Source organism: Soehngenia longivitae (genome assembly GCF_004684055.1).
In the GTDB taxonomy this organism is placed as follows: Bacteria; Bacillota; Clostridia; order Tissierellales; family Tissierellaceae; genus Soehngenia; species Soehngenia longivitae.
The window spans coordinates 1-57671 of sequence record NZ_SRIB01000004.1 but is presented as its reverse complement, the minus strand read 5'-3'; the positions used below and the strand labels follow the sequence as shown (position 1 = coordinate 57671).

Annotated in this window: 60 protein-coding genes (1 of these 60 running past the window's edge); 57 read left to right on the top strand and 3 right to left on the bottom strand. The window is 30.4% G+C overall.

Features of this window, described 5'->3' with window-relative positions; all coding sequences use genetic code 11:
- The 21 genes from ade (E4100_RS03995) to E4100_RS03895 all read left to right on the top strand — a co-directional run.
- On the top strand, nucleotides 1-865 hold the final stretch of the coding sequence (ade, locus tag E4100_RS03995) for an adenine deaminase (RefSeq protein ID WP_245196354.1). Its footprint begins 944 nt before the window's first position; the window shows 865 of its 1809 coding nt (coding positions 945-1809); the start codon falls outside the window, past its left edge; its stop codon occupies nucleotides 863-865.
- A gap of 73 nt (nucleotides 866-938) precedes the next feature.
- Nucleotides 939-2240, top strand: a complete 1302-nt coding sequence (locus tag E4100_RS03990; protein WP_135270752.1) for an NCS2 family permease — start codon at nucleotides 939-941, stop codon at nucleotides 2238-2240.
- A 70-nt stretch (nucleotides 2241-2310) separates the two neighbouring features.
- Entirely contained in the window at nucleotides 2311-3159 is an 849-nt protein-coding gene (locus tag E4100_RS03985) for an FAD binding domain-containing protein (protein WP_135270751.1), read from the top strand.
- A 1-nt stretch (nucleotide 3160) separates the two neighbouring features.
- A complete protein-coding gene (locus E4100_RS03980) occupies nucleotides 3161-3646 on the top strand; it encodes a (2Fe-2S)-binding protein (protein ID WP_135270750.1) in 486 nt (161 codons plus the stop codon).
- Nucleotides 3621-4850: a xanthine dehydrogenase family protein molybdopterin-binding subunit gene (locus E4100_RS09530; protein WP_135270749.1), complete on the top strand. Its 1230-nt coding sequence runs from the start codon at nucleotides 3621-3623 to the stop codon at nucleotides 4848-4850. The genes E4100_RS03980 and E4100_RS09530 overlap by 26 nt, the downstream gene beginning before the upstream one ends.
- A 20-nt stretch (nucleotides 4851-4870) precedes the next feature.
- Nucleotides 4871-5869 (top strand): xanthine dehydrogenase family protein molybdopterin-binding subunit, encoded by a 999-nt coding sequence (locus tag E4100_RS09525; RefSeq protein ID WP_135270748.1) that lies wholly within the window; start codon nucleotides 4871-4873, stop codon nucleotides 5867-5869.
- Complete coding sequence (gene ade / locus E4100_RS03965; protein ID WP_135270747.1) at nucleotides 5866-7572, top strand: adenine deaminase; 1707 nt, start codon at nucleotides 5866-5868, stop codon at nucleotides 7570-7572. The genes E4100_RS09525 and ade (E4100_RS03965) overlap by 4 nt, the downstream gene beginning before the upstream one ends.
- A gap of 14 nt (nucleotides 7573-7586) precedes the next feature.
- The gene (locus E4100_RS03960; protein WP_167792068.1) at nucleotides 7587-9098 is read left to right on the top strand and encodes a methyl-accepting chemotaxis protein; all 1512 of its coding nucleotides are present in this window, start codon (nucleotides 7587-7589) and stop codon (nucleotides 9096-9098) included.
- A 1-nt stretch (nucleotide 9099) separates the two neighbouring features.
- A complete protein-coding gene (locus E4100_RS03955; RefSeq protein ID WP_135270745.1) occupies nucleotides 9100-9702 on the top strand; it encodes a nucleotidyltransferase family protein in 603 nt (200 codons plus the stop codon).
- A 40-nt stretch (nucleotides 9703-9742) separates the two neighbouring features.
- Nucleotides 9743-10666: a glutamate formimidoyltransferase gene (gene ftcD / locus E4100_RS03950; RefSeq protein ID WP_135270744.1), complete on the top strand. Its 924-nt coding sequence runs from the start codon at nucleotides 9743-9745 to the stop codon at nucleotides 10664-10666.
- A gap of 108 nt (nucleotides 10667-10774) precedes the next feature.
- Nucleotides 10775-12133, top strand: a complete 1359-nt coding sequence (locus E4100_RS03945; protein WP_135270743.1) for a GTP pyrophosphokinase — start codon at nucleotides 10775-10777, stop codon at nucleotides 12131-12133.
- A 57-nt stretch (nucleotides 12134-12190) separates the two neighbouring features.
- Entirely contained in the window at nucleotides 12191-12682 is a 492-nt protein-coding gene (locus tag E4100_RS03940) for a ferritin-like domain-containing protein (RefSeq protein WP_135270742.1), read from the top strand.
- Between the two features lie 50 nt (nucleotides 12683-12732).
- The gene (locus E4100_RS03935) at nucleotides 12733-13092 is read left to right on the top strand and encodes a CidA/LrgA family protein (RefSeq protein WP_135270741.1); all 360 of its coding nucleotides are present in this window, start codon (nucleotides 12733-12735) and stop codon (nucleotides 13090-13092) included.
- Nucleotides 13093-13782, top strand: a complete 690-nt coding sequence (locus tag E4100_RS03930; RefSeq protein ID WP_135270740.1) for an LrgB family protein — start codon at nucleotides 13093-13095, stop codon at nucleotides 13780-13782.
- Between the two features lie 31 nt (nucleotides 13783-13813).
- Nucleotides 13814-14290, top strand: a complete 477-nt coding sequence (msrA, locus tag E4100_RS03925; protein WP_135270739.1) for a peptide-methionine (S)-S-oxide reductase MsrA — start codon at nucleotides 13814-13816, stop codon at nucleotides 14288-14290.
- An 8-nt stretch (nucleotides 14291-14298) separates the two neighbouring features.
- Nucleotides 14299-14802 carry a GAF domain-containing protein gene (locus E4100_RS03920; RefSeq protein ID WP_135270738.1) on the top strand — a complete coding sequence of 168 codons (504 nt, stop codon included), beginning with the start codon at nucleotides 14299-14301 and terminating at the stop codon, nucleotides 14800-14802.
- A gap of 21 nt (nucleotides 14803-14823) precedes the next feature.
- Nucleotides 14824-16074 (top strand): DNA-methyltransferase, encoded by a 1251-nt coding sequence (locus tag E4100_RS03915; protein WP_135270737.1) that lies wholly within the window; start codon nucleotides 14824-14826, stop codon nucleotides 16072-16074.
- A 71-nt stretch (nucleotides 16075-16145) separates the two neighbouring features.
- Nucleotides 16146-16508 carry a DUF1292 domain-containing protein gene (locus E4100_RS03910; protein ID WP_209315259.1) on the top strand — a complete coding sequence of 121 codons (363 nt, stop codon included), beginning with the start codon at nucleotides 16146-16148 and terminating at the stop codon, nucleotides 16506-16508.
- Between the two features lie 160 nt (nucleotides 16509-16668).
- Nucleotides 16669-17616: a tRNA modification radical SAM protein MnmL/YtqA gene (gene mnmL / locus E4100_RS03905; protein WP_135270736.1), complete on the top strand. Its 948-nt coding sequence runs from the start codon at nucleotides 16669-16671 to the stop codon at nucleotides 17614-17616.
- 31 nt (nucleotides 17617-17647) lie between these two features.
- Entirely contained in the window at nucleotides 17648-18070 is a 423-nt protein-coding gene (locus tag E4100_RS03900) for a hypothetical protein (RefSeq protein WP_135270735.1), read from the top strand.
- Nucleotides 18071-18114: 44 nt separating this feature from the next.
- Nucleotides 18115-18675 carry a DUF6648 family protein gene (locus E4100_RS03895; RefSeq protein ID WP_345702327.1) on the top strand — a complete coding sequence of 187 codons (561 nt, stop codon included), beginning with the start codon at nucleotides 18115-18117 and terminating at the stop codon, nucleotides 18673-18675.
- Nucleotides 18676-18680: 5 nt separating this feature from the next.
- Here E4100_RS03895 and E4100_RS03890 read toward each other — a convergent pair whose 3' ends face one another.
- The gene (locus E4100_RS03890; RefSeq protein WP_135270733.1) at nucleotides 18681-19157 is read right to left on the bottom strand and encodes an endolytic transglycosylase MltG; all 477 of its coding nucleotides are present in this window, start codon (nucleotides 19155-19157) and stop codon (nucleotides 18681-18683) included.
- Nucleotides 19158-19251: 94 nt separating this feature from the next.
- On the opposite strand from E4100_RS03890, the gene E4100_RS03885 reads away from it, so the two are divergent.
- Genes E4100_RS03885 through E4100_RS03870 form a run of 4 tightly spaced genes read left to right on the top strand, consistent with a single transcriptional unit; the run spans nucleotide 19252 to nucleotide 24030 of the window.
- Nucleotides 19252-20229 (top strand): RluA family pseudouridine synthase, encoded by a 978-nt coding sequence (locus tag E4100_RS03885; RefSeq protein WP_135270732.1) that lies wholly within the window; start codon nucleotides 19252-19254, stop codon nucleotides 20227-20229.
- Between the two features lies 1 nt (nucleotide 20230).
- Nucleotides 20231-21883, top strand: coding sequence for a nucleoside kinase (locus tag E4100_RS03880; protein ID WP_245196353.1), 1653 nt, complete (start codon nucleotides 20231-20233; stop codon nucleotides 21881-21883).
- A gap of 7 nt (nucleotides 21884-21890) precedes the next feature.
- Complete coding sequence (nagZ, locus tag E4100_RS03875; RefSeq protein ID WP_209315258.1) at nucleotides 21891-23129, top strand: beta-N-acetylhexosaminidase; 1239 nt, start codon at nucleotides 21891-21893, stop codon at nucleotides 23127-23129.
- A gap of 1 nt (nucleotide 23130) precedes the next feature.
- Complete coding sequence (locus E4100_RS03870; RefSeq protein ID WP_135270731.1) at nucleotides 23131-24030, top strand: ROK family protein; 900 nt, start codon at nucleotides 23131-23133, stop codon at nucleotides 24028-24030.
- 2 nt (nucleotides 24031-24032) lie between these two features.
- Here the strand turns inward: E4100_RS03870 and E4100_RS03865 are convergent, their stop codons facing one another.
- Nucleotides 24033-25181, bottom strand: a complete 1149-nt coding sequence (locus E4100_RS03865) for an MFS transporter (RefSeq protein WP_135270730.1) — start codon at nucleotides 25179-25181, stop codon at nucleotides 24033-24035.
- Between the two features lie 95 nt (nucleotides 25182-25276).
- Here E4100_RS03865 and E4100_RS03860 point away from each other — a divergent pair, with 95 nt between their 5' ends.
- The 32 genes from E4100_RS03860 (at nucleotide 25277) to E4100_RS03705 (ending at nucleotide 56524) form a co-directional block, all read left to right on the top strand.
- Nucleotides 25277-26998, top strand: a complete 1722-nt coding sequence (locus E4100_RS03860; RefSeq protein ID WP_135270729.1) for an ABC transporter ATP-binding protein — start codon at nucleotides 25277-25279, stop codon at nucleotides 26996-26998.
- 69 nt (nucleotides 26999-27067) lie between these two features.
- A complete protein-coding gene (locus E4100_RS03855; protein WP_135270728.1) occupies nucleotides 27068-27946 on the top strand; it encodes a polysaccharide deacetylase family protein in 879 nt (292 codons plus the stop codon).
- Between the two features lie 11 nt (nucleotides 27947-27957).
- Nucleotides 27958-28647 (top strand): response regulator transcription factor, encoded by a 690-nt coding sequence (locus E4100_RS03850; protein ID WP_135270727.1) that lies wholly within the window; start codon nucleotides 27958-27960, stop codon nucleotides 28645-28647.
- Nucleotides 28648-28654: 7 nt separating this feature from the next.
- A complete protein-coding gene (locus E4100_RS03845) occupies nucleotides 28655-30052 on the top strand; it encodes a HAMP domain-containing sensor histidine kinase (protein ID WP_245196352.1) in 1398 nt (465 codons plus the stop codon).
- Nucleotides 30049-31563 carry a hypothetical protein gene (locus tag E4100_RS03840; protein WP_135270726.1) on the top strand — a complete coding sequence of 505 codons (1515 nt, stop codon included), beginning with the start codon at nucleotides 30049-30051 and terminating at the stop codon, nucleotides 31561-31563. Before E4100_RS03845 ends, E4100_RS03840 begins: the two co-directional genes overlap by 4 nt.
- A 54-nt stretch (nucleotides 31564-31617) precedes the next feature.
- Nucleotides 31618-32007, top strand: coding sequence for a hypothetical protein (locus tag E4100_RS03835; protein ID WP_135270725.1), 390 nt, complete (start codon nucleotides 31618-31620; stop codon nucleotides 32005-32007).
- A 144-nt stretch (nucleotides 32008-32151) separates the two neighbouring features.
- Nucleotides 32152-32574 (top strand): RrF2 family transcriptional regulator, encoded by a 423-nt coding sequence (locus E4100_RS03830; protein ID WP_135270724.1) that lies wholly within the window; start codon nucleotides 32152-32154, stop codon nucleotides 32572-32574.
- Between the two features lie 17 nt (nucleotides 32575-32591).
- Nucleotides 32592-33770, top strand: a complete 1179-nt coding sequence (nifS, locus tag E4100_RS03825) for a cysteine desulfurase NifS (protein WP_282097106.1) — start codon at nucleotides 32592-32594, stop codon at nucleotides 33768-33770.
- On the top strand, nucleotides 33770-34207 hold the full coding sequence (gene nifU / locus E4100_RS03820; protein ID WP_209315257.1) for a Fe-S cluster assembly scaffold protein NifU: 438 nt from the start codon (nucleotides 33770-33772) through the stop codon (nucleotides 34205-34207). Before nifS ends, nifU begins: the two co-directional genes overlap by 1 nt.
- A gap of 25 nt (nucleotides 34208-34232) precedes the next feature.
- Nucleotides 34233-35429, top strand: a complete 1197-nt coding sequence (locus E4100_RS03815; protein WP_135270722.1) for an AI-2E family transporter — start codon at nucleotides 34233-34235, stop codon at nucleotides 35427-35429.
- Nucleotides 35430-35523: 94 nt separating this feature from the next.
- A complete protein-coding gene (gene alaS, locus E4100_RS03810; RefSeq protein WP_135270721.1) occupies nucleotides 35524-38163 on the top strand; it encodes an alanine--tRNA ligase in 2640 nt (879 codons plus the stop codon).
- A gap of 45 nt (nucleotides 38164-38208) precedes the next feature.
- A complete protein-coding gene (locus E4100_RS03805) occupies nucleotides 38209-38484 on the top strand; it encodes an IreB family regulatory phosphoprotein (RefSeq protein ID WP_135270720.1) in 276 nt (91 codons plus the stop codon).
- A 63-nt stretch (nucleotides 38485-38547) separates the two neighbouring features.
- Nucleotides 38548-39495, top strand: coding sequence for an aldo/keto reductase (locus tag E4100_RS03800; RefSeq protein ID WP_135270719.1), 948 nt, complete (start codon nucleotides 38548-38550; stop codon nucleotides 39493-39495).
- Between the two features lie 8 nt (nucleotides 39496-39503).
- Nucleotides 39504-39914, top strand: coding sequence for a Holliday junction resolvase RuvX (gene ruvX, locus E4100_RS03795; protein ID WP_135270718.1), 411 nt, complete (start codon nucleotides 39504-39506; stop codon nucleotides 39912-39914).
- 10 nt (nucleotides 39915-39924) lie between these two features.
- Entirely contained in the window at nucleotides 39925-40173 is a 249-nt protein-coding gene (locus E4100_RS03790) for a DUF1292 domain-containing protein (RefSeq protein ID WP_135270717.1), read from the top strand.
- Between the two features lie 14 nt (nucleotides 40174-40187).
- Entirely contained in the window at nucleotides 40188-40634 is a 447-nt protein-coding gene (locus tag E4100_RS03785; RefSeq protein WP_425596611.1) for a Fur family transcriptional regulator, read from the top strand.
- A gap of 17 nt (nucleotides 40635-40651) precedes the next feature.
- Nucleotides 40652-42313, top strand: coding sequence for a ribonuclease J (locus E4100_RS03780; protein WP_135270716.1), 1662 nt, complete (start codon nucleotides 40652-40654; stop codon nucleotides 42311-42313).
- A gap of 6 nt (nucleotides 42314-42319) precedes the next feature.
- On the top strand, nucleotides 42320-42607 hold the full coding sequence (locus tag E4100_RS03775; protein ID WP_135270715.1) for a LysO family transporter: 288 nt from the start codon (nucleotides 42320-42322) through the stop codon (nucleotides 42605-42607).
- Entirely contained in the window at nucleotides 42604-43197 is a 594-nt protein-coding gene (locus tag E4100_RS03770; protein WP_135270714.1) for a LysO family transporter, read from the top strand. The genes E4100_RS03775 and E4100_RS03770 overlap by 4 nt, the downstream gene beginning before the upstream one ends.
- 12 nt (nucleotides 43198-43209) lie before the next feature.
- A complete protein-coding gene (locus tag E4100_RS03765) occupies nucleotides 43210-43707 on the top strand; it encodes a QueT transporter family protein (protein ID WP_135270713.1) in 498 nt (165 codons plus the stop codon).
- Between the two features lie 4 nt (nucleotides 43708-43711).
- A complete protein-coding gene (locus E4100_RS03760) occupies nucleotides 43712-44359 on the top strand; it encodes an O-methyltransferase (protein ID WP_135270712.1) in 648 nt (215 codons plus the stop codon).
- Between the two features lie 2 nt (nucleotides 44360-44361).
- Nucleotides 44362-45597 carry a peptidase U32 family protein gene (locus E4100_RS03755; RefSeq protein ID WP_135270711.1) on the top strand — a complete coding sequence of 412 codons (1236 nt, stop codon included), beginning with the start codon at nucleotides 44362-44364 and terminating at the stop codon, nucleotides 45595-45597.
- Nucleotides 45594-46220: a uridine kinase gene (gene udk, locus E4100_RS03750; RefSeq protein WP_135270710.1), complete on the top strand. Its 627-nt coding sequence runs from the start codon at nucleotides 45594-45596 to the stop codon at nucleotides 46218-46220. Before E4100_RS03755 ends, udk begins: the two co-directional genes overlap by 4 nt.
- Nucleotides 46221-46386: 166 nt before the next feature.
- Nucleotides 46387-46809: a hypothetical protein gene (locus tag E4100_RS03745; RefSeq protein WP_135270709.1), complete on the top strand. Its 423-nt coding sequence runs from the start codon at nucleotides 46387-46389 to the stop codon at nucleotides 46807-46809.
- 15 nt (nucleotides 46810-46824) lie between these two features.
- The gene (locus E4100_RS03740; protein ID WP_167792067.1) at nucleotides 46825-48348 is read left to right on the top strand and encodes a prepilin-type N-terminal cleavage/methylation domain-containing protein; all 1524 of its coding nucleotides are present in this window, start codon (nucleotides 46825-46827) and stop codon (nucleotides 48346-48348) included.
- An 11-nt stretch (nucleotides 48349-48359) separates the two neighbouring features.
- Nucleotides 48360-49508, top strand: coding sequence for a type II secretion system protein (locus E4100_RS03735; protein ID WP_135270707.1), 1149 nt, complete (start codon nucleotides 48360-48362; stop codon nucleotides 49506-49508).
- A gap of 13 nt (nucleotides 49509-49521) precedes the next feature.
- Nucleotides 49522-51207, top strand: a complete 1686-nt coding sequence (locus tag E4100_RS03730; protein WP_135270706.1) for a GspE/PulE family protein — start codon at nucleotides 49522-49524, stop codon at nucleotides 51205-51207.
- A 10-nt stretch (nucleotides 51208-51217) separates the two neighbouring features.
- Nucleotides 51218-52267: a type IV pilus twitching motility protein PilT gene (locus E4100_RS03725; RefSeq protein ID WP_135270705.1), complete on the top strand. Its 1050-nt coding sequence runs from the start codon at nucleotides 51218-51220 to the stop codon at nucleotides 52265-52267.
- Between the two features lie 12 nt (nucleotides 52268-52279).
- The gene (locus E4100_RS03720; RefSeq protein ID WP_135270704.1) at nucleotides 52280-53479 is read left to right on the top strand and encodes a type II secretion system F family protein; all 1200 of its coding nucleotides are present in this window, start codon (nucleotides 52280-52282) and stop codon (nucleotides 53477-53479) included.
- Between the two features lie 44 nt (nucleotides 53480-53523).
- Nucleotides 53524-53871, top strand: a complete 348-nt coding sequence (locus tag E4100_RS09520; RefSeq protein ID WP_135270703.1) for a competence type IV pilus major pilin ComGC — start codon at nucleotides 53524-53526, stop codon at nucleotides 53869-53871.
- Nucleotides 53872-53997: 126 nt separating this feature from the next.
- Nucleotides 53998-55752, top strand: coding sequence for an O-antigen ligase family protein (locus E4100_RS03710; RefSeq protein WP_167792066.1), 1755 nt, complete (start codon nucleotides 53998-54000; stop codon nucleotides 55750-55752).
- Nucleotides 55753-55765: 13 nt separating this feature from the next.
- A complete protein-coding gene (locus E4100_RS03705; protein WP_135270701.1) occupies nucleotides 55766-56524 on the top strand; it encodes a prepilin peptidase in 759 nt (252 codons plus the stop codon).
- 195 nt (nucleotides 56525-56719) lie between these two features.
- On the opposite strand, the gene E4100_RS03700 is transcribed toward E4100_RS03705, so the two are convergent.
- A partial coding sequence (locus tag E4100_RS03700; protein ID WP_209315256.1) for a transposase occupies nucleotides 56720-57671 on the bottom strand: 952 nt, incomplete at its 5' end.

The window sequence follows — 57671 nt, the reverse complement described above, 5'->3', positions numbered from 1 at the left end:
AGAGGGAGTAAGCCCAGTAGAAGCTATACAAATGGCTACCATAAATCCCGCTACATATTTTGGACTTTCAGAAGTCGGGTGTTTAGCTCCTGGGAAACATGCAGATATCGCAGTAATTGATGATTTAAACAATATGAATGTATCAGCTTGTTTTATTGATGGCAAATTAGTTGCTATCAATGGAAAAATGATAATAAACATTCCATCCTATACTTACCCTGATAGTGTTAAGAACTCAGTTAAAAGAAATCATATAAGTGAAAAAGATTTAGAGATACGTACTGAGGAAAGTCAAAAGAAGGTAAGATGTATAAAATTGATACCTGATCAAAATCTTACAGGGAAGTACGAGCCAATAATCAATGCAAAGAATGGTATTTTATTGCCAGACATGAACAACGATATACTTGAAATTGCCTGTATAGAAAGATATGGTAGAAATAATAACATTGGGAAAGCATATGTCACGGGTTTCGGATTGAAAAATGGAGCTATAGCAGAATCTGTCGCACATGATACTCATAACCTAATAGTAGTTGGAACAAACTTAAAAGATATGGCTACTGCTATAAATGCCGTTATAGACATGGGCGGCGGTTTAGCAGCATCTCAAAATGGAAGAATTATTTCACAACTAAGATTGCCAGTTGGTGGATTAATCACTGATGAATTAAATGGACATCAAGTTAGTGAAAAGATTTATGAAATAGAAAAGATTGTCAGCGAACAATTGCATTGCATTGTACATTCTCCATTTATGCATTTATCTTTCTTAGCATTATCCACCTCGCCAGAATGGAAAATTACAGATAAAGGGCTAATTGATGTAAACAATTTTAAAGTTCTATCTCCTATTGCTGAATAAATTTTAATATATTCAAATAAGTACGAAAGGAGGAAATTTATTATTAATTTATTATTATAGAGGGGGAGTGCACATGGAAAATAGTTTTCTTGAGAAGAGATTTAAATTAAAAGAAAATGGCACCGATGTAAAAACTGAACTTATTGCTGGCTTAACTACTTTCATGACGATGGCTTATATTTTAATAGTTAACCCTAGTATCCTTTCTGAAGCTGGAATGGATTGGGGTGGAGTTTTCACTGCAACAGCTTTATCATCATTAATAGCATGTATTGCAATGGCCCTATTATCTAATTATCCGTTTGCTTTGGCACCAGGGATGGGTCTGAATGCTTTTTTTACTTATACAGTGGTTTTTCAGATGGGAAAATCATGGCAATTTGCTTTAACAGCTGTTTTTATTGAAGGTATAATTTTTATCATCCTGTCATTGTTTAAAGTCAGGGAAGCAATTTTCAATGCTATTCCAATGAATTTGAAAAAGGCAGTTTCAGTAGGAATAGGACTGTTTATTGCACTAATAGGTTTTGTCAATGCAGGAATAGTTACAGCTAACGGTGGCACAATTATAGGGTTAGGGGACTTGTCGTCTAAGGGTGCAGTATTGTCGATCATAGGAATTATTATAATGGCTGTATTGTCATATAGAAAAGTCAAAGGTTCCTTGCTAATTGGTATACTATTGACCACAGTTATTGGTATATTCATGGGAGTGGCTAAACTACCAACAGGTATCCTAGAATTACCACCTTCCTTAGTACCAGTTGCATTTAAGTTTGAATGGAACAATATTTTAACTTTTGATATGTTGATAGTAGTATTCACATTCTTATTTGTAGACATATTTGATACCGTAGGTACATTGATAGGCGTTTCACAAAAAGCGAAGTTATTAGATGAAGATGGTAAATTGCCAAAAGCTAGTGAAGCTTTACTCGCTGATGCTATAGGCACAACTGTTGGAGCTTGCCTAGGTACAAGTACTGTAACAACATATGTGGAATCTGCCTCTGGAGTATCAGAAGGTGGAAGAACAGGGTTGACGTCTTTAACAGTAGGTTTAATGTTTTTAGTAGCATTATTTTTCTCACCGATTTTTAGCATAATACCTTCGCAAGCTACTGCTCCTGCATTGATACTTGTAGGTTTAGCTATGATGAGTCAAGTTGGAGAAATTGATTTTCATGATTATACTGAGGCTGTACCAGCATTCTTAACTATAGTTATGATGCCATTTGCATATAGCATAGCACAGGGAATAGTTTTTGGGATGGTTTCATATGTTCTAATTAAGACATTAACTGGCAGATACAAAGAAGTATCTGTTGTTATGTGGATTTTGGCAATATTATTTATACTAAAAGAAGTAATTTGACAATTGGCATATTAAAAGCTGCTTCAATTTTGAAGCAGCTTTTAATAAAAGAACAAGAGGAGTGAATACCTTGAAAGTTTATAAATCTAATTCTGTAGAAGAAACATTAGAGATATTAAAATCAGCACCTAAATCGAAAATAATATCTGGGGGAACTGACCTTATTATTGAATTAAGAAACCATAATAGTGATGTTGACTATTTAGTTGACATTTCATCAATAGAAGAACTAAAAAAAATTGAAAAAGTTAATGATGAATATATAATTGGCAGTGCAGTACCTTTTTCAGATATATTAAACTTTAAATTTCCTGATAATTTAAAAGGATTTGTTAATGCTTTAAATCAAATAGGTTCTCCTCAAATAAGAAATAGAGGAACTATAGGGGGAAATCTTGCAAATGCATCCACATCAGCTGACTCTGCTCCAGTCTTATTGGCTCTTGATGCTAAAGTAGGTATTTCAACAGGTGATTTTGAAAAAGAAGTATCAATGACTGATTTTTATGATTTTATAGGTGAAGGGCTATACCATGGAATAATAACGTATATTAAATTTAAAGAAATTCCTTTAAATTCTTATCTGAGCTTTGAAAAATTAGGATATAGAAAATCACTAGCAATATCAAAATTATCTATATCAACAAATATAACTTTGAATGAAAATTTTGAAATAGAAAAGATTTTTGTTGCAAGTGGGGCAATTGGGAAATACCCAATGAGAGAGTATGAAGTTGAGTCTAAAATTATTTCTCAGCCTTTGAATGAAAATATTATTCAGTTAAGCATTGAAACAATGAAAGAAATTATATCAGAGAGGCTCAAGGGAAGAAGTTCATTAAATTATAAATTATCTGCTATTGAATATGTGTTAAGATCTTGTTTAGAAGAGTCAATTCAATACTTTAAGAGGTGCTAAGATGATTAATTTAAAAATAAATGTAAATAATACAGATTATGAAATTGAAATAGACGAAGAAAAAAGACTCATTGATTTATTAAGAGATGAATTAAGATTAACAGGCGTCAAAGAAGGATGCAGTGAAGGAGAATGTGGAGCATGTTCTGTAATTCTAGATGGGAAGCTAGTAAATTCATGCTTAATAATGGCATTTCAAGTAAATGATAGTAAGGTTGTAACAATAGAAGGCTTAAGTGAAGGAGATAACATAAATTACATTCAAAAAGCATTTATTGAAGCAGGTGCAGTTCAATGTGGTTACTGCACGCCTGGAATGATATTAGCTGCAAAAGCTATTTTAGATAAAAACCCAAATCCTTCACGTGAAGAAATACGCATGGGTATTTCGGGGAATCTTTGCAGATGTACAGGCTATGAGAAGATAGTAGAAGCTATTGAACTTGCAGGGGGGTACTTAAATGGAACTAAAACATATAGGGAATAGTATAGATAGAATTGACTCATTAGCAAAGGTGACTGGCAAAGCTATGTATCCACAAGACTATTATGTCGATAATATGCTTTATGGGAAAACTTTAAGATCGATATATCCTTTTGCAAAGATCAATATTGATACGAGAGAGGCACAAAATTTACCTGGCGTTATCAGAATTTTCACTCATAATGATGTCCCTAACAATGCTCATGGTGTGCTTCACAAAGATCAATTAGTATTTTGCAAAGACATAGTTCGAAGAATAGGTGATCCAATTGCATTTGTAGTAGCTGAAACTGAAAAAATTTGCGAAGAAGCTATTGAAAAAATAAAAGTTCAATATGAAATTATGAAACCAGTTTTGGATCCGATTGAAGCTATGAAAGAAGATTCTATTAAAATTCATGGAGATAGCAATATTGTATATCATTTTAAATTGAGAAAAGGGGATGCTTTAAGAGCTTTAGAAGAGAGCTATTTTGTTGCAACCAACACATATAAAACTCATAGTATAGATCATGCCTTTTTACAACCTGAAGCAGGTATTGGCTATTTGGATGAAAATGGTAATATAGCAGTAATTGTTGCAACTCAATATCCTCATTATGACAGAGAGGAGATTGCTTATTGCTTAAATCTACCAATAGAAAATATTAGAATCATTAATTCAAATGTTGGAGGGGCTTTTGGCGGGAGAGAAGATATAACTCTTCAGGTTCATCTAGCTTTAGCGGCTAAAACATTGAATAGAGTTATAAAATGTGTCTATTCTAGGGAAGAATCATTTTTGGCTCATAGCAAGAGACACGCTATGATTATGAATTATTCTACAGGAGTAGATAAGGAAGGCTACCTGACTGCTGTTAAGGCTGAAATAATAGGAGATACTGGAGCTTACGCATCGTGGGCAGACAATGTCTTAAGAAAGGCCGGAGTTCATGCAACAGGTCCATATATTGTTCCAAATGTTATGGTAGATAGTTATGCAGTATATACAAATAACCCATATGCTGGTGCAATGAGAGGTTTTGGGGCAACTCAAGTTGCTGTAGCCTACGAGCAGCAAATGGATATTTTAGCACGTGAATTAAAAATGAGTCCAGTTGAAATAAGACTTAAAAATATATTAAAAGTAGGCTCTATAACTTCTACGGGTCAATTGTTAAATAATAGTGTACCATTAGAAAATTGCTTAAGAAGTGTCACTGAATAATTTATGAGCGAGGGAAAATCATGATAAAAAGAGGAAAAGGCTTAGCTATATCATACTATGGCACTGGATATGGCAATGGGTATCCAGATGTATCTAATGCAATTGTAAGACTAAATAAAGACGGTAAGGTTAGTATATTTGTCGGCGGTACTGAAGTTGGACAAGGAGCGAAAACTGTATTTGTACAGATTGCAGCAGAAACTCTAAATATAAACATAGAAGACATAATTTTATATAGTGAAGATACTATTAATACACCAGATGCAGGGACTGCTGCAGCAAGCAGACAGACCTATAATACTGGAAACGCAATAAAACTTGCGTGCGAAAAATTTATTGAAGAACTAAAAGCCAAAGCTAAAGAAATACTAAATTTAGATTCAACTGAAGGATTAATTGTATCTGATTCAAACGTTTACTTAAACTCAAGTAAAAACGATAAAGTTAGTTTTTTGGAAATCGCTTCAAATGTAAAAAACGGATTTTTTGAGTCTCAAGCTAGTTTTACAGCTCATACTGTAGAAATGGATGTAGAAACTGGTCAAGGTGAACCATATTGGCCTTATACTTTCAGCGCATGTGAAGTGGAGGTAGAGGTTAACACTCTTACAGGAATTGTAAATATTATACATGCTAGGTTTGCTCAGGATGTAGGAAAAGCTGTAAACCCAAGGATGATAGAAGGACAAATAGACGGAGGATTTTACATGGGGCAAAGTTATTGTTTGTTTGAAGATTTAAATATCGTTGATGGGAAAATAATGAACAATAAATATTCTAAATACTTATTGCCGACATCGATGGATACGATTGACATTGATAAAATAATCATCGAAGATCCCGAATCTACAGCGCCATTTGGTGCAAAGGGAATAGGCGAGCCAGTTACAATACCCGTGGCTCCAGCAATATTAAACGCAATATATGATGCGATTAATGTTAGGATAAATGAACTTCCAGCAACGCCAGATAAAATAATAAGTGCACTTAAAAAAGTTAAATCGGAGGATCAACTATGAAGAATTTGATAGATACATCTATGAGAAGAGAAAAAGCAGACTTTCTATTTAAAAATGCCAAAATTGTTGATGTATTTACGAATACAATAATAAAAACAAATTTTGCAGTTAAACATGGATATATAGTTGGCTTTGGCAATTACGAAGCATATGAAGAAATCGATTTATTTGATAGTTATGTTGCCCCCACTTTAATAGATGGTCATGTTCACATAGAATCCTCAAAGGTAACACCATCTCAATTTGCTAAAGCAGTAGTTCCCCATGGTGTTTTGACAGTTATTGCTGATCCACACGAAATAGCGAACGTAACAGGTATGGATGGCATTGACTTTATGCTAAAAGATAGCGAAAACTTACCATTAGATGTGTATATTATGGCACCAAGTTGTGTACCAGCAACTCCTTTTGAAGACTCTGGAGCATATATTGGAGTGAAAGAAATCGAAGAATTAATGGCAATCGATAGAGTTTTAGGATTGGGTGAAGTAATGGATTTTAATTCTGTCATAAACTGTGATCCTGAAATCTTAGGGAAAATAGAGAAAGCAAAAGAGTACAACAAAATAATTGACGGGCATTGTCCTGGAATAACAAGAGATAACTTATATGCGTATGCTTTAGCGGGAATTAAAACAGAACATGAGTGTACAAATATTGAGGAAATGACAGACAGACTAGAATTAGGAATGTATATACATATAAGAGAAGGATCGGCTGCTAGAAATTTAAGAGATTTGGTTAAAGGTGTGAATAAAAACAATATAAGCAGGATGATGTTTTGCACAGATGACAGAGAGCCTTGCGATCTTATAAACCATGGAAGCATAGATAATAACATTAGAATGGCTATTTCATTAGGATTAGATCCAATAGACTGCATAAAGATGGCAACAATAAATACTGCTCTAGTATATAATTTAAAAGATGTAGGAGCAATTGCACCAGGGTATAAAGCAAATTTTATTACATTCAATAATTTATATGATTTTAACGTAGAAGAAGTTTATAGAGAAGGAACCATAGTTGCTAAAGGCAATCAAATACTATTTGGGACACAAAATACTCCTTGCGAAAATTTAATGAATACAGTTAATATGAAAAGTTTAAATAAAAGTGATTTGACGATTGTTAAGACTGGAAATTATATGAATGCTATTAAAATAGAACCTGGCAATTTAGTAACTAAAAAAATAAAAATAAATGCCGATAAATACTTTAAAGATATTGTATCAAATAGCATATATTCAAAAATCATTGTTGTAGAAAGGCATAAAAACACCGGAAATTTTGCACTAGGCATAGTTGAAGGCTTTAACATAAAAAATGGAGCTATTGCTTCTACAGTTGCTCATGACTCCCACAATATAATAGCGATAGGAGACAATGATGATGATATTTTGCTAGCAGTAAATGAGTTGAGAAAAATCGGAGGAGGGATAGTCATAACTAGTAAAGAACAGATTTTAGGCGAATTAGCTCTTGAAATAGGAGGATTAATGTCAAATAAGCCAATAAACGAAGTATCTAATGAATTAGAGAATTTAAAGATCATAGCACATGATAATTTAGGTGTACCAGATGAAATTGAACCATTTATGACGCTGTCATTTCTTGCTTTACCTGTTATTCCAGAAATAAAAATTACTGATAGAGGATTGTTTGATGTTTTAGAAAATAAATTTATTGATTTATTCGATTGATGGGAGAGGATAATTTGAAAAACAATATAAAAATATTTACATCATTTTTAGTAGTTAGTTTAGTTAGTATATTTTTAATCACTAAAATAGATAATGTGACTTTAATTGTTGTTTCAGCCATATTCCTATCTTTTTTATTTTCATTTATTGTTTATAATTTTAGCAAAAGGCCTGATACCAAGAAAATGGAATCACCACGGTCACTAGATGATACTGAGAAATTATCAAATAACAAGGTGAATTATAGGGAACAAATTTTAGCATCTTCCAATATATATAAAATATGTGAGGAATTATATTCAATTTCTGAAGATACTACAAAAAACGCCGAGTTGATTAAATCAAATGTATCAACAATAAATGACATGACAGGGCAACAATCTGATATGTTAACAGAAACGAAACAATCTACAGATTTTATCATGCATACGCTAAAAGAATTAACTGAATCAATAAAGAATAAAACTCAATTTATTCAAGATTCGATAAGTTCTGCACAATCTAGTATGAAGAATTCAGAGATTATTAGATCAAGGGTTAAATCGTCTAATGATATGATCAAGAGTTCTACAAATAGTATAAAAAATGTAAAAGAATTTATGTTAGAAGTAAACTCATTTATAGATACGATTGAAGAAATATCAAATAAAACCAAAATGCTGTCTTTAAATGCTTCTATAGAAGCAGCGAGGGCTGGAGAATATGGTAGAGGTTTTGCAATTGTAGCATCGGAAGTAGGAAAGTTAGCAAATCAAACAGAGGTTGTCTCTTCTAAGATCTCAGATGTGATTAAAACTTTAGATGATGAGATACAAAGTATTATGGAATCAATGCTTGAAGAAATGGAGTATATGGAAGAAAATGATGGAATTATTGATAAAATCAACAGCGAGTTCAATACAATTATTGAGAAACTGAACCTTGGAAAAGAAGATTTAAGTGATATGTCATTAGAATCTGACAAATCAATTCAAAAGACAATTAATCTATTAAATGATATTGACAATATAGCAAAAATATCTTATGAGATTTCTAAAAATATGGATGATACAAATGATCAAGCAGTTAAACAAAAGGAAAAATCACTGATGCTACAAAACAAAATAAATGACATCCGCGACAATATAACTATATTACAACAAATAGTCGCAGGGGGAATTATGGAGAATAAAATGTTAGAAAAGACAAATTTTGTAATCGATTTTGTAAGAGATAAAAGGTCATTAACAGATCATGATATAGAATTTTTATTAGAGAAAACAGAAATGGATGCTATTTATATAACGGATGAAGAAGGAAATGTTATATATTCTAATGAAAAAAATTCGATAGGATTAAACTTATATCAAGCAGATAAAACATTCTTAAAATTAAAGAGTGGGGAAATGAAATATATTGCTACTCCAATCAAAAAAAGAGTAGAAGATGGTAAATTATTTAAATTTCTAAGTGTAATCGGAGATGACAAAAAACTATATGAATTAGGATTATCTTTAGATTCATTGATAAAAAACATGGAGAATTAATATGATAACTGGAATAATATTAGCTTCCGGGTTTTCAACTAGAATGAATAAAGACAAACTTATGATGAAATTAGGCAATGAATTTATTATAGAGTTTGTGCTAAAAAATGCTGTAAATTCAAAGTTAGATGATTTAATATTAATCTATAGAAATAATGACATAACTAAGCTATCATTAAATCCTGAGATTAGATTGGTATACAATGGAGAGGCTTATCATGGACAATCAGAAAGTATCAAGGTCGGTATATTAAATGCTCAAGAAAATTCTGATTACTTGTTTCTATTAGGCGACCAACCTTTTGTATTTTCAAGCATTATAGATCGAATAATAGATGAATACAATATTGACAAAGGGAAGATAATAGTCCCTTATTATATGGGACAAAGGGGCAATCCTGTAATAATTCCTAATGAATATAGAAATGAATTATTATCTTTATCTGGAGATGAAGGTGCAAGAAAGATTATTCATAAGTATAAAGACATAATTAAAAGAGTAAAATTTGATAACAGCATCTACAATTTAGACATAGATAACATAAATGATTATGAAAGAGCAAAAGAATTTTTATATAATTTTAACAATGAAGAAAGCAGATAAATATGCTAATATCAAAATATAAATACAAAGGGGCGATAAAATGTCAAAAAAATACATATTAGCAGTACCAAATTTTAGTGATGGCAGAAGAGAAGATGTTATCAATAAAATTGCTGACGAAGTAAGAAAAGTAGAAGGTGTAAAACTAATAAGTGTTGAGCCAGAATATGATTTTAATAGAACTGTATTAACAATAATCGGGGAACCAGAACCATTAAAAGAAGCTCTAATTAATATGGCTAGTAAGTCTTACGAACTTATTGACATGAGAGAACAGAAAGGGACACATCCTAGAATTGGAGCACAAGATACTATACCAGTTTTTCCATTGTCAAATATTTCATTAGAAGAATGTGTAAAACTTGCTGAAGAAATTGGCAATGAACTATTTAATAAATTTAAAGTCCCAATATATTTCTCTGGGGCAAATGCTCGAACTGAAGAAAAGAAAAGTATTTCATTTATTAGAAAAGGACAATATGAAGGATTAAAAGAATTATTGAAAGATAAAAACAATCCCGAATATGAGTTGAGAAAGCCGGATTTATCTACCGATGGTCAATTAGATGAAAAATTAGGTGCAACAATTGTGAGTGCAGATTTAGAAGGATTAACAGCTTTTAATGTATTTTTAGCTACAGAAGACATAAGCATAGCTAAAGAAATAGCAAAAGCAGTAAGAGGTCCAAGTGGTGGTTTTTCAACTGTAAGAGCTGTGGGGATAAAATTTCCAGAGAGAAGTGGAGTTGTTGTGTCTATGAATATGTTTGACTGCAACCAAACTCCATTGTATAGAACTTTCGAATTTGTAAAACAAGAGGCTAAAAAGTACGGTGTTATCGTAACAGGATCTGAAATAGTAGGACCTGTAAAATTAGATCATTTGTTAAATAATTTATACTATTATATGGGGTTGCAAGGATTTAGAAAAGATCAAATATTAGAAACGCATTTATTTGAATAATCAACTTTCATAAAAGCAAGGGGGAATTTCTTCTTGCTTTTATTTTTTTCAAGTAGCTTTCAAATTTTTATGATATAATTATATAGAGTATGTCATAGGAGGATAAATATGAAGTTGGAGCTATTTGATTTCATTGATCAAACTTTAGCCTTGATTGAGAAAGATGCTGATAAATTAAACAGAGTTGCAGAAGAATTAGAAAATTTCTTTAACAATAGTTTTTTTATCAAGGATCATTTTTTGAATGTAAATTACAGAATAAAATCAAGTGAAAGTTTAAAAGAAAAAATTTTAAGGCATAATTTTTATCTAAAATTTAAAACACCTGAGATATTAATTGAAAATTTATCTGATTTAATTGGATTTAGAATAGAATGTAGATTTCTTGAAGATGAAAAGAAGATATATCAAGATATTATTTCACTTTTTAACATTGAAAAAGAAAATGGTTATTTTACTAATCCGTTAAATGAAAGTATTTACTTAAACTTAGGTGAAAAACAACCTCAGATCCAAAAGAATGGCTTTGAGATTTACAAAATCGATGGGAAGTATATAAAGAACGATATCTCAGTCAACTTTGAATTACAAATAAAATCTATGGTAAATATCTTTTGGAGCGATATTGAGCATAAAGTATTATACAAAAATTATAATTATATGATAATTGAAGATTTTTTTAGGGATATAATGTCCTCTATAAAAGACAATTTGTCAATGATAGATAGACAATTAATGTTAATATATAATCATCTGGACATAATGAATGCTAGTGATGAAGTGTCAAAAAAATCACAGCTTAAAGCACTGCTGTCAAAAATGATTCACGATATTTACTCAGTGAACATAAGAAATGAAGTTGGGGTGATTATAGAACTAAAAAAATCAACAGATATTATTGTAGATTTCTTATTTATGAATGCAGAAGATGACAGTGGTGGGTATACTGATGAATTTCTAATAATACTAAATAGGTTAAACGAGATAGGTAATGCAGATATTAACTTTGATACCTACTTAACTTTTGAAAGAGATATACAATATGCTGATGAATTTTTAAGCAAATTTGGAAATAAGATATTGGAGATAATCAACAAAGACTTTAGATGGTTTGTATTTTTCAAGATGATATTTGATATACAAAATGGTTCAAACTGTGATGATTTTGAAGAATTCTTAAAGTATCTAGAATTAACATACATTAATTTAATTAGCACTGCGATGGAAGGCATGAAGATTAATGAAAGAGAAAAAGAAGATATAACTATTGAACTTTTAAATGTAATAGCAGATATTTTCTGTAAAAATCCAAGTATTGATTTTATTAACAATTGTACTTATGAAAAGCTATTGCAAAGGATGAGAGACTTGTTGGGTCCAATAAATAAATATGAAGAATGGTTGCAATACAAGGATCAAATTAAATTAGATATATTTGAATATGATAATTATTTTTATAATTATTAAAAATAATTAAAGATAGCCTAGCAGGGTATATATAGAATATTCTACGGAGGTGAGTGTATGTATAAAGAAGAACAAGACATCATTAAACAAGGAATTTTAAACGAAATTGAGGGTTATGAGTTTTATAAACTAGCAGCAAAAGAAATTGATGGTCAAAATAATAAAAATTCATTCCTCGAATTAGCAAATGAAGAGTTGAAACATGTTGAGTATCTTAAAGATTTGCTCAAAGAAATGGATAAAGACGATACTGAAGACATTGATTTATTGAGTTTGAAAACAATAGACTCTCCTGGAATATTCACATGGGATAAAGTTGATAACGACTTTCTATCACTTGCCATATCAGTATACAGCATTGGAATACAGATGGAGAAAGATTCAATCGAGTTTTATGAGCAGGCAAAAAATAAAACCGAGTATAAAGAGGCTAAAGATCTTTATGATTTATTAATTAAATGGGAAAAAGTACATTTAGAACAATTTACTAAACAATATGATTTATACACCAAAGATTGGTGGTCACAACAAGGGTTTGCACCATTTTAATACTGGCAGGGGACCCCTGCCAGTATTTTTAGAGAGGGAATTAGATTAATATGAAAAAATTGAATCAACTTGGAATTATGTTCTTTATTTTATGGATAGCAAATATATTATCAGCAAATTATATTAATATATTACCGCCTACAATAATAGGAATGTTCATTTTATTTATTTTATTAAAATTAAAAATACTAAAATTATCATCCGTTGAAGATATTTCTAATACTTTGTTAGAATATCTCCCATTTATGTTCTTACCTATTGGCGTAGGTATAATAAATGTATTGGATGTTTTAAAAAATGATTTTGTAACTATCATAATTACAGTTTGTTTAACAATGATATTAGTGATGATAACAACTGGTAAAACTATTCAATTTATGATAAATATGAAAAAGAGAAAGGAAGAATAAATGGACTGGGCAATTGATACTCCGTTATTTGGTGTCACAATTTCGATCATCACCTATTTTTTAGCTAGATTTATTTCTCAAAGACTTAGAATGCCAATATTAAATCCGTTGTTATTAGCTATAGCTGCTATTATATTTATATTAAAGACTTTCAACATAGATTTAGAAACTTATAATTTAGGTGGAAACATAATCACTTTTTTCCTTGCACCTGCTACAATTGCATTGGCAGTGCCATTATATAAACAATGGGATGTATTTAAGAATAATTATCTAATAATAATATCAGGAGTATTGGTTGGAGTGTTGACTGGAGTTTTTTCAACAATAATTATGGGTAAGTTATTTAACTTTGACAAGTTATTGATTACTTCATTAATACCGAAAAACACTACTACACCAATAGCAATAGAAATAGCTAATATGCTAGGCACAAATGCTTCTTTAGCTGTCACTTTTGTTATATTAAGTGGCACATTAGGATATGTTATAGGAGAGTATGTATTAAAGACATTTAATATTAATAATAATATTGCAAAAGGCATTGCATTAGGGACTGCTTCACATGTAATGGGAACAACTAAAGCTATGGAATTGGGAGATATTGAAGGTGCGATGTCTTCTATTGCAATAACTTTAGCAGGAATTATAACTATAATTTTAGTGCCGTTTGTTTTGAAACTTATTTGATATATTTTGATATATAAGGGGAGGTATTTAAATGAATGAAATTTATTTTGCTGGTGGATGCTTTTGGGGAGTAGAAGAATATTTTTCTAGAATTGATGGTGTAGTAGAAACAAAAGTTGGATATGCGAATGGAACTAAAAAAAACCCAACTTATGAAGAAGTTTGTACTGGGACTACGAGACATGCAGAAACAGTATATATTAGATATGATGAATCAGTTATCACATTAGAAGAATTATTGCAAAAATTTTTCAATATAATAGATCCTACATTATTGAATAGACAAGGCGGAGATATTGGGAACCAATATAGAACAGGCGTATATTATGTTAATGAAAAAGATAAAAACATAATAGCAAAATACATGGATGAAGTACAAAAAAATTATAAAGAGAAAATAGTCACTGAACTATTGCCTTTAAGCTCATTTTATTTAGCAGAGGAATATCATCAAAAATATTTAAAGAAGAATCCAAATGGCTATTGTCATATAGATTTGTCGAGGTAGGTGACAGGATGATCAAAACAGATTCAATCAACAAGATGAATGAGATAGATAGATTAAAGTACATGAACTTGTTACTAAAAGGGCAATTATCTTCAGAAACTGATATTTTAGCTAATTTATCTAATTCAACAGCCATAATAAAAGCTTGCATTGATAATATAAATTGGAGTGGTTTTTATTTTATAAAAGATTCAGAGCTTGTATTAGGACCATTTCAAGGTCTACCGGCATGTAACAGAATAAAGATAGGCAAGGGAGTTTGTGGAACTAGCGTAGCAAAAAAAGAACCAATTATAGTAGATAATGTTAATGAGTTTGAAGGACATATTGCATGTGATGAAAACTCTAGGTCTGAGATAGTAATTCCTATTATTCAATTCGAAAAAGTATTTGGGGTGTTGGATATAGACAGCCCGTATTTCAATAGATTCAATCAATTACACTTAAAGTATCTTACTGAATTTGTTTCAATAATGAATAATTATATTAAATGGGATGATTTTTTATACTAGAAAATATTGATTGGAGATATCATGACTATTTTAAATAAAATGTATGATATAATCACTAAAGCAATAAATAATTCTGAATTAGTTGTTTCTAAAAATATTAAATTTAGCTCCATTATATTTGGCAATGGAATTAATGAGAATTATTTATATTTGACTGATAACTTATATTGCTTAATTGATTTAATTAGAAGGGGATATTCAAATAAAATTGACTTGATATACATCGACCCTCCTTTTTTTACAAACATGAGTTTTGATAAAAAGATAAAGATTAATCTAGAAGATGAGGAAATAGTTTTAAAGAGAAATGATTTTTCTGATAGCTATGAAAATGGTTTAGAGCAATTCATCTACGATATTGCTTTAAGAATGAACTTGATGAGAGAATTATTATCTGATACTGGGAGCATTTATGTTCATGTTGACAATAGAATAAATCATTATATTAGAATTGTTCTAGATGAAGTTTTTGGAGAAAAGAATTTTATCAATGAAATTATATGGGTTTATAAATCGGGTGGTGCAAGTAATAGGAGATTTTCTAAGAAGCATGATAACATATATCTTTATAGTAAAACAAATAAATATATTTTTAATCAACAAAAAGAAAAATCATATAACAGAGGTTATAAACCATATAAATTCAGGGATGTTATTGAATACAAAGATGATTTAGGGTGGTACACACTTGTTAAAGCTAAAGATGTCTGGAATATAAATATGGTCGGAAGAACTAGCAAAGAAAGAGTTAACTATTCGTCTCAAAAACCATTAGAGTTGATAAAGAAAGCCATATTAGCATCAACCAATGATAATGCAATAGTAGCTGATTTTTATTTAGGGAGTGGGACAACAGCGGTAGCTGCTAGTGAATTAAATAGGAAGTGGATTGGGTGCGATCAAAATCCAATCAGCATTATTTACACAGAGAGAAGATTAAGAAATTCAGATTTCACATTATTAATTGAAAAAGAAAGTCAAAAATTTTGTCGGACCTTTGATATTGAATATTATAAGGATGAGAAAAATCTATACTTATTTGTTAAGGATTATATAAATATCCATAATGATAAATTAAAGACTAAACCGTTTTTGTATATCGAAAAAATATATGTATGTAATAATCAAAATGATAGTTTCAATATTGTTAGCTCGCTTGATAAGACGTCTATAAAAGAAAATAAGATAAATATAACATTGAATGGAGAAAGTAATTTATATATTATAATAGTGGATTTGTTTGGAAATATTGATTTTCATAAACTAAGCTAAATTTAACTTGAATGAGAAAGAAAAATAATGTATCATTATAATGAATAAGTAAATAATAAAGGAGAATAAAAATGAACGATAATAATCACGAGCATGATCACAACCACGAACATCACCACCACGAGCATGATCACAATCACGAGCATGATCACAATCATGAAGAAGATATGGAAATAATTACTCTTACTCTAGAGGACGACACGGAGTTAGAATGTGCAGTAATGGGAATATTTGAGGTGGAAGATAAGGAATACATTGCATTGCTTCCATTAACTGAAGAAGATGATGAAGATGAAGTGCTATTATATCAATATGTCGAAGACGAAGAGAACGATGAGTTTGAGCTATTATTGATAGAGAATGAAGAAGAATTTGATGTTGTAGCAGAAGCATTTTACACTTTGTTTTCAGACGATGAAGATTTTGAAGAATAATTTGTTTTAAGTCAAAGTACTTTGCATATGCAAAGTACTTTGACTTAAATAGAGGCGCTAAAGTTTGCAAAATGAATGCAAACGTTGTAACTAATTTTGATAATAATAATTCTGGAGTATCAGAAATATTAGATTTTTATTTAAGGAAAAGGTAAATATAATGCAATCAAATGTATATAGAGAATATTCAGTATATTTAAAAGAAAAATATGGATGTAAAGTTTATAAATTGCCAATTAGTTTAGATCTAACTTGCCCTAATCGAGATGGCAATGTAGGTATCGGAGGCTGTATTTATTGTGGCGAAAAAGGTGGATCATTTGAAAATCTTCCCAACAATTATTCTATTAAAGATCAAATTGAAAAAAACATGATCTACATTAGGAATAAATATAAAGCTGATAAATTTATAGCTTATTTTCAAAATTATAGCAATACCTACATGGGGATTGAGAAATTTAAAAATATAATCAATCAAGCGATTAATGATGATATAGTTGGAATTTCAATATCAACTAGACCAGATTGTGTTAGTGATGAACAAATTAAATATTTGAGTGATATACAAGAAAAAGTGGGTATAGATATAACAATAGAGTTAGGTCTTCAGACTGCTAATTATAAAACTCTGAGAAAACTAAATAGAGGTCATACTTTAGCTGAATTTATCGATACATGTATAAGAATTAAAGCCCATAATCTAAGAATTTGTGCTCATGTAATTCTTGATTTACCATGGGATGACATAGATGATACTATTGAGACATCAAAGATTTTATCAAGTTTGGGAATTGATGAGGTTAAACTACATAGTTTATACATTGTAGATAAAACTAAATTAGCAGAAGAGTATCTAGATGGTAAATTTAATTTATTGTCTAAAGACGACTATATAAAAAGAGTAGTGTTATTCTTAGAATACCTCAACCCTAATATAATTATTCAGAGGCTTATTGGTAGAGCACCTAGAGAAGATTCTTTGATAGTTAATTGGAATCAGTCATGGTGGAAAATAAAAGACGAAATAGTTGATAGTATGATAAAAGCACAAACCTATCAAGGAGCTAAATTCGATTATCTTGGAGGTAGTGCTTTAAGAAATATTTAATCTGACAAATAAGAAAGGTAAGGTGGTTAACATGGTTAAGTTCATCTTAGGAGAGCAAGGTTCCGGGAAAACAAAATGGTTAATTGACAATGCTAATAAGGATATGCTTGAAGGGAATGGAAATATTGTATTTGTTGATGTTGATGACGAACATATTTTTAGTTTGAATTATAATGTCAGGTTGATTAATGCCATGGAATTTAACATTTTAAATGTTAAGAGTTTCTATGGCTTTTTGTGTGGTATAATGTCAATGGATTATGATTTAGAAAAGATTTATGTAGATGGGATTTATAAATTGATGAATATTGAGCTTAAAGATTTAGTGTTTTTAATTGATACATTGGAAAAGATATCTGAGAAGTTTAACGTTGAATTTTATATTAATGTAGATTATACATTAGATAAGATTCCTGAAAATTTGAAATCCTATTGCTATGAAATAGAAGCATAATCTTATAATTTCGTGGGTATTTACTATAATATATATTAGATTGGGTGTTAGTTTTGTATTATTGTGCTAGAAAAAGTTTGTTTAACATTTTTTTTGAAAACCGTTCTTCACTGATTTTTCAATACGAAAAGGGAGACATAACCAAAAGAGAGTTTTTAGAAAATAATTACCATTTTGTTAAAAGTATGAATCTGAATCCGTTTCTCAAAGTAGACAGTTTTGAGAAAGGAATGTATAATTATCAATATTATAATGTGTTAGCTAAGTACTATAAAATGCTTTCTAAAGAATCAAAAGGGAATAAAAAACAACTAAAAAATTATGTTACTTATCTTAATAAGGCTAATAATTACTACAATTTAAAGGATAAGACTACTCTAGAAATATTGAACCTAGTTAAATTTAAAGGAGTAGAAAGCTATTTTATTCAATGCGAATCAAAATCTTTAAGTGACAAACTCTATGAAATAGTGTTATTAGATTATAAAGAAGCTATTTTTCACTCTAAAGCTCCTTGGCTCTTAGAAATAATAAAAAGAGAGGGCATATTTTCAAACCAAAAAAGAAAATCTATTATTGATGAATACATCAATGAAAAGTATTAAACAGGCTAGTAATTACTAGCCTGTTTTGATATTATAAGAACAATTTCTTCGATTGTTTGATTTGTGTTCAATGAATAGCTACCAGATCTAAGCTTTGTATCTAATCCAAGCTCTACTGCTTTATTTACGAATGCATTGCTATCTTCAATAACTCCACTTTCCTGTAATATCTTGCCTATCTCGTTTGGTAAACTACCATCAGGGATTATAACTTGTACTTCCGTTGATCCAGCATTTTCATTGCTTGGAGTTTCTGGGGACTCATTAGATTGGTTGCCACTTGTATCATCGGGTTTTGGCTCTACTTCATTTGTTATGGGCTCACTAACTTCATTAGTAGGTACTTCAGCTACATCACTACCCGTAAATAAAATATCAAGCCTCCAACCTATAACTAAAATTACCACTACAACTATGCCTATCATGATTATATAATCTATTGAATCATAGAGAATATCTTTAAGTTTATCAACTGATTTCACTTTATCACTCCCAATATGTAACAATTAAGTATATTGCAATCTGCTTATTTATAGTATAATTATAGCATAATATAAATGAAAAGGTGATAAAAGTTTGAAGGAAATATTGATTGATAAAAATGAAAACGAACAAAGACTTGACAGATTTTTAAAGAAGTATCTTTCTAGTGCTTCGCTAAGTTTTATTTACAAGATGATTAGAAAGAAGAATATAAAAGTAAATGGAAAGAAAGCAAGCCCTGAAACAATTATTTACTTTGGAGATAAAATTGAATTATATTTATCTGATGAACTATTGGATAAATTTGTATCTGATAAAGCAACAGAATACAAGAATTTCGATATAGATATTTGTTATGAGGATAAAAATATCATATTAATTAATAAACCAGTTGGTAAACTCTCTCATAGTACTACTGACAGACGAGAGGATAATGTAGTAGATGATATGATAGCTTATCTAATTCAGAAAAAAGAATATGTTCCACGACTTGAAAAAACATTTACTCCAAGTATTTGCAATAGACTAGACAGAAATACCTCGGGTATTATAATCGGCGCAAAGAATTATGAAGCATTAAAAGCCATAAATAGTGCTATCAAGAATAATAAAATTAAAAAATACTATAAAACTATAGCATTAGGTAAAATTGACAGTGATTTTGTTAAATCTAGTTATCTTGTCAAAGACGATATAAAAAATAAATCTATGATATATGAAAAACCAACTGATAATTCAAAAAAGATAGAGACTAGTTTTAAGGTAATAAAAAGTAATGAAGAATATACTTTGTTAGAAATAGAATTATTAACTGGGAGAACGCATCAAATAAGAGCCCAGCTTTCAAATATAGGTCATCCAATAATTGGAGATAGAAAATATGGGATAGATAAAATTAACAGTAAATTTGACCATATTTATGGCTTAAAGCATCAACTGTTGCATGCATATAAGATAGTTTTTGAAGATTTAGAAGGAGATTTGTCGTATTTAAACGGTAGAGAGTTTGAAATAAAAGAGGCAGAAATATTTTCGAGGATTGAAAAAGATTTATTTTCAAGAGGTGTTTGATATGTTAAAGATTGATGTAGTTGGATATGGGGAATTAGAAGTTGATGATAATACTAAATTGCTCGAAATTAGCAAAATGGTATTTAAGGAACACTACAAAAAATACTTAGGAGCTCGTATTAACAATGAAATTTACCCCTTATTTAAATCTCCTAATCAAAATGACAAGGTTGAATTTATTGACATCAGAGATGTAGATGGATACAGGATATATACGAAAACAATTTCCGCTTGTTTTATATTAGCTTGTAAGGAATTATTTCCAGAAAACGAGGCCATAATACATCATTTTTTAGGACCTGGTTTATATTTTGAATTAAGTGATAAGAAAAAAATAACTTTTAAAGATATGCAATTGATTGAGGAAAAAATGAAGGAAATAATAGATAAAGACATTGAAATTAAAAGGGAGGAATATAGTAGAGAAGAAGCTATTAGAATATTTGAGTCATCTAATCAGAAAGATAAAGTTTTATTATTTAAATCAGTGCAGAAACCAAAATTAAAATTATATTCCATTGGAGAGTATATTGATTTTTTTCATGGCTATTTAGCTCCTTCAACGGGATTTGTGAGAGAATTCAAGTTGAAGTATTATTACCCTGGAGTGCTTATTTTATTTCCAAATATTAAAAACAACTTCAATATGAGTAATTTTCAAGACCAGAAAAAACTGGCTAAAATATTTGAAGAATCTAAAGAATGGCTCGAAATTTTAGGTCTATCCAATATAGGATCGTTAAATGAATATATCAGCAAAGGTAAGGTCAATGATATAATTCAAATTTCTGAAGCATTACATGAAAAACGAATTGCTCATATAGCTGATAGTATATGTAATGATGAAGATATAACAATAATACTGATTTCTGGGCCTTCTTCTTCTGGGAAAACTACATTTGCAAAAAGACTTGGTACACAGTTGAGAGTTAATGGGAAAAGACCAGTATCAATTTCAATGGATGACTATTTTTTAGATCGTGATAAGACACCAATAGGAAAAGATGGAAATCCAGACTTTGAATCTTTAAATGCATTAAACTTAGAACAACTTAACAAGGACTTAATTTGTTTATTAGAAGGAGAATCTATTGAATTACCTAAATTTAATTTTTTTACTGGTAAAAGCGAAAAAAGTGGGGAGTTTATAAAAGTAGATAGGGAACATCCAATAATAATTGAGGGAATTCATGCTTTAAACCCAAAGGTAGCTAATGAAATTCCAGATAAAAATAAATTCAAAATATATATATCAGCTCTTACGCAGCTAAACATTGATAATCACAATAGAATTTCAACAACTGATACTAGATTATTAAGAAGAATGGTAAGAGATATAAAATTTAGAGGAAACGATCCAATAAGGACATTTAATTTATGGAAAGGCGTGAGAGAAGGAGAAGAAAAATATATTTTCCCATTTCAAGAAAATGCTGATGTCATGTTTAATTCCGCATTAGTCTATGAATTAGCACTTTTAAAAAATTATGTAATGCCTTTACTTAGTAAAATAGATAGTTCAAGTATCTACTATAGCGAAGTTAAGAAGCTAATTAGGTTTCTTGAATATTTTACCCCGATAGACCAAATAAATTTAATTCCTCCCCAATCTTTGCTGAGGGAATTTATTGGATTTGAAATAGAGAGGGGTTGAGCTTGATTTGAAAAGAAAAGGCAAGTTAATAATCAAGTTAATAATATTGTTGATGTCAACTCTTTTGTTGGCTAATTGTTCGATGAAAAACAATGATGAACTACCGCAAGGGCCTGATAGTAGTGAAAATATTGATACAGAAAAAGATGAAATCAAATCAGAAATATCAAATATGAAAATCGAAGATAAAATAAGTCAGCTATTTATTGTCGGTATAGAAGGGTATGAATTAAGTCAAGATGAAATCGATATTATCAATAATTATAATTTATCAGGGTTTATATTTTTTGATAGAAATATAGAAACAAAAGATCAATTTATAAATTTAATAAATACTTTAAAAGATGAAAATAAAGGAGAAATTCCATATTTTTTATCTGTTGATGAAGAGGGAGGAAGAGTAGAAAGACTGGATAAATTTTATTTAAAGATGCCATCTATGCATGATATTGGGGAAATAAATGATGACGAATTAGCTTATAAAGTTGGGACTGTGCTGGGTAGTAAGTTAAAAACATTTGGACTGAACATGAATTTTGCACCAGTTCTAGACATCAATTCAAACCCTTTAAATCAAGTAATAGGAGATAGATCTTTTGGCAGTGATGCTGATATTGTCGCTAAATTAGGAAATCAATTGGCAAAAGGGATATCATATCAAGGAATAGTAGCTGTTGGCAAACATTTTCCAGGTCATGGTGATACACAAATTGATTCGCACTATGATTTACCAGTAATCAACAAAGATTTAGTTGAACTAGAAACATTGGAATTGAAACCCTTCATTTACAATATTAACAATGGAATGAGCGCTATTATGGTTGGTCACTTATTGTTGCCACAAATAAGTAATGAACCTAGTTCGCTGTCTTATGAGATTATCAATGATATTTTAAGAGAGAAATTAAAATTCAATGGAGTTGTTTTATCTGATGATATGACAATGGGAGCAATTACAGATAATTACGATATAAAAGATGCAGTACTCAAATTTTTAATTGCTGGAGGAGATATAGCATTAATATGTCATGACAACAGTCAGATTGGCGATATTGTAAATTATGTAAAATTAGCAGTTGAAAATGGAACAATCACTGAATCGGAGATTGATGATAAATTATATAGAATATTATTACTGAAAAAAGAATATGATATTGATGATGAAAAAGTTGACTATAATAGTATAGACAGCTATATCGGCAAAATAAATGAAGAAATAAACAATATATATTTGGAGGTTGAATAAAATGAAATATGTTGTGGGTGTAGATTTAGGAGGAACAAAAATCAATGCAGGTGTAGTTGATGAATATGGAAATATATTAAAAAAATCTTCTGCTCCAACTAGTAAAACAGGAAATCGAACAGAAATATTAGACAAAATAGAAACTCTCATAAAAGAACTTAATAGTGAATATAATATAGATGGAATTGGGATTGGTTCCCCAGGATTTATTGATTCTGAAAAAGGAGAGGTACTAACAGTTTCGGGGAATGTAGTAGGATGGTCTGGTACAAAGATTAAATACGAATTAGAAAAAAGATTTGATTTCCCGGTTCAGGTAGAGAATGATGCAAATGCTGCAGCTATTTGTGAAGGTTGGTTAGGTTCTGCTAAAAATTTTAATAGTTTTGTAATGATAACATTAGGTACAGGACTTGGAGGAGGCATAATATTAGAAAAAAAATTGATAAGAGGTTCTCATTTTCAAGGTACTGAACTAGGGCATGCTATTTTGTATCCTAATGGTGTAAAATGCAGTTGTGGACAAAATGGTTGTGTGGAAAGATATGTATCAGGCACAGCAGTAGAATATTTTTACTATGAAAAAAGTGGTAAAAAGCTTACAGGCAAAGAGATATTTTCAAGCTACTACGATGATATTTACGCAAAAGAAGTAATTGATAAATTTGCAATGGACTTAGGATATTTTCTTGTGAGCATAAAAAATATTCTAGATCCAGAAGCTATTGTCATTGGAGGCGGGGTTATTTTATCTAAAGATATTTGGTGGAGCAATATGATAGAGCATTACCATAGTTTCGTAAATGACGATCCGGGAATTGAAATATTACCAGCTAAATATTTAAATGATTCAGGAATAATTGGTGCTGCAAAGGCAATATTAAACAAGATTAATATTTAAAATTAATCTTGTTTAATATTGCCTATATTACGAATCAAATACAAACCAAGCAATATGAAAATAAATGAAATTATACTAATTATCTTCATACCACCAAATTCATATAAACTTCTGGCTGTAATAGAATAAAAAGTTATGGTTAATGCATTAACTGTATACGTTAAACTTAAAAATGTCCCACGCATCTCTTTTTCGACTTCAGTTATATATGTTTGAAATGCACTAAATCCGCCATCTAAACCTAATGCAAAAATAAATGAAGAAACAGTTAAAAGTAATAAATTATTAGTAAATCCCAAAGGTAGTAAAGACATTAAACAAATAAAAAAGAATAACTTTGAATATTTTAAGTTTCCTACCCTGTCTGATAAAAGTGCAGATGATATGACGCCGATGATTGTACCTATTGCTATTATGGAGTAAAAAGATCCTATTGAAGACTGAGTAAAATTAAAATTACTAGAAAGATGAAGCCCTAAGTAGTTATATATAAGTGTTGGAGCAGTTATTATTAGAAAAAGCGATGTCAAAATCAAAGAATTTTTAGGGTTTTTAGCTATTTTTACTATATTGTTGATACTCAATTTTGGCGTTTCTACTTTTCTAGAATCAGGCAGAAAAATAAGAATAACGAATGGCACGATTGCGATTATTGCTAGCGGTAAATATACATATTTTAGACTGTTGTAATTATTCACAATGAAACTTGCATAAACTGGACTAATTAATATTGCCAATGAAAAAGAAAATCTCATTACTCCATTTGCTTTTCCTCTATTATCGTAATTAATGAAGTCAGATATATATGAAAGCAATGTGCTCATTAGTGTGAAATAAGATATTCCAATAAATACTCTTCCAATACTAAACAATATAGCATTTTTGGAAAATCCACATACTATACTTCCTAATACGAAAAAAATTAAACCATATAGAATAAATCTTTTCTTTCCATATTTATCAGATAAATATCCTATAAAAGGAACAAATACACCAGATAACGAATATCCTAGGTTTAGAAGAATTACATTTGAACCTCTAATTCCAAAATAATTTGCTAGAAATGGAGCTAATGGACCTATGAAATTCATTTCTAATGCTATGATTAATTGAATAATAAAGACACAGACAAATACTAATGCTATTAACATTTTGCACCTCAATATTTTAGTATGAATTAGTTTGAATATATTATATAATATTAGTGTATCTAAATAAATACATATTACAACTTTTGGAGGCAATTATGTTAAAAAATTTTGTTTCTTATTATAAGCCACATAAGAACTTATTTTTTCTTGATATGTTTTTTGCATTGCTATTGTCATTATTCGACTTAGTATTCCCAGTGTTTACACGTAGGCTCATAAATGAGGTAATTCCTGAAGGAAACATGGAAGTACTTTTTAACTGGACAATAATAATGTTTTTAATCATCTTCTTAAGGTACATAAGTCAGTATATTGTATCATATTATGGACACCTTTTGGGCGTAAGAATAGAGAGAGATATGAGAAAAGACATTTTTGTTCATTTACAAACTTTACCTTTTAGTTACTATGACAATAACAAGACTGGGCATATAATGTCTAGAATAGTAAATGATTTAAGGGATATAACTGAGTTAGCACATCATGGTCCTGAAGATTTATTTATATCATTGGTAATGCTGAGCGGATCATTTATTATATTGCTACAAATTGAATGGAGATTGACACTTATTATTTTTAGCTTTATTCCACTAATGCTTCTATTTTCTGTAAAAAAAAGAAATAAAATGGAGTCCTCTTTTAGAGAAGTAAGGAAAAAAATAGCGGATGTAAATTCACAATTAGAAAATAGCATATCTGGGATAAGAGTTGCAAAGGCTTTTACAAATGAAGAATATGAAATTGAGAAATTTAACGAAGGAAATGAAGCATTTTCAAATGCGAGAAGAAATTCTTATAAAATAATGGCAGAATTCACTTCTGGAATAAACTTGATGTCAAGCATATTAAATTTACTAGTAATATCCGTAGGAGGATATTTTGTATATTTAAAGGTGATTGACTTAGGAGACTTATTTGCTTACACATTATATGTTAATTTTTTCATGCAACCAATAAGAAGACTAACTGAGTTCACCCAACAATACCAAGATGGAATGACTGGGTTTGAGAGATTTTTGGAAGTAATGAATATAAAACCAAGTATAGTTGACAGCCCTAATGCTATAGAAGCTAATGATATTAAGGGGGATATCAGATTTGAAAATGTGTCATTTAGTTATAATAATGGCAATAAAAAAATTCTTGAAAATATAAATTTTTATGTGCCTAAAGGTAAGACCATTGCAATTGTTGGCCCATCTGGTGTAGGCAAGACTACTCTATGTCATTTAATTCCTAGATTTTATGAAGTTACAGAAGGACAAATTACGATCGATGGAGTTGATATAAGAGATTACACATTGAAATCTTTAAGGCAAAATATTGGAATCGTCCAGCAAGATGTATTCTTATTTACAGGAACCATTAAAGAGAATATTCAATATGGTAATCCAAGCGCAATTGAAGCAGATATAATAAAAGCTGCAAAGAAAGCTAAAATTCATGATTTTATTATGAGCTTACCTTTTAATTATGAAACATATATTGGGGAAAAAGGGATTAAATTATCTGGCGGCCAAAAGCAAAGAATTTCTATAGCAAGGTTATTTTTAAAAAATCCCCCAATATTAATTCTCGATGAAGCTACTTCATCACTTGATACAGAGACTGAAATGCTAATTCAAGAGTCTTTTAAAGAATTATCAAAAGGTAGGACTACTTTGATTATCGCTCATAGACTTTCTACCATAAGAAATGCCGATACAATACTTGTGCTGACAGATGATGGTATAAAAGAAATTGGAACTCATGAAGAACTATTAGCTTCAAAAGGAATATATTACAATTTGTATACTTATCAATATTCCAAAGTTTAAAGGTTGTTACTCTTTTGTAACAACATCTCGCTCCAATATGTGTATAATACACATATTGGAGGGATTCTTATGAAGTGGGTAATTAAGGTGATACTCTTAATTTTTATTATATTGTTAGTTATTCTACTGAGTGGGAGAATAATAAATAGTCAAAATAAAGCTTTAGCGCAATCAATAGATATAGAATTTTTATTATCTAGATATTATTATGATAATCTAGTTAGTGAAGAGATAGAGAATGAAAAGTCTAAGAAGAACTACGATAATGCAAAGAAAAAACAAGATATTTTAATCAGCGATTATTATTCTAAAATTGAAGAAGAAAATACAAAGCACACAAATGAAGATATTGAATCTGGAAAAAGTGCTTATTTAACTTTTGACGATGGTCCTTCAAAACATAATACTCTGGAAATTCTTAAAATACTGGATGAATACGATGTTAAAGCTACGTTTTTTGTATTAGGAGTCATGGCTGAAAATAATCCAGAAACTTTGAAACTCATACATGAAAACGGTCATAGCATTGGTAACCACAGTTATTCACATAAATATGGATGTATTTATAAAAATTCTGAAAATTTTTTTGCTGACGTAGAAAATTGTGAAGCTGTACTTAAAAATATATTAGGCGAAGACTTTCATACAAAGCTTTTACGATTTCCTGGAGGCTCTTACGGAAATAAAAAGTCTGAAATAAAAAACCAAGCATTAGCCAAGGGGTACAATGTGGTTGACTGGAATGCATTAAATGGAGATGCAGAAAAATCTAATCCATCAGCTGATTACCTAATCAAGAGATTTAAAGAAACTCATAAAAATAAAAAAAATATCATCATTTTAATACATGATACAGATGCAAAGGAAAATACAGTCAAAGTTCTTCCGGAGATTATTGAGACTTTGATGGATGAAGGTTATACCATAAAAGCATTAGATGAAAATTAATGGAGGGTATTATGAGAATTAATATTATGGTAGTTGAAGACGAAGAATCAATAAGAAAATTTATAAAAATCAATTTAGACAGAGAAGGATATGCCGTATACGAAGCTTCTTCAGGAGAAGAAGCTTTAGAAATAGTAAAAAATGAACAAATTGATATTGCGATTTTAGATGTCATGCTTCCTGGAATTGATGGGTTTGAAGTTTTAAAAGAATTGAGAATTAAATATCCGAAAATGGGAATTATTATGTTAACAGCTAAAAGTCAGGATACCGATAAAATCATGGGTTTAGAATATGGTTCTGATGATTACATGACAAAGCCTTTCAATCCTGCTGAATTGATTCTAAGAATAAAATCGCTGATAAGAAGACTTGATTTTGATAGTGACAATAAAAATATTTTAGAATTTGGACCATTTAAACTTGATTTGTCTTCTAGGGAATTTTATAAAAATAATGTTAAAATTGAATTAACAAGAACAGAATTTGCAATAATAGATTTGTTTATGTCAAACCCTGGGAAAGCATTTGATAGAGACCAAATATTAGATATAATTTGGGGAGTTGACTTCTCAGGGGATGGAAAAGTGGTTGACGTCAACATTAGAAGATTAAGGTCGAAAATAGAAGAAGATCCAAGTAAGCCAATATATATTGAGACCATTTGGGGAATTGGATATAGGTGGAGAGAAGAGGATTAATATTATTATGAAAAAAAGCATTAAAAGCAGATTAATAAAAAATTTCATGATAATAATCATTTTAACTGTTTTGATTATTGAAATTAGTTTAATCAAAGGGGTTAAGGAATATTTTTATAACAATGTCGAAACAATTTTAACTAATCAATTGGAATTATCAACTACTTTTTTTGAAAGATACTTTTCAGCATCTGACCTTTCAGACATTATCCTAGACGATGTTGACGTGTTTTGGCTACATACAAAAGCACAAGTTCAAATAATGGATACTAGTGGCAAAATTTTGATGGATTCATTAGGCACAGATATAGAAGAAAGCATAGACCCTCAAGAAGTTAATAAAATTTTATCTGATGGTAAGACAACAAAAATATCAGAAACTACTTACTCAAATGAACCTGTGATGTCTGTTTCTATGCCATTATTAAAACAAAATAAGCCTGTTGGTATCATGAGGTTTACTTCTAGTTTAAATATTGCCAATGACATGATCATCCAGATTTCTAAACTTCTAATAGGATTAGGTATCGCAGTTATTTTAATTTCAGGATTGATCAGTTATTTGCTCGCAAAATCAATTGTAAAACCAATTACTGAATTGACACAAGTGGCAGGGAAAATGGCAGATGCACAATTCAAAGTCAGAAGTAGAGAATATAAAGACGCAGAAATTGATAAATTATCATTAACTTTAAATTATATGGCCGAAGAAGTTACTAGGAGAGAAAGGATTAAAGATGATTTTATATCATCAATTTCACATGAATTAAAAACACCTCTCACATCAATTAAAGGATGGGCAATTACCTTAAAGTCATATGAAAACCTAGATAAAAAGATTTTACACGATGGCCTTGAAATTATTGAAACCGAAAGTGATAGGCTAACAAATATGGTCGATGATTTGCTTGATTTTTCCAGATTTACTTCAGGAAGGATTTCTTTAGTTAAAGAAGTGCTTGATATAAATAAATTATCAAATCAAGTTACGAATCAATTAAAGCCTAGAGCTCTTAACAATAATATTCAATTTAATATCTCTATACCAGAGGAGAAAATTTTTATTGTTGGAGATATGAATAGAATTAAACAAGTCTTGATAAATATTTTAGATAATGCTTTTAAGTTTACTGGAAATGGTGTAGTGGATTTTTCGTTATATCAAGATGATAAATATATATATATCAAAATTACAGATAATGGTCCTGGTATATCAAAAGAAGATTTACCCCATATCAAGGAAAGATTTTATAAAGGCAATAACTCTAATTCACACAGTGGCATAGGACTATCTATTTGTGATGAAATAATGAAACTTCATAATGGTATATTTGAAATTTATTCAGAAGAACAAAAAGGCACTACTGTAATCATCGGGTTTCTAAAAGAGGAGGAATTACAATGAAAAATCTAAAGATATTGTTGTTAGTTGTTTCATTTGCCCTAATTACTGGATGTAGTGCGCTTAAGATAGATAACATTGAATTTGTTGAATCTCCTAGCAATGAAAAACCTCCAATACTTGGCAAATGGGAAATCAATGAACTATTATTTAGATATGACAACACAATTGATAACGAAGATGAAAATATAGGGAAACAATGTTTTTTTCATAAAGATGCTATTTTATTATTAGACGATTATACTGACAAACCTAAATACAGAATAAAGACAGTTGATTTAAGAGAGTATCTACTTTATAGGTATAAGTTGACAACAGAGGATTTAGGAATTGACAATCAAGAAGTAAAGATTATAACTATAGTTAAAGATGAAAATTATTTTGCTGAATTCATTAAACTAAATGATGAAGAAATGATTTATTATTTAGATGATGCATTTTACAAACTAGATATTATAAACAATGAAGTTTCTTTAGAAGAAATTGAGAGATTGATTGAAATTGAAAAAGCAGTTCAAATGCCAATAGCAAGTTCTGAACCTGATGAATTTAGTTCTGGGATTTTACTTGGTATTAAAACTCAGAAGTTAGACGAAGAAAGCAAAGTTTTATATTGGAATTATGAAACTATTTGGATAAATATGCAAAACAAACAATTATCAGGGGTATATAAGGTTGATGATTTGCTTGTTCCGAGAAAGAATGGATTTTGGAAGATTAAACAAAATAGAGTATATGCTAGTGAAAGTATCTATGATAAAATAGAAGCAAATCCAATTGTTTCAAAAGATTATGCGAAAACTGAAACAGCTTACGATATTATGAGCGCAGATGAGAAATATCTAGTAGCAACAAGTAAAGAGAAAAAACTTCCATCGATTTTAAAAAATATTCTGTTCGTAGGAAATGATTATATATCAGTAGAAAATATTGATATAGAAAGAGATGACAGAAAAACATTACAAGTCTATGCAATTGACAATCTATCAGAAGAGAAACCAATTAAGCTATCTGATCTTGTAGGAGAAAATGGGACTATTTTATTTAGTGATGGAGCTAGAAATATAAACATAGAACAAGAATTTGCATTGAATGAAGAAAATTTCGGACTTGTGAGAAGAAATGGGTATTGGACATTAAAGGGAAGAGTTAATTATAAAGAAAATGAAGAAGAATTTTATAGCGATTTCAGTATCAAAGCTTTACCTCCTAAAAATATGGTAAGTTATGATGATCTAGCAATTCCATTTGAGATTATTAAGCTAAACATACCAAATGTAGTAGATGCTTTTTCATCACCAAATAAAGACTTTATGGTTATAGTAACTCAAAATGAAATTGTCATATATTTGATCGATGGGGATGATATCAATAGAATACCAATAGCAAGTATACCAATGGAAGATGAATTCACTATAATAATGTCCGAATGGGCGACGGGCAGGTACCCAAATATATGGCAAAAAATATTGATAGAGCAAGGAGCAAGTGAGCTAGAAGTAAAAAAATATTAGAGTTACGAAAACAGTATAAAAAAGTACAAATATAGCAATAGAAAGGAAAAATTTATGGCAAAAGTAAGAACATTTTTATCAAATATATCAAATGCCTTTTCCGGGCTAAAAAATTATTTAGGAGAAGCAAGTGCTTTGTTTATTGTTCTCTTAATAATAATTGTTTCAGTTTTAACTATTAACTATATTTATCGAAAAAATAAAGGTTTAAATTACTTACCAGGATTGATATCTTTTATTGTAGGATTAGTAATTTTAGTATTAAATATTGGAAATTTAATGAATCCATATAATTTAGCAAAACTGGAATTAACAATTATACTAATAAGCGCTGGCTTATGTGGTATAGTATTTGCAAAATTGTTATCAGTTATTAAAAAAAGCAATATGAAGAATAAAAAACCCAAGAAAAGCCCAAAAACAGCAGAGACAGAAACTAAATAGTAACCACAAAAACCATAAGTTAACTTATGGTTTTTGTGTGATTACAGGTCTTATTTGATTGTGTAAATGTTGACAATATTACATGGATATAATATAATGAATTATAAACCCAAGTAATTTAGTTGGTATTAATGAGGTGAAATAATGAGATTATCTACAAAAGGAAGATATGGATTAATGGCTATGTACCAATTAGCAATTGTTTATGGCGAAGGTCCTATATCTATAAAATCAATTGCAGATGAAGAAGAACTTAGTGAGAATTATTTAGAGCAACTTTTTTCAACTTTAAAAAAAGATGGACTTATTGTCAGTAGCAGAGGAGCATATGGAGGATATATGCTTTCTAGGCACCCAAAAGAAATAACAGTTGGCGATATATTGCGTTCTCTTGAAGGAGATAATTATCCGGCTGAATGTGTATCCAGTGATGGATTTGAATGCAAAAAAGAAGAAATGTGTGCTACTAAATTAGTATTGGCTAAGCTTAAAAATGGTATAGATCAAGTTATTGACTCAATAACGCTTCAAGATATGGTAGAAGAGTCTAACACAATTAATAGCTGATTTTGAGGAGGGCTAAAGTGGAAAAAATTATTTATATGGATCATGCTGCGACTACACCAGTCAGAAAAGAAGTACTTGATGAAATGATGCCTTACTTTAGTGAATATTATGGCAATCCATCAAGCATATATTATTTGAGTAATTTTTCGAAAATAGCTATTGATAAAGCAAGAGAAAGAGTAGCTAAAACAATTAATGCTGAAAAAAATGAAATATATTTCACAGGAGGCGGTACAGAGGCTGATAACTGGGCCATTAAAGGTATTGCTTCTAAGTTAAGAGATAAAGGGAATCATATTATTACCTCAAAAATTGAACATCATGCAATTCTACATACTTGTGAATATCTTGAAAAAAACGGTTTTGAAGTAACCTACTTAAATGTGGACGAATATGGGATGATTTCACTTGATGAACTCGAGAGATCAATTAAAGATAATACTATATTGATTTCAATAATGTTTGCAAACAATGAAATAGGCACTATAGAGCCAATAAAGGAAATTGGTTCAATAGCAAGAAAACATAATGTAATTTTTCATACTGATGCTGTTCAAGCTGTTGGAAGCCTTCCGATTGATGTCAAAGATATGAATATAGACTTATTGTCAATGTCGGCACATAAACTCTATGGACCAAAAGGAGTAGGAGCTTTGTACGTCAGAAAGGGAATAAAAATTGATTCTCTAATCCATGGGGGAGCTCAAGAAAAAAATAAGAGAGCAGGTACTGAAAATGTACCAGGCATAGTTGGGTTAGGTAAAGCTATTGAACTTGCTTATTCTGAATTGGAAGAAAATACAGCTAAATTAGTCGAACTTAGAGATTATATGATAAAAAACATACAAAATCGAATACCTGAAGTAAGACTAAATGGGCATCCAACAAAAAGGCTACCGGGGAATGTAAATATTTGCTTTAGATATATAGAAGGAGAATCGCTGCTACTGAGTTTAGATATGTACAAAATAGAGGCTTCAAGTGGCTCTGCTTGTACATCAGGAAGTTTAGATCCATCTCATGTGCTACTTGCAATTGGACTTCCACATGAAATTGCCCATGGTTCGCTAAGATTATCATTAGGGATAAAAAATACTAAAGAAGAAGTAGATTTTGTCATTGACAAACTTGTTACGATCGTTGATAGATTAAGACAGATGTCACCACTTTATGAAAAAAATCAGGAGGGTAAATAATGTATTCAGAAAAAGTAATGGATCATTTTATGAATCCTAGAAATGTAGGAGAAATTGAAAACGCGGATGGAGTCGGAGAAGTAGGCAATCCAAAATGCGGAGATATAATGAAGATGTATCTAAAGATAGAAAATGGGATAATAACAGATGTAAAATTTAAGACTTTTGGTTGTGGATCTGCGATTGCATCTTCAAGCATGGCAACTGAATTGATAAAAGGGAAATCTATTCAAGAAGCTATGCAAATAACTAATAAAGCTGTTGCTGAAGCTTTAGATGGTCTTCCACCTGTAAAAATGCACTGCAGTGTATTAGCTGAACAAGCAATAAGAAAAGCATTGCTTGATTATTCGAAGAAAACAGGGGTAAAAATAGAAGGACTTGATGAAAATGAATTCCATGAGGATGACTTACATGAAATTGAGGTTGAGGATTAAATAAGTCTTAAGTAGGAGGCCAAGCATGAAAATAGCTGCTCCACCAGATTTGTTTGTCAAATTAGTATGGATACTTTTAACAGTACTATTATTTTTAGTTAGCTATTATTTGATAAATATTGGAAATAACTTCGTAGATAAGAGAAAAAAAATAAAGTATGATACTAAAATATTAGTAGCTATTGCTTCGATATTTGCAGTAATATATGTGATTTATGAATTATTCTCAAAGTTCACCATATTATCGGATATATTGTTGGCGATAATTATGTCAGTAATATTAGCTTATTTTTTAAACCCCTTAGTAAATTATTTACAAAAAAGAGGATTAAAAAGAGTAGTTAGCACAGCAGTAGTTTATATAGGTATAGTTATAGTTTTGATAATATTACTGGTCACATTCATTCCGAGAACAATTGACGAAATAAAAAATTTAGCAGAAAATTCATCTGTTTACATTAGCAATTTTAATGCTTTTATTGACAGAGTCTATTCTATTTATTCAAATGTTTTAGGTGATACTCCAGAACTATTGAAAAGTATAGAGGAAGTTATAGAAAGCAATACTCAAAAACTACAGGATTCAATATCAAATGGATTGGCAAATCTAGTATCGGGGATAAGTGGATTCTTGTCAAAAGCGGTAACTTTAATATTGATACCAATAATCACTTTTTACTTCCTCATTGATAAAAATTATTTTGTAAAAAAAGTAAAAGAAAATATTCCTGAAAGATATAAAGACGATATTTTAGGCCTTTCTCAACAGATAAATGATGTTATGAACCAGTTTATAAAAGGCAGATTTTTTATGGCTATTTTTGTAGGCACAATGACCGCGATATTTTTGTTAATTATGGATGTTCAATTTGCTATTGTTATAGGTTTTATTACAGCTATAGCTGATATAGTTCCATACATTGGGCCTTTTTTAGGTTTCTTGCCAGCTGTATTTTTGGCTTTCTTCTCAAGCCCTTTAAAAGCTTTATGGGTAGCTGTATTTTTCGTTGTTATTCAATGGGTTGAAAACAACATCTTAGCTCCTAAAGTTCTAGGACAAAGCATAGGGCTTCATCCTTTAACGGTTCTTTTAGCTTTAATAATTGGTGGAGGAATATTTGGGGTTTTGGGAATGATATTGGCAGTTCCAGTAACTGCTATCATGATGATTTTATTTAAATTTATAATAAATAAATACAAAGAATCGAGAGAATTATTGTAGTTCATTGACAAATAACCATATATATTCTAAAATGAAATAGTAATATTACCTCCCTCAAAGGGAGGATTTTTATAATACTTAGAGAGGTGTAAATATGAAGAATTTAGGACTTCATGAAATAAGAAAAGAGTTTTTAGAGTTTTTTAGTGAAAAAGAACATTTAATTGCACCAAGCTTTTCACTTGTGCCCAAAAATGATAAGTCCCTATTATTAATTGGAGCAGGAATGGCACCACTGAAACCGTATTTTACTGGTGAAAAAACACCTCCAAGTAAGAGAATGGCAACATGCCAAAAATGTATTAGGACAGGCGATATTGACAATGTGGGGAGAACTGCAAGACATGCAACATTTTTTGAAATGTTGGGGAATTTTTCATTTGGAGACTACTTCAAAAAAGAAGCTATTTCGTGGGCTTGGGAATTTTTAACCCAAAGACTTGAATTAGATCCAAAAGATCTGTGGGTAACTGTTTATTATGAAGATGATGAAGCTTATGAACTATGGAATAAGATGATTGGTATTCCAACTGAAAAGATAGTTAGATTAGGGAAAAAAGATAATTTTTGGGAACTTGAGGTAGGTCCATCGGGACCATGCTCTGAGATATATGTAGATAGAGGAGAACAGTATGGCTGTGGTAAAGATACTTGTAAACCAGGCTGTGACTGTGATAGATTTCTAGAGGTTTGGAATCTTGTGTTCACACAATTTGATAAAGATGAAAATGGAGTCTATCACCCACTTCCAAATCCTAACATCGATACGGGAATGGGACTAGAAAGAATTGCTACTATAATGGAAAATACTGATAACATATTTGAAATAGGAGCTATTAAAGATATATTAAATAAAATATTGGAAATAAGTGAATATAAATATGGATCAGATAAAGAGAAAGATGTATCAGTAAGAGTAATTACAGATCACATAAGAGCTATAACTTTCTTAGTTAGTGATGGCGTTGTACCAAGTAATGAAGGCAGAGGGTATGTACTTAGAAGACTTATAAGGAGAGCTTCAAGACATGGAAAACTCCTAGGTATAGAAAATACGTTTTTAGACAAAGTAGCAGAAGTTGTTATAAATTCATGGATGGTTGAATATAAAGAACTCAAAGAAAATGAGAGCCAAATTAAAAGAGTTATCTCAATTGAAGAAGAAAAGTTTCAAGAAACAATAAATCAAGGGTTGAATATTCTTGAAACCATGATAAGTGAATTAGCTCAAAGCGAAACTACGGTTTTGGATGGAGAAAAGGTTTTTAAACTATATGATACTTTTGGGTTTCCACCTGAACTTACAGAAGAGATTGCAAAAGAGAATGGGTATCAAATTGACTTAAATGGATTTCAAGACTATATGAAAGCACAAAAAGAAAGAGCAAGAAGAGCTAGAGATGAATCAGATTCAGGCTGGAGCACTAAAAATGAAGAAGACATTACTAAAGGGATTGAGTCGGAATTTGTGGGTTACAGTACATTAAAAGCAGATACAATTGTGAAAGCTATTTTTAAAGAAGACAAAAAAGTTGATAAGTTAATCGAAGGAGAAACCGGATTTGTTATTTTAGAAAGAACTCCTTTTTACGGAGAGTCTGGAGGGCAAATAGGCGATAAGGGTATATTTAAATTTGAGCAGGGAATGGCACGAGTAAATGACACAAAATTAACTCCTTCAAAAGCACCGATTCATCATGTAACTGTAATTAGTGGAGAACTCAGAACTGATGAGTTTGTACAAGCTGAAGTAGATGTTGAATCTAGAGAAGCAACGATGAGAAACCATTCTACAACTCATTTGCTGCATAAAGCATTAAAAATAGTTGTAGGCAATCATGTTAATCAAGCTGGTTCATTAGTTACTCCGAAAAGGCTTAGATTTGATTTTACTCATTTCGAACCATTATCAGAAGAAGAAATTAAGAAAATTGAAACTATTGTCAATTCAGAAATATTAAAAGCTCAAGAAGTGAAAACTGAGATTATGACATTGAAAGAAGCACAGCAACATGGAATTATTGGTTTGTTTGAAGAAAAATACGGTGAATTTGTAAGAGTTGTAAGTATTGGAAGTTTTTCACAAGAACTTTGCGGAGGCACCCATGTAAAGAATTCTGGACAAATCGGATTATTTAAGATAATATCAGAATCAAGTGTGGCTTCTGGAGTTAGAAGAATAGAGGCAATAACAGGATTAAATGTTTATGACTATATAGTTGAGTTAGAGGATAATATCAATAAAGTAGCTATAACACTTAATAGCAATAAGCAAAATATTCTGGAGAAAGCAACTCATATAATTGAAGAGTCTAAGGAAAAGGACAACGAGATAAAAAATTTAAAGAAAGCTATTATTTCTAACTCAATCGATGAAATAATTAACGGTTCGATAGATATTAATGGTATAAACCTTATCATTCATGATTGCGAAAAAATGGATGCTCAAGAAATGAGAGAATTAGGAGACACTATAAAATCAAAGATAAATAATGGAGTTATATTTTTGACTTCTCAAAATGAAGACAAGATCACTTTTATTTTTATGGCTACTAGTGATATTATAGACAAAGGTGTTAATGTTGGATTACTCGTAAAAAAAGTATCTAGTGTTTTAGGTGGCAATGGTGGAGGAAGAAAAGATATTGCTCAAGGTGGAGGAAAATACCTTGACAAACTTGACGAAGCTTTGAAACAAGTCGAAATTGTATTAAGAGATCAATTAAAAATATGAATTTATTCTGTAAAATATGGTATAATAAATAAAAGGGGTGGTAACGTGGATAGGGAAAAAGATAGTAAACTTAATGAAACTGTTAAATTTGAAGCTACAAAAGATAATCCTGTAGAACCAAGAGAAATTCTTTTGTCAGTCTTCAAATCACTAGAAGAAAAAGGGTACAATCCTATCAATCAAATTATAGGATATATCCTATCCGGAGATCCTACCTATATTACAAGTCACAATAATGCGAGAAATCTAATTAGAAAGATAGAAAGAGATGAGCTTTTAGAAGAGATTCTAAGAGCATATTTGGAAACTAATAGAGACTAGTTTTGAGTATAGATGGATGGCTTAAGCTATCCATCTATTTATGTAAATAGTGAGGGGACTAAATTGGACAAAATTCAATTAGGAAATACAGGGATAACTGTTTCTAAAATATGCTTTGGTTCTTTAACTATGACACCCTTTCAGGCAAATTTATCTGTTGAAAAAGGTGCTTATCTGATAAAATATGCTTATGAGAAGGGTATAAATTTCTTAGATACTGCAGAAATTTATGATAATTATAGTTATATAAGAGAAGGAATAAATGGCATTAGCAGAGAAAAATATGTTTTATCAACAAAATCTTATGCTTATACGAAAGAACTAGCACAAAAAAGTTTAGAAAAAGCGTTAAGAGAAATTGGAACTGATTATATTGATATTTTTTTATTGCATGAACAAGAAAGTGAATATACAGTTAAAGGTCATTATGAAGCTATAGAATATTTTTTAAAAGCTAAAGATCAAGGTAAAATAAGAGCGATTGGTATTTCTACTCATAGAGTTGCTGGCGCTAAGGCGCTATTAAAATACAAAGAACTTGATATTATTCATCCATTGGTAAATATGGCAGGCATAGGAATTCACGATGGCACTGTTTTTGATATGTTAAATGTATTAGAGCAATTATATAACATGGGTAAAGGTATATATAGTATGAAAGCACTGGGTGGAGGGCACTTGATTAATAGATCCAGAGAAGCTATCAATTTTGTAAAAAACATACCCTTCATTCATTCTATTGCAATTGGCATGCAATCTTGTGACGAAATAGATGCAAATATTCAGTTAATTGATAATAATGAAATTGATATAAACATAGAAAACAACATAAGAAAAAAGAATAGAAGATTGATTGTAGCTGATTATTGTATAGCATGTGGAAGATGTGTGGAAAGATGTAAGCAAAATGGAATAGAGATAATTGACGGCAAAGCCACACCAAATAGCAACTGTATATTATGTGGTTATTGTGCTACCGTATGTCCAGAATTTTGTATAAAAGTGATTTAGGTGATTAAATGGAGAGAATTATTGGATTAGATGTTGGCGAAAAAAGAATTGGAGTTGCTTTAAGCGATCTTTTGGGACTAACAGCACAAGGGTTAATAACTATTGATCGAGTAGGCAAAAAGAAAGACTTTGATGAAATAGGGAAAATAATAGAAGAATACAATATTAAAAAAGTGGTAGTTGGATTGCCTCTTAATATGGACGGTAGTATGGGTGAATCTTGTGAAAAAGTTAAAAAATTTGCTGAAAAAGTTAAAAACAAATTTAATGTCGAGATTATATATGTTGATGAAAGACTATCAACAGTTTCAGCTACAAGAGTCTTACTGGAAGCTAATGTTAGAAGAGGAAATAGAAAACATGTAGTAGATAAGGTTGCTGCATCGTATATACTACAAAGCTATTTAGATAGAAAATAAGGAGGAAAACATGCAACAAAAAGCTGTATTTTACGATGAATTAGGAAATGAAATGGAGTTTTTAATAAAAGCAAAATTCAGTATAGATGATACAGATTATCTAGTATTGTTACCAAGCGAAGATATTGAATCACCAACATATATATTAAAGATAGACATAGATGAAAATGGGGATGAAATACTCGTGGGTATTGATGATGAAGAACTAGAAGAAGCAAAAGAAGTGTATGAAGAGTTGATGAAAGAACAACTGCAATAGGTGGTGTGGTTAAAGTGGAAAGTAAAATTGAAAAGTATCTTTATATGTTGCAGCAGAAAGGGTACAAGTCTACTAACCAAAGGGAAGAAATATTGAATATTTTATTTGAAAATAAAAATGAACATTTAAGTTGCGAAGATGTGCATAAAATAATATCCAAAGAGAAAAAAGACATTGGGATTGCAACAGTATATAGAACATTGCAGTTGTTTGAAAAATTAGGCATAGTATATAAGATCAATTTTGATGATGGGGTAACAAGATATGAATTAAATACCGAGGCCGAAAATCATCACCACCATCATTTGATATGTACGCAATGCGGGAAAGTAACAGAAGTAAAATTAGATTTATTGGAATCGCTTGAACACGAAATTGAGATTGAAGAAGGTTTTGTAGTAAGTGATCACGATGCTAAATTTTACGGAATTTGTAAAGAATGTAAAAATAAAGAAAAATAAAAATTGGGAGTGATATAGTGGCAAAAGAAAACAAATTAAAAATCATTCCCTTAGGAGGACTAGGGGAAATAGGCAAGAACATGACTGTACACGAATATAAGGATAGTATAGTCATAGTTGACTGCGGAATGACATTTCCAGGAGACGAAATGCTTGGAGTTGATGTCGTTATACCAGATGTAACTTATTTGATGAAAAATAAAGACAAAATCAAAGGGTTACTTCTAACACATGGGCACGAAGATCATATAGGAGCAATTCCATATGTCTTAAAGAAGATTGATATGCCTATTTATGGAACAAAATTGACTATAGGACTATTGCAAAACAAACTTAAAGAGCATAATTTAGAGAATGCTAATCTAAATGTCGTAAAACATGGAGATAAATTTAAATTAGGACATTTTGAAGTTGAATTTATCAGGACAACACACAGCATACCTGATTCTGCTGCAATAGCATTAACTTCGCCAATAGGAACTGTAATTCAAACTGGAGACTTTAAGGTTGATTTTACTCCTATTTCAGGGGATGTAATGGATTTAAATAGATTTGCTGAATTAGGAAATAAAGGAGTATTAGCATTGTTGTCCGATTCAACAAATGTAATTAGACCAGGTTATACTTTAAGCGAGAGAACTGTAGGGGAGACATTTAGAGATCTATTTTATAAAGCTGAAGGTAGGATAATTGTTGCAACTTTTGCGTCAAACATTTACAGAATACAGCAGATAATTGATGCAGCTGAATTAAATGATCGTAAAGTTGTTATTTCTGGAAGGTCTATGGTAAATAACATAAATGTTGCAAATGAGCTTGGATATTTAAGAGTTAACCCTGAGACGTTGATAGAAATAAATGATATGAATAAGTATAATAAGAAAGAAATAGTAATTATAACAACTGGGAGCCAAGGCGAACCAATGAGCGCTTTAACTAGAATAGCAAACAATGAGCATAGGAAAATTGAGCTTATGTCAGATGATATGGTCATCATATCAGCTACACCAATTCCAGGAAATGAAATTACTGTTTCTAAGGTAATAAACAAATTGTTGGAAAAAGGTACAAATGTTATCTATGAAGCATTAGCTGATATACATGTATCTGGTCATGCTTGTCAAGAAGAATTAAAGTTAATTCATACCTTAGTAAAACCAAAGTATTTTATACCAGTTCATGGGGAAACAAGACATCTAAGACATCATGCGGATATTAGCTATCAGTTAGGTACACCTAGAGAAAATATATTCATATTAGAAAATGGGCAAAGCCTTGAATTTACAAGAGATAGTGCTAATCTCGGGCAAATGGTACAAGCTGGTAATATCTTAGTAGATGGTTTAGGCGTTGGAGATGTCGGTAATATTGTATTGAGAGATAGGAAACACTTATCTGAAGATGGCTTGATTGTTGTAGTAGTAACTATTAACAAACAAACAGGTGCAGTTGAATCAGGACCGGATATAGTCTCTAGAGGGTTTGTATATGTAAGAGAATCTGAGGAATTAATGGAAGAAGTTAGAAAAATTGTAAAGCAGACATTGGATACTTGTGAAGCAAAGAAAATTTCTGATTGGTCAACAATAAAATCTAATATTAGAGATGATTTAAGGACATATTTGTATACAACACTCAAGAGAAATCCGATGATATTGCCAATAATTATGGAGGTTTAAAGCAATATGACTACTAGGCTTCTTATGTATCTGGGGATAATTGTATTAGGTGGCTTAATAGGTGCAAAAGTAAAATTAAAAGAAAAATTTATAAAGAGATTAGGCAGTCTACAAACTGCCTGTCTACTTTTTTTACTTTTCATCATGGGTGTAAAAATAGGATTGGATGATAAAGTAATCAATTCATTCTTATCAATAGGCTTAAATGCTCTTATCATGAGCATATTTACAGTTGGATTCAGTGTCATTTTCGTATACATTATAAACAAATTATTTTTAGGAGGTAAGGAATGACTCTTAAAATTGTAATAACTGTTATAATTGGAATTATCTCAGGGTACTTTTTATTGCCTCAAAATATTTTAAATTATGCAGACTACATAATAGATTTTGGATTAATGCTACTCTTGTTTTTTGTTGGAATAGATATTGGATTAAACAAGTCTGTATTTAGCAGAATTAAAGCAAAAGGTATTCGAATACTATTAGTACCATTTGCGATAATATCAGGAAGTATATTAGGTTCTGCCATAGCAGGAATAATACTTAAATTACCATTTAATGAAGCTGGAGCAATTGGGGCAGGGCTTGGTTGGTACTCATTATCCTCAATACTTATAGCTAGTTATTCTAATGAACTTTCTGCATTAGCTTTTATATCAAATGTTATTAGAGAGTTAATTGCGATTACTACTATACCTTTAGTAGCAAAGAAAATAGGATTTATAGAGGCAATAGCACCTGCTGGCGCGACAGCTATGGATACTAGCTTGCCGATTATTTCTAAATCAACTGATTCTGAAGTTGCGTTGATAGCTTTTATCACTGGTGCGGTTTGCACATTTGCAGTACCTATCTTAGTACCATTTATACTTAATTTATAAGGAGCAAACAATATGAAGATGGATATAAAATATTTGACAAAAGCCAGTTTAATAGCAGCTATATACATTGTTCTCATAATTATTCAAGCATTGCCTTTCCCAATTTTAAATTTAACTTATGGGCCAGTACAACTTCGCATTGCTGAAGGGCTTGCACTATTACCTTTTGTTGAATCTGCTGCAGTGCCTGGGCTATTCGTAGGAGTACTACTTTCGAATGTTATTCTTGCTCCTTATTCAGGTTTCGGATTAGTTGATATTATAGGAGGGTCTTTAGTAACGTTAATATCTGCTTATCTCACATCAAAAGCAAAAAATAAAGTATTGGCAATTTCATATCCTGTAATTTTAAACGGATTAATAGTATCAATTTGGGTTTCATTTTTTACTAAGATACCATATTTATATACTGTTTTAGGAATAAGTTTAGGGGAATTAGCCTCTCTTTTAATATTTGGAAATATCATACTTTATGTTTACGAAAAAGCTTCAATATATAAGGAATGGTAAAGCGATGTCTTATATAATAAATGATAAAGTTATTAATTATATTCAAAGTTTATACTCTGAAGAATCAAAATTCTTAAATGAATTGAGAACATATGCTAATATCAACAAAATTCCCATTCTACAAAAAGAGACTGCTCAATTATTAAAAGTATTATTAAAGATGATTAAACCTAAAGAAATACTTGAAATTGGTACTGCTATTGGTTATTCATCTATTTTGATGGCTCATAGTTTAAATTTACAATGTAAGATAACAACCATTGAGTTAGATCCACTGCTAGTTGATATTGCAATAAATAACATCAATAATGCTAATTTATCAAATAATATTCAAGTGATAGAAGGGGATGCGATTTCAGTATTGCCACTATTGACTAAAAAATATGATTTAATTTTCATAGATGCAAATAAATCTAGATATAAAGAGTATTTTGATATGGGAAAAGACATGCTAAATAATGGTGGTGTGATCATATCAGATAATGTACTGTACAAGGGTATGACGGCTGTTGATGATTCTATTCACAGAAGAAAGAGAACAATCGTGAAAAATATGAGAAATTATTTAGAATATATAACTACGATAGATGGCTACATAACTTCTATAATACCTATAGGAGATGGGGTAGCATTAACATATAAGGGGGATTGAGTTTGGATAGAGTTGAATTGTTGGCTCCAGCAGGTGACCTAGAGAAATTAAAGATGGCTATCATATATGGTGCAGATGCTGTTTATTTAGGTGGGGAGGCATTTGGACTGAGAAAAGCTTCTAAAAATTTCACATTAGAAGATATAAAAAAAGCTGTTGAATTTGCACATGAACTAGATAAAAAAGTCTATGTGACATTAAATATAGTACCACACGATGAAGATTTAAAAGGATTAGACGAATATGTAAAGAGTATTAATGATATTGGCATAGATGCTGTTATTGTTTCAGACCCTGGCATTTTTAATATCGTCAGAAGTGTGGCTAAAGATTTACCAATACATTTAAGCACTCAAGCGAGTGTTACAAATTTTGAAACTATTATGTTTTGGTATAATCTCGGAATCAAAAGAATTGTACTAGCAAGAGAATTGACGCTAGATGAAATAAGAGCTATATCAAAAAAAGCTCCTAATGATTTAGAATTGGAAACATTTGTTCATGGAGCAATGTGCATGAGCTATTCTGGAAGATGTTTATTGAGCAGTTACATGACAGGTAGAGATGCAAACAGGGGAGATTGTGCTCAACCATGTAGATATAAATACAATGTTGTAGAAGAGAAAAGACCTGGAGAATATTTCCCGATAGAAGAACATGAAGAAGGCACCTTTATATTTAATTCAAAAGATTTATGTATGATTGATCATATTGATGAATTGATAGAAGCTGGTATAAAGAGTTTTAAAATCGAAGGACGAGTAAAAAGTCCATATTACGTAGCAACCGTAGTAGGAGCATACCGCAAGGCTATAGATGACTATTATAAAGACCCGCTTAATTATAAATTCGACATAAAACTACTTGAAGAATTGAGAAAAGTAAGCCACAGAGATTTTACAACTGGATTTTTCTATAATGAAGCAAAAACTAATGCACAAGTATTTACGACAAATTCATATATTCGAAAATATGATTTTGTAGGGATGATTTTAGATTATGATGAAAGTACGCAAATTGCAACAATAGAACAAAGAAACAGAATTAAAGTAGGAGATGTCTTAGAAATATTCGGACCAGATATGAATTATTTTGAATTTAAGATAGAAAACATGTGGAATGAAGAAGATGAGCCTATAGAATCTGCACCTCATGCTCAACAACTAATTAAAATGAAGATTTATAATCAAGTTAAACCTTTTTATTTGATTCGAAAGAAAAGAGATGATGATAAATGAAAAACCCTATAATCATTGGAATAGCTGGAGGTACAGGCTCTGGTAAATCTACAGTAACAAATGAAATTTACAAATCTATCACCGATAAAAATGTCGCAGTAATTGAACAAGATTCGTATTACAAAGATCAAAGTGATTTAAGTTTTGAAGAGAGAGTAAAGACCAATTATGATCATCCGTTTGCATTTGACAATCAGCTTTTAATAAATCACTTAAGAAAATTAATGAATTGGGAGCCGATTGAAAAACCAATTTATGACTTTGAAAATCACAACCGCAAAAAAGAAACGATATTGGTAGAACCAAAAGATATAATCATATTAGAAGGTATATTGATATTATACGATGAAGAATTAAGAAATATGATGGATATAAAAATTTTCGTTGATACAGATGCTGATGTGCGTGTGATAAGAAGGATTAATCGAGATATCAATTATAGAGGAAGGACACTTGAATCGGTAATAAATCAATATATGAATACTGTAAGACCAGCTCATTTGCAGTTTGTAGAACCCACAAAGAGATATGCTGACATTATTATTCCTGAGGGCGGGTACAATAGAGTAGCTATAGATATAATCGTGACAAAAGTTAATGACATAATCAGGCAAAAATTTTAGCAGGGCAACCTGCTTTTTTTGTTGCAAATAATGCTTTAAAGTGGTAAAATAAAAATAGGATAGACTACTTATATTTATTGTTATAGTAAAAATTTATTGAATATTTTTTCAATACAGAGTATTATAATAATTAATATTATATTAAGTTATTTAAAGGAGCATTTTTATGAGAAAAAGAAAAGGAAGTTTTCTAGTTTTCTCTCTATTAATATTTACTATATTAATACTTTTCATGTCAGTGGTTTTACATTTGTTGAATACAAACAATCAACAAATTAAATTGCAGGAACAAAAGATGGAAGCTTACTATCTAGCTTATTCAGGAGCCGAGTTAGCAAAAGAAGCACTTTTTAAAGACAACAATGAGTTATTTAATAATATTAGATCTGACAAAATTGAATTTTATGATGAAGAGTTAATATTAGATAATGGAAAAATTGAAATAATAGCAGAGCAATCTAATAATGAAAATTACCCTGATTGGATAGAAATAAAGTCAACTTCTACTTTGAATGATACAGATATTACATACACTAGGATTTTATACATTAATCCTGTAGATCCTGGAGAACAAGTTTGGGTTAATTAGATGGGAGCTGATAAAATGAAAAATAGAAAGGCTGTCACATTAATTGAATTGATACTTGTATTAGCTATAATCGGTCTCGTAGTGCCTACAGCGACAAGTATGCTTTTGCTTGGACAAAAGGCGGAAAGTATGACTTTAGAAGAATTTGACATACAATCTGATATTAGAGTTGCAGCAACGGTTTTAAATAACACTATTAGAGATGCAGGAGGAGTATTTATCCTTCACAGAGACAATGCAAATAAACTTACCGAAGAATGGAATTATATTATGCTAAACGACACAAAAGATAAGTTAGTTGAATGGAGATGGGATAGTTCAACTAATACACATAAGCAAGTAGAACTATTGAGTGTTGACGATGGCTCTACATTGGATATAGTATATAATAAAAATTCCAAACCTAATGAAGACAATGTATTAGAATTCACTTTAACTGTAAAAAATCCAGAAAAAGGTGATAGAAGTATTAATTCTGGATTAGAGAGCATGAACTCTCTTCAAGTTGTTGACAGAGCTTATGGGAAAGTTGCTAATACATTAGCATACAGGAATGACAAAAAACTAACAGAAGTTTCTAATTCACAGGCAGTAGTTAGTATGGTGTTAGATACTTCTGGAAGTATGGCGTATACACTAAGCGGCAGCTGGACCAATGATTATAACAGCAAAAGGATAAGTATAATGAAAACTAAGGCCATAGAACTTGTGAATGAGTTTTCTAGTAATCCTAATATCTACCTGAGTCTAGTACCTTTTAATACCACTGCTAATGAGGCAGGAGAAATGTTAAATGTAAAAGCAAATTTAGATGCAAATAAAGATGAAGTAACATATAATTTTATTGATACTATTAATGGCCTAACTGCAGAAGGTGGAACAAACACTGGAGATGGGATAAGGAGAGGTTATTACAGAATAACAGAATTCAATGAACGAAAAGAAAACAGAAATAAAACGAATAAAAATTTTATGATAATTTTGGTTGATGGAGTCACAACATTTGCAAGTGCAACAGAATATTATTGGCATACTATTTATTTTAATAGTTATCAAGGGCAAACAACAATTTATGAAGGGAGAATATATGATTATATAGGATGGGATTATCAGGATCGTAAATATTTTTATTATTATAATAGAACTGGCACATCATATTTTACTGGGGATGGTAATGTTAATTCTAATGTAAAGGAGTATAGAGATATAGATATAATTTCGTATCCAAATGGCATTATAATAGGAAACGGCTCATATCTTGATACTTATGGTACAGAATACGTTAAAAAGATTGGTGAACTGGTAAAATCATATAAATATGGAACAAATGAAGCTATAAATGTTTTTGTCATTGGGTTTTCTAATGTACGATCAGATTATGGGAGCTTAAAAGATATCGCAATAGCCACAGGAGCAAAAAGTAATCTGCCTAATCAGCCATATTATATAGCTGACAGTAGTGATGCATTAGAAGAAATTTTTGCATCTATTAAAAGGCAAATATCTGATTCACTTTGGCACATCGGAGGACCTAATTAGGAGGTACCATTATGAAGGGGAAAGGTTATACGCTAATAGAATTAATTTTATCTATAGCTCTATTGGGTTTAATAGCAACGTATTTTATTACATCAATTTCTTTTGGTTATAAAAATATAGTAAACATGGAAGATAGAACTATAAACATGTATACTGTACAACAAAATATGGAGAATACAATTAAAGAAAAGAAAAAATTAGAACCTACAGATCCACAAAAAAATTTTGAAATATTTGATAAGACTATTTCAGCACATGAGATCAAATTGACTACAAGTAACAATAACGAAATTATTGCATATATACCAAAAGAAACAATAAATTACAATATCCCAGTATTATCTTCTGATCCTGTTATTAAAATTAATGAAATTGATACTGATAAACCATATAGTCCTCAGCCATTATTTGTGGATGTTTTAGATTTTAATTGGGAATTGTTTGTGGCAGAAGTTCCAGTTACAGACTCAACAAAGCCTGATCATTTGATGAGTGTGTACAGATGGTATATTTCAGATGAAATTCAATACAGTCCTGATATTGATCCTGGGGACGACCTGAAAAGATACTTTGCAATTAAAGAATGGAATGAAGCTAAAAAACAACTGCCATATGCTGAATCTGAAGGCTTATCTTTCATACCAAATATAAAAGCTAATTACAACAGATTAAGTGCTAGGGAATTAAAAACTAATTTAGGGTTAAGTGATAAAGAGTTAATAGATAGATTTGGTAATAGGTATTTCAGATATGGAATTACTCCATACTCTATTGCTGGGAGAATTGGAGAAGAGAAAATTAGTAATTATGTTTATGTGACGAAACCAATAATTGTTGAATCTGCAACATTTGATATGGATAAAACAATAGAGATTACATTTAACCAAGAAGTAAGGTCTCCAGATATATCTGAAATTAAGTTAAACGGAGTTTTCGCTAATTGGTATAATAATAGGTATTATGATAATAATATTAAAAAGGTAAAAATTGATGATGCAGATAAAAAGAAATTAATTATCACTTTAAATAACAAACGTAATAACATAACATTACCTATTGGTGGTAATTCTTTACAGAAGGGTGCTGTACAATCAATATCATTTGGTGAGATTTCAATATATAATGGTGAAGATGGTACGTTTGAAATAACTAATAAATAGAAAGAGGACAAAAATGCAAAAAAATACTTTAAAAATAGGTGAAATATTACTTTACTCTGGTAAAATAAGTAAATCACAATTAATGGAAGCTCTAGAAGAGCAAAAAAGTACTAATAAAAAACTTGGTGAGATTTTATTAGATAAAGGATGGGTAGATGCTGATGATATATTACAAGTTTTAGAGATGCAGCTAGGATTTCCCAAAATAGATTTAGCAAAATATCCAATAAACAGTGATATCAGTAAACTTTTACCTGAATCGGTAATGAGAAAACATAAGGTTCTGCCTATAGACATTAGAGATAACAAAATTGTATTAGCTATGGAAGATCCGCTTAATTTTTACGCAATTGATGATGTACGATTATATACCAAGAAGGAAATAGAACCAGTATTGGCCACTGGTAATGAAATTGAAGAATTAATCAATAAACTATATTCTAGAGTTGTTTCTCAGAATATAATCGATGGCTTTAATGAAGATAATAATTTAGAATTTAAAGAAGAAGAGAGTTTAGATGAAGAACAAGCAGAAGTAGCTTCTGCTCCAATTGTTAGACTAATTAACACAATAATAGAACAAGCCATAAGACAAAACGCTTCAGATATTCATATTGAACCAAGCTCTGATGACATAAGAGTAAGATTAAGGGTTGACGGTGATTTGCATGAAATTATGAAATTACCTAAAACAAGCTTCTCAGCTTTAATAACTAGGGTAAAAATAATCGGAAGAATGAACATAGCCGAAAGACGAATTCCGCAAGATGGAAGAGTTGAAACCAAAATAAATAATAAAGAAATCGATATGAGAATATCAACTTTGCCAACAATATATGGCGAAAAAATAGTAATACGAATTTTAGATAAATCAAGTTTTAATTTTTCCAAAGAGGGATTAGGTTTAAGTGAGCATAATCTTAAGATGTTTGATGATATTCTAAGACAGCCATATGGTATGTTACTTGTTACTGGGCCAACAGGCAGTGGAAAAACAACTACTTTATATACAGTATTAAGAGAATTGAATCAAATTGAAAAAAATATAATAACTGTAGAAGATCCAGTTGAATATAAACTAAGTGGGATAAATCAAGTTCAAGTAAATGTTAAATCTGGACTCACGTTCGCATCAGGGTTAAGATCAATATTAAGACAGGATCCAGACATCATAATGGTTGGAGAAATACGTGACAACGAAACGGCTGAAATTGCGGTAAGAGCTGCCATAACAGGGCATCTAGTACTTTCGACATTACACACAAATGATAGCCCTTCTACCATAGCTAGGCTAATAGATATGGGTATAGAACCATATATTGTTTCTTCTGCTGTTATAGGTGTTGTTTCTCAAAGGTTAGTAAAATTATTGTGTCCAATATGTAAAGAAAGTTATATAGCTAGCGAAACTCAGAAAAAAATGCTAAATTTAGATTTAAATAAAGAAGTTATTTTACACAAAGCAGTAGGTTGCAATTCCTGCAATAAAGGATATAAAGGGAGAGCCGCAGTTCACGAAATTATGCCGATTAATGAAGAGATAAGAAGACTTATAGACTCTAACGTTACAACTGATGAAATAAGAGAAAAAGCAGTAGCTAACGGTATGACCACTTTATTAGAATCAGCAACAGATATTGCTATAAAAGGATTGACTAGTTATGAGGAAGTAATGAAAGTAGGGTTTACTTTAGGTTAGAGGTGATATAGTGGAAATAGAAGAAATTGTGTTAGAAGGGATACAAAGGAAAGCATCAGATATTCATATAACAGTAGGGATACCTCCTACTTTTAGAATTGATGGAGAACTAGTTAGTTTTGGGAATAAAAAATTGTATCCGGAAGATACTGAATATCTAGTTAAGCAGACAATGAATGAATTACAGTTTGAGAAGTTTATTGAGACAGGGGAATATGATTTTTCTTATTCGATCCAAGGCATGAGTAGATTTAGAGTTAATGCATATAAACAAAGAGGGAGCTTTGGAATGGCGTTAAGAATAATCCCATACGATATCCCAACAATGCAATTTCTTGGATTACCAAGTGTAATAGAGGAATTGACAGAATTAAACAGAGGACTTATACTAGTAACAGGACCAACAGGCAGTGGGAAATCAACCACTCTAGCAACCATGATAGATAAGATTAATAGTAATAGAAGATGCCATATAATTACTTTAGAAGATCCTATTGAATATTTACATAAACACGATAAATCAATTATCAATCAAAGAGAGATTGGGACAGACACAAAGAGCTTTGCTAACGCACTTAGGGGAGCATTGAGAGAAGATCCTGATGTAATACTAGTCGGAGAAATGAGAGATTTAGATACTATTTCTATAGCTATTACAGCTGCAGAAACAGGACATTTAGTATTATCTACTTTGCATACAATAGGTGCACCACAGACCATTGATAGGATTATCGATGTCTTTCCCCCTTATCAGCAACAACAGGTAAGAATACAGCTATCTTCAGTAATCCAAGCTATTATTACTCAACAATTGTTGCCTAAAGCTGATGGAAATGGTAGAATAGCAGCTTTCGAAGTGATGATCGCAACACCAGCTATTAGAAATTTAATTCGTGAATCCAAAGTTCATCAAATAGAAACAGCTATGTTGACAGGAACAAAAAACAAAATGCAAACGATGGATAATTCGCTGTTGCAATTATACAAAACTGGAAAGATTACAAAGGATATGGCCATATCAAGAGCAATTTCTCAAGAAGAGATTAAAAAATATTTGTAAAGGTGATTAGCCATGAAATTCAATTATATAGCGGTAACTAAGAGTGGATTTAGGGTAAATGGTTCTGTTGAGTCAACTAGTGAAAATGAAGTATTGAGAATGATAAAAAGCAATGGGTATTTACCTGTTTCAATAGAAAGAGATATTGAATCTGAAGCAAAATTTGAGATATTATCAAAAAAAGTTAAGAAGAAGGATCTTGCAGTTTTTTGTAGACAATTTTATACGATGTTAGATGCTGGGATTAATATTGTAAACTCATTAGATATATTGTCTGCTCAAACAGAAAATAAAACATTAAAAAAAGCTATAAGCGATGTAGCTGAAAATGTACAAAAAGGAGTTACTCTATCAGAGGCCATGAAAATGCATCCAAAAGTTTTTCCGACAATACTAATTAACATGGTAGAAGCTGGAGAAGTTAGTGGGAACTTAGACACGATACTTGAAAGAATGGCTGTTCACTTTGAAAAAGAAAATAAGACAGAAAACAAAGTTCGAAGTTCAATGGTTTACCCAATAGTCCTTATGATAGTTTCAGTAGTGGTAGTTATATTTATGTTGATATTTATATTACCAACTTTTGTAGGTATGTTTGAAGGTAGTGATACGCCATTGCCTTTACCAACACAAATACTCATAGGTTTGTCAGACTTTCTCCAATCCTATTGGTATATATTTATAGGTATAGTAGCTTTATTAGTCTTCGGCATAACTAGTTACATAAATTCAGAAAATGGCAGGAGACTATATGATGGAATTAAACTAAAGCTACCAATCATCAAAGGTACTACAGCAAAGATTGTGACATCTCGATTCACAAGAACATTGTCAACACTTATGTCATCAGGAATTCCACTATTAAGAAGTATGGAGGTGGTATCAAGGGTTGTAAATAACAAAGTCGTAGAAGATAAGCTCATATCTGGGATAGAAGACATAAGACGAGGGGTTCCATTATCCCGCATGATAAAAGATATTGAAATTTTCCCACCAATGGTAGACTCTATGGTTAAAATTGGGGAAGAATCAGGAGCACTTGACGACATATTATTAAAAACAGCTGATTTTTACGATGAAGAGGTAGATGTTGCATTGACAAGACTTACAAGCATGTTAGAACCTCTAATGATTGTATTTATGGCACTTATAATAGGATTTATTGTCATCGCAATGTATTTACCAATGTTTGAAGTAATAAACACTATTTAGGCAATACTATTTAAAATTATAAAAATTACAAAGGAGGAAGAAAAATGATTAATTACATTCAAAGAAAGAGAAACAAAAAAGGTTTTACCCTTATTGAGTTAGTTGTTGTTATTGCAATACTAGGAATTTTAGCAGCACTAGCTATACCAAGATTTACAGGGACGCAAAATAATGCTAAGGAACAAACACACAATGCTAATGTAAGAACTATAGAAAGCGCACTTGGTTTATATGCTGCAGAAAAAGGGCATTATACACAAAGTGTAGATGATTTAGTAAGAGCAGGTTATTTAAAAGAACCACCTGTATATCCATTAGGTACAGGTAACTATGATATTGAATATAATGCTGCAACGAAAAATTACTATGTAGTTCCTGAAATGATAAAATAAACTAATTTTCATATTATTATGATAAAACTACTATATCTCTACCTATCATTAACTTTAGTCCCAATATTCAATGCTGGGATGGATAATCAAATAGTAAACATCCTCCTAATCTTAGGATTAGGAGGTATGGTTTATTATATTTTCAGATATAAAGAAAAGATATACATAGAAAAAAAATCTCCGCTTTATTTTTATCTTTTCTTTATTGCTTTTGCAGCGTTAAGTTTTTTTTGGAGCGTATATAAACTTAGAACCATCATTGAATTATTTCAGTTAGTGTTTTATGGTTTAGTTTTATATTTGACTATAAATCTATCAAAAGAAGAGAAGATAAAGACTATAAAAATAGCCACATTGTTTGGGACTTTAATTGCATTATTAGGCATATTAGAGTATGTGTTTGTGAAACCACAACGTATAGTTTCTACTTTTTTCAACCCAAATCCTTTTGGAACATATTTAGTGATGCTGTTTTTATTCACACTAGGTTACTTCTTAAAGAACACAGATAAAAGGTTTGCCTTTTCTTCAGTTGTTTTTTTGATAGCATCGTTATTGAGTGGTTCAAGAGGGGCATTAATTGCATTATTTGTAGCATTGCCTTTTATTTTTTTAGACAGCAAAAAAAGTATTAAAGAAGATATTAGTAGGACACTTTTTATTCTGATAACTAGTTTTATCATTACAAGGGGATTAGTATATATCACTCCTATAGTTCAAGATAATTTAAATATAAACATTGATTTTTTGGATAATCTAATAAGAAAAGATTCACTTATCGGCACATCTTTTATTGGGAGGATTGAATTTTGGAAGTCTGGTTTAAGGGCATTTACTGAAAGGCCGATTTTAGGTTTCGGATTGGGCACATTTTTCTCTGCGTATTATGTGGGGTACGGGAACAATCAGTGGTATTCAAGATTTGCTCACAATCACTACATACAAACTTTAACAGAATTAGGAATCATTGGTCTAATTTTATTTTTATTATTTATAATATCTGTATTTTATTCATTATATGTAAATTATAAGAAAGAGCATGAATCATTCTTTATTGGTTCTGCTGCAGCTATTATAGCATTTTTTTCTCACATTTTTATAGAATTTAGCTGGAATTTTCCAGCTGTTACTATGACATTATTTTGGCTAATTGGTCTAAATTTATCAAGTGATAAATCAAAAGCAAATATTACTATAAAACCAACGGTTTCAAAAATAATTTCATCAATCCTTTTGATACTAGTTTTAGTGCATACAGTTTGTACAAATGCTTATAATATTGGGTTTAAATTCGAAGATAGAGGCGATGATTTAAAAGCTTTAAAAGTTTATCACGCCATTAATACAATATATCCTGTGAACCCCAATGGAATGCTTTTTGAAAGCAATATCTATGTGAAAGACTATAACGAATCATTAGATTTAGCTAAACTAGATAAAGGGATAGAATTAGCAAAGAAAGCAACTGATCTTGCCCCATTTGATGGGAAACTTCACACACATTTAGCTCAGCTATATTATTCAAAAGGCGATTATGATAATGCAAGAAGAGAATATGAATTGGGGAAAGAGTATGCTGCATATGTCATCTCTAGACACATTGAATTAGCTAGGTTTTATATAGCACAAGGAGAAACCGATAATGCAATAAATACTTTGATAGAAGCTACTAAACTTGAAAAATATCAAATAATGGCTCTGCCAGAGCCTGATAAGCACATTGGAGTAAGAGATGCAGTGAACACGCATATACTTCTTTATGACACTTATATAAAGTTTGGAAAAGAAGATCTAGCTAAAAAAGAAGCTGAGATAATTATTGATTATTACAATGAATATGAATACTTAAAAGACTATATAAATATTGAGGCTTTTAAATGACAAGGAGCAATAAATGAGTATTGTAATTTTTCTATTTGGATTAGCTATTGGTTCATTTACAAATGTTTTGATATATAGATTGCCCAGGGAAGAAAGCATAGTCTTTCCTGGGTCTCATTGCCCGAATTGTAATCACGAGTTAATGTGGTATGATAATATACCTCTTATTTCATACTTTTTTTTAAAAGGAAAATGCAGATACTGTAAAGAAAAAATAAGCATTAGATATCCATTATTGGAATTTTTTAACGGAATTATTTATTTATCTTTTTTTATAACATATGGATTTACTCTTGAGTTTATTTATTTATCTTTGCTTACATCTTTTTTAATTAGTATTACTATAATAGATCTCAAACACCAAATAATACCCGATGGTTTAGTTGTTAGTGTACTGGGATTAAATATATTGTATAAAATCGGTAATTACTTTATGTACGGGATTTCATTTGAATTTTTAGATAGCTTATTTGGACTACTCGCAGGGGCTGGTATTTTCTTACTCATTTTACTTATATCACGAGGTGGCATGGGAGGAGGAGACGTTACTTTAGTTGGAGCTTTAGGTTTTTCGCTTGGGTTGAAAAACACCATACTTATGATACTTTTATCTTTTATAATAGGAGCGGTCATTTCTATAATATTACTTGTTTTTAAAATTAAGTCGATGAAAGATCCTATTCCTTTTGGACCTTTTATTATAGTAGCTTTTTATTTATCATATTTTTTCTCTGACATAATCATTTCATTCTATTTTTCGTTATTTATATAGATTATTTACTTAGATAGTTGCAGAATACAAAATTAAAAATATATAGAGTTATCCACAGCTAAAATTAAAAATTCAATAGATTTTGCAATTAAACAATTAGTTAATTATAAACATTATACTTAAGCACAGAAAAAAAGGCATAGAAAACTAAAGGTTAAATTTAACCCTTTTAAAAATTCAATTTTTAATTTTAAATTAAGAAATCAAAGTTTTAATAGCAAGTGGCTTATCTGAATTACCACTTTTATATATTAGAATAAATGATATTAATTGAGAAATACATGCAAGCAATATATCTGATTTTAAAGAGACAGTATTTCTAACTTTAGAAGTGTTAATTTGAATAAAATTTTTAATCTGAGCAATTGATCTTTCACAAATAGTTCTAAGCCTATATAATTTTTGCCATTTGACACTATCACGAGGCATTGAAGTATTAAATCTGTAATTATGATGAACGGTAATGTTCTTAATCCTTCCACATTTTGAAGTGGTGCAAGGATCTTTGCAACTAAGTTCATATTCAAGTTTGCCATTACTATTAATCTTTTTTGACTTAGGGCATAAATATTTAATTCTATCAGCACGACCCTTTTCTCTACAAATACCATCATAAGTCATTGGTAAAGAAGGGTCATTAGGGCAAAGAGGAACACCAAATTCATTAAATCCAGGTTCAGGTAAACCTTGAGAATTACGAGGATTGAGGTTAATAATAGGCATGATATTTTTCTTGTAAAGGTAAGCATAATTATCATCAGCATCAAAACCGGAATCACCTAAAAAATAATTATAAGTAAAATTTGGATGTAACTGAAAAAAGGTTTCTAAAGACGGAATCAATGACTTTGCATCAAAAGAATTCTTCACATCCTGAGGCCTTAAATCTTCATAAAGATTGTTATCAGAATCATAGAAGTTAATATTTCTAACAAGACCAAGGGCATTAGTAGAGATACTACATTTTAAAAAGTAACCAAAATGCCCATTAAGATAAGTAAGCTTAGCATCGGGATTGGAAGAAGCAAACTTAGGCATTTGACTCTGAGCATATTTCTCAACATCAAAACCTGAATTAGGATTGGTACTAGCAAAGAACTTGGCATGAGATTTTGATTTTTTTAGTTGTGACTGATAAAACTTAGGA

Bases quoted from the DNA above. Each gene is read 5' to 3' on its own strand.
- E4100_RS03990 (WP_135270752.1), top strand. From the start codon at position 939: ATGGAAAATAGTTTTCTTGAGAAGAGATTTAAATTAAAAGAAAATGGC.
- E4100_RS03980 (WP_135270750.1), top strand. From the start codon at position 3,161: ATGATTAATTTAAAAATAAATGTAAATAATACAGATTATGAAATTGAA.
- E4100_RS09530 (WP_135270749.1), top strand. From the start codon at position 3,621: ATGGAACTAAAACATATAGGGAATAGTATAGATAGAATTGACTCATTA.
- E4100_RS09525 (WP_135270748.1), top strand. From the start codon at position 4,871: ATGATAAAAAGAGGAAAAGGCTTAGCTATATCATACTATGGCACTGGA.
- ade (WP_135270747.1), top strand. From the start codon at position 5,866: ATGAAGAATTTGATAGATACATCTATGAGAAGAGAAAAAGCAGACTTT.
- E4100_RS03955 (WP_135270745.1), top strand. From the start codon at position 9,100: ATGATAACTGGAATAATATTAGCTTCCGGGTTTTCAACTAGAATGAAT.
- ftcD (WP_135270744.1), top strand. From the start codon at position 9,743: ATGTCAAAAAAATACATATTAGCAGTACCAAATTTTAGTGATGGCAGA.
- E4100_RS03945 (WP_135270743.1), top strand. From the start codon at position 10,775: ATGAAGTTGGAGCTATTTGATTTCATTGATCAAACTTTAGCCTTGATT.
- E4100_RS03940 (WP_135270742.1), top strand. From the start codon at position 12,191: ATGTATAAAGAAGAACAAGACATCATTAAACAAGGAATTTTAAACGAA.
- E4100_RS03935 (WP_135270741.1), top strand. From the start codon at position 12,733: ATGAAAAAATTGAATCAACTTGGAATTATGTTCTTTATTTTATGGATA.
- E4100_RS03930 (WP_135270740.1), top strand. From the start codon at position 13,093: ATGGACTGGGCAATTGATACTCCGTTATTTGGTGTCACAATTTCGATC.
- msrA (WP_135270739.1), top strand. From the start codon at position 13,814: ATGAATGAAATTTATTTTGCTGGTGGATGCTTTTGGGGAGTAGAAGAA.
- E4100_RS03920 (WP_135270738.1), top strand. From the start codon at position 14,299: ATGATCAAAACAGATTCAATCAACAAGATGAATGAGATAGATAGATTA.
- E4100_RS03915 (WP_135270737.1), top strand. From the start codon at position 14,824: ATGACTATTTTAAATAAAATGTATGATATAATCACTAAAGCAATAAAT.
- E4100_RS03910 (WP_209315259.1), top strand. From the start codon at position 16,146: ATGAACGATAATAATCACGAGCATGATCACAACCACGAACATCACCAC.
- mnmL (WP_135270736.1), top strand. From the start codon at position 16,669: ATGCAATCAAATGTATATAGAGAATATTCAGTATATTTAAAAGAAAAA.
- E4100_RS03900 (WP_135270735.1), top strand. From the start codon at position 17,648: ATGGTTAAGTTCATCTTAGGAGAGCAAGGTTCCGGGAAAACAAAATGG.
- E4100_RS03880 (WP_245196353.1), top strand. From the start codon at position 20,231: ATGTTAAAGATTGATGTAGTTGGATATGGGGAATTAGAAGTTGATGAT.
- E4100_RS03870 (WP_135270731.1), top strand. From the start codon at position 23,131: ATGAAATATGTTGTGGGTGTAGATTTAGGAGGAACAAAAATCAATGCA.
- E4100_RS03865 (WP_135270730.1), bottom strand. From the start codon at position 25,181: ATGTTAATAGCATTAGTATTTGTCTGTGTCTTTATTATTCAATTAATC.
- E4100_RS03860 (WP_135270729.1), top strand. From the start codon at position 25,277: ATGTTAAAAAATTTTGTTTCTTATTATAAGCCACATAAGAACTTATTT.
- E4100_RS03855 (WP_135270728.1), top strand. From the start codon at position 27,068: ATGAAGTGGGTAATTAAGGTGATACTCTTAATTTTTATTATATTGTTA.
- E4100_RS03850 (WP_135270727.1), top strand. From the start codon at position 27,958: ATGAGAATTAATATTATGGTAGTTGAAGACGAAGAATCAATAAGAAAA.
- E4100_RS03845 (WP_245196352.1), top strand. From the start codon at position 28,655: ATGAAAAAAAGCATTAAAAGCAGATTAATAAAAAATTTCATGATAATA.
- E4100_RS03840 (WP_135270726.1), top strand. From the start codon at position 30,049: ATGAAAAATCTAAAGATATTGTTGTTAGTTGTTTCATTTGCCCTAATT.
- E4100_RS03835 (WP_135270725.1), top strand. From the start codon at position 31,618: ATGGCAAAAGTAAGAACATTTTTATCAAATATATCAAATGCCTTTTCC.
- E4100_RS03830 (WP_135270724.1), top strand. From the start codon at position 32,152: ATGAGATTATCTACAAAAGGAAGATATGGATTAATGGCTATGTACCAA.
- nifU (WP_209315257.1), top strand. From the start codon at position 33,770: ATGTATTCAGAAAAAGTAATGGATCATTTTATGAATCCTAGAAATGTA.
- E4100_RS03815 (WP_135270722.1), top strand. From the start codon at position 34,233: ATGAAAATAGCTGCTCCACCAGATTTGTTTGTCAAATTAGTATGGATA.
- alaS (WP_135270721.1), top strand. From the start codon at position 35,524: ATGAAGAATTTAGGACTTCATGAAATAAGAAAAGAGTTTTTAGAGTTT.
- ruvX (WP_135270718.1), top strand. From the start codon at position 39,504: ATGGAGAGAATTATTGGATTAGATGTTGGCGAAAAAAGAATTGGAGTT.
- E4100_RS03790 (WP_135270717.1), top strand. From the start codon at position 39,925: ATGCAACAAAAAGCTGTATTTTACGATGAATTAGGAAATGAAATGGAG.
- E4100_RS03775 (WP_135270715.1), top strand. From the start codon at position 42,320: ATGACTACTAGGCTTCTTATGTATCTGGGGATAATTGTATTAGGTGGC.
- E4100_RS03770 (WP_135270714.1), top strand. From the start codon at position 42,604: ATGACTCTTAAAATTGTAATAACTGTTATAATTGGAATTATCTCAGGG.
- E4100_RS03765 (WP_135270713.1), top strand. From the start codon at position 43,210: ATGAAGATGGATATAAAATATTTGACAAAAGCCAGTTTAATAGCAGCT.
- E4100_RS03760 (WP_135270712.1), top strand. From the start codon at position 43,712: ATGTCTTATATAATAAATGATAAAGTTATTAATTATATTCAAAGTTTA.
- udk (WP_135270710.1), top strand. From the start codon at position 45,594: ATGAAAAACCCTATAATCATTGGAATAGCTGGAGGTACAGGCTCTGGT.
- E4100_RS03745 (WP_135270709.1), top strand. From the start codon at position 46,387: ATGAGAAAAAGAAAAGGAAGTTTTCTAGTTTTCTCTCTATTAATATTT.
- E4100_RS03740 (WP_167792067.1), top strand. From the start codon at position 46,825: ATGAAAAATAGAAAGGCTGTCACATTAATTGAATTGATACTTGTATTA.
- E4100_RS03735 (WP_135270707.1), top strand. From the start codon at position 48,360: ATGAAGGGGAAAGGTTATACGCTAATAGAATTAATTTTATCTATAGCT.
- E4100_RS03730 (WP_135270706.1), top strand. From the start codon at position 49,522: ATGCAAAAAAATACTTTAAAAATAGGTGAAATATTACTTTACTCTGGT.
- E4100_RS03720 (WP_135270704.1), top strand. From the start codon at position 52,280: ATGAAATTCAATTATATAGCGGTAACTAAGAGTGGATTTAGGGTAAAT.
- E4100_RS09520 (WP_135270703.1), top strand. From the start codon at position 53,524: ATGATTAATTACATTCAAAGAAAGAGAAACAAAAAAGGTTTTACCCTT.
- E4100_RS03710 (WP_167792066.1), top strand. From the start codon at position 53,998: ATGGTTTATTATATTTTCAGATATAAAGAAAAGATATACATAGAAAAA.
- E4100_RS03705 (WP_135270701.1), top strand. From the start codon at position 55,766: ATGAGTATTGTAATTTTTCTATTTGGATTAGCTATTGGTTCATTTACA.